The following is a 56,005-nucleotide window of genomic DNA, read 5'->3' as shown; positions in this document are numbered from 1 at the left end:
CGCCCGGCACTGAACCGGCACCTGCCGTCCTCCCCCGCTTCACCCAACTCCCCTACGCTCCCGGTGTTTTGACCATGGAACCTGGGGGAGTGGAGCATGACCGGACGGATACGTGCGGCGGCGGTCGCGGCCGGAGCGGTCCTGGCGCTGGGGCTCGCCCCGGCGGCGAGCGCCGGAGCGGCCGAGGACCCGGCGTACTCCGCCGGCACCGGCGTCGGGGTGCACAACGCCTACGAGAAGGCGAAGTACGCGTACTTCGCCGACGCCCTGGACTCCGGGGCCGGCCTGCTCGAACTCGACGTGTGGACCAACGTGTTCGGCAGTTCCTGGCGGGTCTCGCACAACAACCCGCTGGGCAACGACAACAACTGCGAGAACGCCGCCACCCCCGCCCAGCTGCGCACCAAGTCCCGCAACCAGAACCTGGCCGGCTGCCTCGCCGACATCCGCAGCTGGCACGACGCCCACCCCGGACACCGTCCGGTCGTACTGAAGATCGAGATGAAGGACGGCTTCCAGGCGAAGAACGGCCGCGGCCCGGCCGACCTCGATGCCCTCCTCGGCGCCAAGCTCGGCGACGCCCTGTTCCGGCCCGCCGACCTCGCCGCCGGGCACCCCACCCTCGACGCCGCCGTCCAGGCCCGCGGCTGGCCCGCCCGCTCCGCCCTCGCCGGGAAGTTCCTCGTCGAACTCATCCCCGGCACGGTGGAGGAGGGCAACGCCCTCGACACCCTCTGGACCGACCGCGAGTACGCCACCCACCTGCGCACCCTCGCCGCCGCCGGCCGCCTCGCCCAGGCCGCCGCCTTCCCCGCCGTCCACAACGCGGCCGCCGGCGACCCGCGCACCCGGTACGCCGACACCGCCATCCGCCCCTGGTTCGTGGTCTTCGACGGGGACGCCTCCGCCTACGCGGGCGGCACCATCGACACCGCCTGGTACGCCCGGCGCCACTACCTGCTCCTGATGACCGACGCCCACAAGGTCGCCCCCGCCATCGACGGCACCCGCCCGACCGAGGCCCAGGCCCGCGACCGCCTCGCCCTCCTCGCCGCCCGGCACGCCAGCCTGATCACCGCGGACTGGTACCCGCTGCCCGCCGTGGTGGGCACGGTGGTCCCGCGCGGCTGACAGCGGCCGCCCGCCGCGCCGGCTACGCGGCCAGCAGCCAGGTGATCACGGACAGGGACACCATCGAGCACACGGTGGACATCAGCACGGTGTCCCGGGCCAGGTCGGTGTCGAGCCGGTACTCCGAGGCGAAGAGGAAGGCGTTCTGGGCCGTCGGCAGTCCGGCCACCAGCACCACCGACAGCAGCGCGTGGCCCTCCAGCCCGAACAGCCACCGGCCCAGCGCGTACGCGAGCAACGGCTGCCCGGCGACCTTCAGCGCGACCAGGACCCGGCGCTCGGCCCGCCCCTCCGCGTCGGGCCGGGCCCGGGTGTGCAGCGACAGGCCCAGCGCGAAGAGCGCCGCCGGTACGGCCGCCCCGCCCAGCATCCCCAGCGGGCCGGTCAGCTGCGGCGGCAGCGTCCAGCCGGCGGCCGCCACCGCCAGGCCCGCGGCCGACGCCGCCACGATCGGATTGCGCAGCGGCAGCGTCAGCACCCGCCGCAGCCGCTCCCGCGACCCGCGCCGCACGTCCAGATCGATCAGCACGAGGATCAGCGGAGTGATCAGCAGGGTCTGGAACAGCGCTGCGGCGACGATGAACGACGTGTCCTCCAGCACGTGGACGGCCACCGGGATGCCCAGGTTCGCGGAGTTCACGTACGCCGCCGCCATCGAGGCGATCGCCCGGTCGCCCCGGCCGCGCCGGAACACCCGCCGCCCCAGCAGCTGCGCCGCGGCGAACACCGCGAGCAGGCTCACCGCGAACACGGCGATGCCCGGCCGGGCCAGATCGGCGGGCCGCGACCGGGACATCGTCAGGAACAGCAGCGCCGGCATCGCGAAGGTGAACGCGAACCGGCCGAGCACGGACTGGGCGTGCGGGCCGAGCACGTCGTACCGCCCCGCCGCCCACCCCACGCCCGTGATGGCCCAGATGGGCAGGAAGGCGGCGAATCCCGCAAGAACCCCGTGTGTCACGCCGCCAGCATGCCCGGCCGCCCGGACCGGCCGACGGGCGGGGGACCTCGGCGGTGCGGATCAGCCGAACGATCCGCTTTCCAGGTAGGCGACGGTGCCGGTGCGCCGCGCCTGCGCGATCGCCGCCAGGCGCGCGAAGCTCTCCGGGTCCATCTCGCGCTCCCACTCGGCCGTCGTGGCGACCTTGAACTCCGCATGCTCGTCCGGGTCCAGGACGATGCCCGCGATCTGCTCCCCGGTCAGCGTCCCGCCGTCGAAGATCACGCCCATGTGGTTGGCGGGCCATTCCTCGTCGCGCGGAGCCAGGAAGTGGAAGCCCAGCAGCCGCGGTTCGCCGCGGAAGACCATCCCGGTCTCCTCCCTGCACTCCCGCACCGCCGTCTGCCACGGGGTCTCGCCCGCGTCCATGTTGCCGCCCGGCCACTGCCAGTTCGCGGCGCCGTCCTGCGTGCCGTACGTCGCCCGCAGCTGGAGCGGCCGCCCCTCGGTGTCGGTGAAGTACAGGCAGGCGTAAGCGGTGTTCTGCGGCAGGGTGGCGATGTACTCGCGGGGCGGCAGCCAGGTGTTCGTCATGGTCGGCTCGCTCTCGGCTCGTCGGCGGCTGAGTCCGCCGGCGGCGCCGCTCGCGCGTGCCGCCGGCGGGTCCAGCCTGCCAGCTCCGTACCGCCCGCCACGGGTCCGCCGGGCGGCCGTTCCCCGCGTATCCGCCGCCTACGCCATCATCATGGTGCCCAGGCTGGCGGGCGAGACGGCGGAGGGCGCCATCCGCAGCTGGATGATCGCGCGGACCGCCGGCCACTCGTCGTCGAGGATCGAGTAGAAGGCGGTGCTGCGGACCTCGCCGTCGAGCCCGCGGGAGTGGGCCCGCCGGACGCCCTCGCAGGTCGCGCCGAGCCGCTCGATCGCCACCCGGGAGCGGGTGTTGCGGGCATCGGCGCGCAGCGAGATCCGGCGTACGCCCCAGGTGTCGAAGGCGTGGCGCAGCATGAGCAGCTTCGCCTCGGTGTTGATCCCGGTCCCCTGGGCGCGGGCCGCGAGCCAGGTGTTCCCGATCTCGGCCGCGTCCGGCACGGCGGCGACCGGATCCCCGTACGGGACCCCCGGCACGGCGGGCCACACCAGCGGCCCCTGCCAGTAGTCGAGTTCCAGGAACCGGGTCGATCCCACGACCCGTCCGTCCGCGGTACTGACCACGGCGAAGGGCAGCGACCGGCCCGCCGCCTGATCGGCGAGCGCACGGGCGATGTACTGGTGAGCCGCCTCCGGGCCGTGGGGCACCGGAGTGAAGGCATAGGTCGTACGATCCTCCGCGCCGGCTTCGGCGAGTGCCTCTGCGTGATGCGCTGCGAGGGGCTCCAGCCGCGCTACGCGGCCGGTGAGGACTACGGGTACGGGCACTGAGCCTCGGTCCTTCGAGGAGTCGGAATGCCTCCCACCGGATCGCGGCTGAGGCTGGTGGGACAGTGTGCGACAGCCACATCCCGGAGTGGGAAAAGAGAAGGTAAAGGGCGGTGGTCAACCAGGTGAAACCAACCGTTCGGACGTGCATGCGCCCAGGGCGGCCACGGCGGTCGCTGCGGGCGCCCGCAGGGGGTTGCCGGGCGCGGCCCCGGGGGGTGCCTCCCGTAGAGTCGACGGGTACGTCCCGTACCCGGACCGAGGCCCACCGACCACGAGGAGCAGCCGTGACCGACCCGGCGTCCACCGCCCTGCAGCAGGAGATCGCCCGCGAGCTGGAGGTGTCCGAGACCTTCGACGCGGCCGCGGAGATCGAGCGCCGCGTGGCCTTCCTCGCCGAGCGGCTGACCTCCACCGGTCTGCGCTCCCTCGTCCTCGGCATCAGCGGCGGAGTGGACTCCACGACCGCCGGCCGGCTGTGCCAGCTCGCCGTGGAGCGCGCCCGCGCCGCCGGCCACGAGGCGGTCTTCTACGCCATGCGGCTGCCGTACGGCGTCCAGGCCGACGAGAAGGACGCCCAGCTCGCGCTGTCGTTCATCGCGGCCGACCGCGTCCTGACGGTCGACGTGAAGCCCGCCAGCGACGCGGCCCTCGCGGCCTCGGTGGCCGCCGGGGTGACCTTCCGCGACGCGCACCACCAGGACTTCGTGCAGGGCAACATCAAGGCCCGGCAGCGCATGATCGCGCAGTACGCCGTCGCGGGCGCCCACGACGGGCTCGTGGTGGGCACCGACCACGCCGCCGAGGCCGTGTCCGGCTTCTTCACCAAGTTCGGCGACGGCGCCGCCGACCTCGTCCCGCTGACCGGGCTCACCAAGCGCCGGGTGCGCGCCGTCGCGGACCGGCTCGGGGCCCCCGTGGAGCTGGTCTGGAAGACGCCCACGGCCGACCTGGAGACCCTCGACCCGGGCAAGCCCGACGAGGACGCGCTGGGTGTCACGTACGACGACATCGACGACTTCCTGGAGGGCAAGCCGGTCGGCGAGGACGCCTTTGCGTCGATCGTGCGCCGCTACCGCCTCACCGAGCACAAGCGCCGCCTGCCCGTCGCCCCCTGACCGGCCCCGTCGCAACCGCCCCCGCCGCCGGCCGGCGCCGGCGCCGGTGCACGTGCACGTGCACGTGCCCGTGTCCGCGTCCGTCGGCCGGGCCTACGTCTGCGGATGCTCCGTGGGCACGCACAGGACCGGCAGCGGGGACAGGTGCAGCAGCTTGTGCGGCGTCGAGCCGAGCAGCGCGCCGCGGATCGGGCTCTCGCCCCAGCTGCCCACCACGATGACCCGGCCCCGGTGCCGCTCGGCGGCTTCCAGCAGCGCCTGGGCCGGCTTCGCGTCCACGATCTCCACCGCCGAGGGGACCCCGGCCTCGTCGGCGGCCGCCACGGCGTGCGCGAGCGCGCTGCGCCCGGTCTGCCGGATGGCCTCCTGGTGCACCCGGTACTCCTCGCCGACGCCGCCGGGGGCGGCCGCCCCGTACACCAGCACCAGCGGCTCCCCGAAGGCGGCCGCCACCTCGATCGCCACCCGCAGCGCGCGCTCCGCACCGGGCGACTCGTCGTATCCCAGGACCACAGACATCTGCGCGACCCCTCACGGCTTCCTGCGGCTGACGAGGGCCGGGTCGGCCACCCCGGGGCGCTCCTGCCAGTAGACGCCCGACCGCAGGCGCCAGAACAGCATCACGAGCACACCGGTGACGGCGATCCCGATCCCGATGATCAGCGGCGGCCCGAGGCCGAACCACGAGACGCCGCTGTACGAGTTCTCCGGGTCGGCCATGTCGCCCACCGACTCGACCAGCAGCCAGCCGAGCAGCAGCGCGCCGACCACCGGCCCGAGTCCGATGAACAAGAAGTTGTGCAGGCTCTCGGTCAGATGCCGGCGGTAGTAGATCGCGCAGGCCAGGCCGGTGAGCGCGTAGTAGAAGGAGATCAGCAGCGACAGCGCGGTGAGCGAGTCGAAGAGCGCGTTCTCGCTGATCTGGTTGACGACGAGATACCAGCCGATGGCGATCCCCGCCACCCACCAGGTGCTCACGTCGGGGGTGCGGAAGCGCGGGTGGATGTGCGCGAGCCCGCCCGGGAGCGCCTTGCGGCGGGCCATGGACAGCGCGGTACGGGACGCGGGGATGATCGTCGTCTGCGTCGAGGCCAGCGCCGAGGTGCACACGGAGAGCAGCACCACCCAGTCCCAGCCGCCCATCACCTCGTGGGCGAGCACGGCGAAGATCGCCTCTTCCTCGTCGGCGTTCTCGGCGAGGAAGGCCGGACCGGCGTACGCGACGACGGCGATGCCCACCGACAGGTAGGTCACCAGCAGCACCACGGTCGACCACAGGCCGGCCTTGCCGGGGGCCGTCGCGGAGTCCTTGACCTCTTCGGTCAGGTTGACGGCGGATTCCCAGCCCCAGTAGATGAACACGCCCAGCAGCAGGCCGCCGGTGAGGGCCGCGCCGCCCGCACCGAACGGATTCAGCCAGTCGAAGGCGGGCTCCACCTCGTCCAGGGTGCTGGTCCCCGCGTAGACCTTGTAGACGGCCACGACGGCGAAGACGAGCAGGAAGAAGACCTGGGCGAGGATGAGGACGTTCTGCACGTGCGCCGACATCTCCGTGCCGATCACGCACAGCGCCGTCATCACGATGATCACGAGCACGGTCAGCGACTGCCGGACGAGGTCGTTGCCCGCCGCCCCGTCGAGACCCGCGGCGAGCAGGCCGAACTGCACGGCGACGTCGGCCAGAGACCCGATCACCAGGACGCCGGTCATCGCGATGGCCCACCCGCCGAGCCACCCGGCCCACGGGCCCATCGCCCGGGTGACCCAGGAGAACGTCGTCCCGCAGTCCTGGTCGACCTTGTTGAGGTAGTAGAAGGCCGTGGCGATCAGCAGCATCGGCACGAAGGACGCCAGCATCACGCCCGGCGCGTAGATCCCCACGAGCGCCACGATCGGCCCGATCGCGGCGGCCAGCGAATACGCCGGCGAGGTGGAGTTCAGGCCGATGACGAGCGCGTCCAGGAAGCCGATCGCATCGTGCTTGAGCTCGTCGGCGTGCGGTGCCTCGCTCGCGCTGTCCTGGCTCATGTACGCATCGTCACGCACCCGCGCCCGCCCCGCATGGCGGGATGCCGCACCCGGGTGGGCCGTACTTCCGGTGGGCTAAAATGAACACTTTACGGCCGCACGGGAACTCGCTCGCTGCGCGCGATACGAGGATGGTTCTCCGTGAACGACACCGCCGCCGCGCCGCTCCCGGTGACCCGGTTCGACGAGCTCGGTCTCCCGAAGCCGCTGCTGAAGAAGCTCACCGACCTCGGTGTCACGGAGCCCTTCCCCATCCAGGCGGCGACCCTGCCCAGCGCCCTGGAGGGCCGCGACGTACTGGGCCGCGCCCGCACCGGCTCCGGCAAGACGCTCGCCTTCGGCCTCGCGCTGCTGACCCGTACGCACGGCCGCCGCGCCGAGGCGAAGCGGCCGCTCGCGCTGGTCCTGGTCCCCACCCGCGAACTGGCCCAGCAGGTCACCGAGGCCCTCACGCCGTACGCCGACGCGCTGCGGCTGCGCCTGGCGACCGCGGTCGGCGGTCTGGCGATCAACCGGCAGGCCGTCGCCCTGCGCGAGGGCGCGGAGGTGCTCGTCGCCACCCCGGGCCGCCTCAAGGACCTCGTGGAGCGCCGCGACTGCCACCTGGACCAGGTCGGGATCACCGTCCTCGACGAAGCCGACCAGATGTGCGACCTCGGCTTCCTGCCGCAGGTCACCGAGGTGCTGGAGCTGGTACGGCCCGACGGTCAGCGGATGCTGTTCTCGGCCACCCTGGACCGCGACGTCGACCTGCTGGTCCGCCGGTACCTGAAGGACCCGGTGGTCCACTCCGTCGACCCCGCGGCCGGCGCGGTGAACACGATGGAGCACCACGTGCTGCACGTCCACGGCGCGGACAAGTTCGCGGCCGCCACCGAGATCGCCGCCCGCGACGGCCGGGTGATCATGTTCCTGGACACCAAGCAGGCCGTGGACCGCTTCACCCGCCACCTGCGCGACAGCGGGGTCCGCGCGGCGGCGCTGCACGGCGGCAAGTCCCAGCCGCAGCGCTCGCACACCCTGGACCAGTTCCGCAAGGGCGCGATCACCACGCTGGTCGCCACCAACGTCGCCGCCCGCGGCCTGCACATCGACGAGCTCGACCTCGTGGTCAACGTCGACCCGCCGGCCGACCACAAGGACTACCTGCACCGGGCCGGCCGTACGGCCCGCGCGGGGGAGACCGGCAGCGTGGTCACCCTGGTGACCGCGGGCCAGCGCCGCGACGTGGCCAAGCTGATGTCGGAGGCGGGCATCCGCGCGAAGACCACCCAGGTCCGCTCCGGCGAGGCCGAACTGACCCGCATCACCGGCGCCCAGGCCCCCGCCCGCCCCGCCGCGCCCAAGCCCCAGCGGGCCTTCAACGGCCTGGGCACCCGCCCGGCCAAGGAGACCCGCAAGCAGGCGGAGGCCCGCAAGCAGGCCGAAGCCCGCAAGGCCGCCCGCGTCCGCCGCGGCAGCTGACCCGCCCGGCCCCCGCAGCCGTGCCGCGCGGCCGGCCCCGGCAGAGGCCGCCCGCACGCCATCCGGACTGCGCGTGCGGCGTCGCGGACCTACGCTGATCGGGTGACCGGGGTTGCGCCGCGTGCGGCAGTCGGCGGTCGGCCCCGGCTCCCACGGGAGGTGGCTCGATGTCCGTACTCCGGGCAGCCGCGGTCCGCAGCGCGGCCGCAGGCGCCGTCGGCGTGTTCGTGCTCGCGGGAGCGGGCACCGCTGCTGCCGGTGACAACGGCCTCGCCGACAAGAGCGCGCAGGTCATCGCGGACGCGTCCCGCGAGGCCATGTCCGGGGCCACCTCCATGCGCATGGTGGCCGAGCTCACCGACGAGACCGGCACCACCGCACTGGACCTCCGGTTCGACGTGCAGGGCAACTGCGTCGGCACCGTCACGCCCCCCGGCAACTCCGGCCATGCCGACGTCGTCAAACGCGGCAAGGACGTCTGGATGAAACTGGACGAGGACCTGCTGCGCGCCCAGGTGCCCGGCCCGGCCGCACAGGACGCCATCGCGCTCATCGACGGCCGCTACCTGCACGGCACCACCGACAGCATCCTGCTCAAGGACTTCTCGGAGTTCTGCGACCTCAACTCCTTCAAGAGGGAGTTCTCCTCCGCGCCCGTCAACGAACAGCTGACCAAGGGCTCCCGCACCACCGTCGACGGCCGCCCCGCCATCACGGTCACCAGCCGGCACGACGGGGAGACGAGCAGCCTGCAGGTCTCCACCGAGGACGAGCCGTACCTGCTGCGCGCGCAGGGCACCGACAGCGAAGGCGAGAAGATACGGGCCGTCTTCTCCGACTTCGACGAGCCCGTACCGGCCGAGACCCCCGCGCCCGCCGACTCCGTCGACCTCTCCCAGCTCCGATAGCCCCCGCCGGCAAGTCCGCAAGCCTGCGGCGAATGGCGCAGAACCAACCTCCGGCCGCGGCCCGGGCGCCCGCCCATGGCAGCATGAGCCGCAACGCTGCCGTGTGGAAGGGGAGTTCGGTGACGGGCATGCACAAGGGACTGGCCAGGGTCGAGGTGGCCGTGCGGTGGGATCCGAGTCCGACCGGGACGCCCCCGCACGACCTCGACATCGTGGCGGCCGTCTACGCCGCCGACGCCCCGCACGGGGACGCGGTGTACGTCGTGCACTTCGGGAAGCGCTCGCCCGACGGGACCATCACCCTCAACCGGGACAGCCGCACCGGCCAGGGCCTCGGTTTCGACGAGGTCATGACCCTCGAACTCGACCGCATGGAACCGCGGTTGCAGCGCGTGGTGGTGGGCGTGGTGATCCAGGGCGACGTCCCCGGCCGGACCTTCGGCGCCATCGGCGGCACCGCCGTACGGATCCGCGAGGGATACGAGGAACTGGCCACGGACGACTTCGCGGGCGTGCCCGGCGCCACGGCGGCGACGGTCGCCGAGTTCACCCGCGACGACCGCGGCGCGTGGTCGCTGCACGCCGGCACGTACGGCTTCGACAACGGCCCGGAGGAGTTCGCGGCCGCCATGGGCAGCGCCCACCGCAACCGCCCGGCCGGCGCCCCGTAGGCAGCGGACGCCTGCACCCGGCTGCCGCCGCCCACCGCCGCCGCCCGCCCCACCGGCCCCGGCCTGGGAGACTGGAGACATGGATTCCGCGGCTGGGTCGCGGTTCGTCCGCGAGGCCCTCGCACGGTGGGACTGGGCGGATGCCTACGACGCCCTGGTCGAGGCTGACCGGCAGGCGCCGCTCGGCCCGGACGACCTGGAGCGGCTCGCCCTCATGGCCCACCTGACCGGCCACGACCAGGTCGGCGAGGACGCCTGGACGCGCGCCCACCACGCCTGGCTCAGCCGCGGCGAGACCACCAGGGCCGTGCGCTGCGTGTTCTGGCTCGGCCTGGATCTGGTACTGCGCGGTCAGTGGGCCGGCAGCACGGGCTGGGTGGCCCGCGCCCGCCGGCTGCTGGCCGCGGAGGCCCCCGGCACCGTCGAGGACGGCTACCTGCTGGCGGTGGAGGGCCTGCGGCTGAGCCTGGCCGGGGAGGCCGAGCCCGCCCGCGAGACCTGCCAGCGGGTCCTCGACTGCGCGGTCCGCTTCCACGACGCCGAGCTGGGACTTCGAGGCGAACCGCGCCGACATCGAGGGCGGCTACCTGGCCACCCTGCGCCGCGTGCCCGCCTTCGCCGACCGGATCGCCACGGCCACCCGTACCGGCCGGCTGGCCGGCACCGCCGTCGCCAACCACTTCCGCGTCCCCTACGGTCGGGGCTGGGCCCTCGTCGGCGACGCCGGCTACCTGAAGGACTTCATCACGGCCCAGGGCATCCAGGACGCCTTCCAGGACGCCGAACTGTGCGCGCGGGCCCTGGACGAGACGTTCGCCGGCCGCCGCCCCTTCGGCGAGGCGATGCGCGGCTACCAGCAGGCCCGGGACGAACGGGTCATGCAGATGTACGAGTTCACCGCGGACATGGCGAGTCTCGACCCGCCCCCGCCCGAGATGCAGCAAATCCTGGCCCGCGTCGCCGAAGACCAGGACACCATGGACGGCTTCGTCCGCGTGAACGCCGGCCTCACCCCTCCCGGCGCCTTCTTCTCCGACCCCCGCCTGACGGCCGCTCCCCAGCCCGTGCCGTGACCCCGCACGGTGTGCGTAGGCGTCCCCCGAGACCTACCCTGGAAGGGAATCTCTGTGCCCGCCGGATTCGGCGGGCACATCGAGCCGGGCGTCCGTAGGGAAGAACGTTCCCATGGATCTCAACACCATCACCGAAGTCATCCGGCGACCGTCCGAGCGTCCGGGTGCCGACTGGCGCGAGGGCGACGCGTGGCTCGCGGGCGGAACGTACCTCTTCTCCGCCGAGCAGCCACACCTGCGCCGCCTGATCGACCTCACGGCACTGCGCTGGGACCCCCTCGTCCCGGGCGAAGCGGGCCTCGAGATCGGCGCGACGTGCACCATCCGCGACCTCTACGGCTTTGTGCCACCGGGTGATTGGGCCGCGGGCCCGCTCTTCGCGAAGAGCTGCGAGGCGTTCCTGTCCTCTTTCAAAGTCTGGAACGCCGCGACCGTCGGCGGCAACATCTGCCTCTCCCTGCCTGCCGGCCCGATGATCACCCTGACGGTCGCGCTCGAAGCGGAATACCGACTGGAAGCTCCTGACGGCCCCGCCCGCACCGTCGACGCCCTCGACTTCGTGACCGGCGACAACCAGAACGTGCTCGCCCCCGGCGAGATCCTGCGGCGGGTCGACATCCCGGTGCGGGCACTCAGGAAGCGCACCGCGCACCGCCGGTTCTCGCTGACCCACCTCGGCCGCTCGACGGTGTTCCTCGTCGGTACGCGCACGCCGGACGCGAACGACCTGCTGCTCACCGTCACCGCCGGCACCACACGGCCCGTACGCATGGCGTTCGACACCATGCCCGACGCCGGAACACTGCAGCAGAGCATCGACGTCATCCCCGCCGACGTCTGGTTCGCCGACCCCAACGGCACCCCGGAACACCGCCGGCACCTGACGAAGCACTTCGCCGAGGAGATCCGACGCGAACTCGTGGACGGGGACCCGGCATGACGTACCTCGTGAACGGCAAGAGCTTCGACGAAGAACCCCACCCCGGCCAGTGCCTGCGCACGTTCCTCCGCTCCCTGGGCCACTACGGCGTCAAGAAGGGCTGCGATGCGGGCGACTGCGGCGCGTGCACGGTGTGGCTGGACGGCGATCCCGTACACAGCTGCATCACCCCCGCCTTCCGGGCGGACGGGCACAGGGTGACGACGATCGAGGGGCTCGGGACACCCGGCAGCCTGCACCCGATGCAGCGGCAGTTCCGCGACGCCCCGGGCTTCCAGTGCGGCTTCTGCACCGCCGGGATGATCATGACCTCGGCGACGTTCACCGAGGCCCAGAAGGCCGACCTGCCACGGGCGTTGAAGGGCAACCTCTGCCGCTGCACCGGCTACCGCGGGATCGAGGACGCCGTCAAGGGCGTCACCGGCATCGAGACGGCCGCGCCGGGCAGGGCCGTGGGGACGAGCGTCGGCGCACCGGCGGCCAACGACGTCGTGACCGGCCGCGCCGAGTTCACCATGGACACCCGCACGGACGGCATGCTGCACCTCAAGGTGCTGCACTCGCCGCACGCGCACGCCCGGATCGTCTCCGTCGACAAGACCGCCGCACTCGCGGTCCCCGGCGTGCACCGTGTCTACACCTGGGAAGACGTGCCGCGCAAGCGCTTCACCACGGCCATCCACACCGACCACCTCGTCGACCCGGACGACACCTTCATCCTCGACGACACGGTCCGCTTCGTCGGCCAGCGCGTCGCCGCGGTCCTGGCCGACACGGTCGGGGCGGCAGAAGAGGGCTGTCGGCAGCTCGTCGTCCGCTACGAGCCGCTGCCGGCGGTGTTCGACCCCGAGGAGGCCATGGCCGAGGGCGCGCCGCAGCTGCACGCAGCGGGGGACGACCCCTTCGCCCGCGACCCCCTGCGCAACGTCCTGCTGGAGATCCACTCGCACATCGGCGACGTCGAGGCGGGCTTCGCCAGGGCGGACGTGATCCACGAAGGCACGTACTTCTCACCGCGCGTGCAGCACGCACACCTCGAAACCCACGGCTCGATCGCCTGGATGGAGAACGGCCGGCTGAACGTCCGTACCAGCTCGCAGTCCCCGTCGATCGCGAAGGTCAAACTCGCCTATCTCTTCGCGCTGCGCCCGGACCAGCTCCGCGTGTTCTGCAAGCGCGTCGGCGGCGGCTTCGGCGGCAAGCAGGAAGTGATCTCGGAGGACCTGGCCGCACTCGCGACCCTGGACACCGGCCGGCCCGTCTCCTTCGAGTACACCCGCGAGGAGGAGTTCACCACGGCCTCGCCACGGCACCCGATGAAGATCACGGTCAGGCTCGGCGCGAAGGCGGACGGGACGCTCACGGCCTTCCAGGTCCGCAACGTGTCGAACACCGGCGCCTACGGCAACCACGGCGGCGAAACGCTGTACGCGGGCGGCGCCGCCGTCATGCTCTACCGCTGCCCGAACAAGAAGTACGACGCGTTCTCCGTCTACACGAACACCGTTCCCAGCGGTGCACTGCGCGGTTACGGCATGACGCAGCCGGCCTACGCCGTGGAATCGGCGATGCACGAACTGGCCCTCGCCCTGCACCTCGACCCGCTCGAGCTGCGGCGACGCAACATCGTGCGGCCGGGAGACCCCCTCGTCGCCCTGCACGACGGCCCCGACGACGTGATGTTCACCGAGGACGGCCTCGCGAAGTGCATCGACCTGGTGGACGCCGCCATGGCCCGTACCGCCGGTCAGCCGTCTCCCGGCCCCGGGTGGCTCGTCGGCGCCGGCGTCGCGAGTTCACTGCACGAGACCGCGCCACCGACCGAGCACATCTCGGAGGCCTGGGTCACGCTCGGCGACGACCTCATGTACGAACTGGCCGTCGGCACCGTCGAATTCGGCGAGGGGACGTCCACGGCCCACGTCCAGATCGCGGCCAACCAGCTGGGCACGACACCGTCGCGGATCCGCCTCGTACAGTCCGACACCGACCGTACGGGATTCGACACCGGCGCCTTCGCGAGCGCGGGACTCTTCGTGTCGGGCAACGCCGTCCTGCGCGCGGCCAATGCCGTGCGCGACCGCATCCTGGAGTTCGCCGCCGCGCACACCGGCGTCCACCTCGTGATGTGCTCGATGGACGACGAGGGCGTCGTCTGCGGTGACCGGCGCGTGTCGCTGGCCGAGCTCGTCGCCCTGGCCCGGGCGCGCGGAATCCGCTTCACGGCCGCCCGCAAGGCCTACGGCTCGCCGCGCAGCGTCACCTCAAACACGCAGGGGTTCCGCATCGCCGTCCACCAGGTGACGGGCGAGATCCGCATCCTCTACAGCGTCCAGGCGACCGACGCCGCCGTCGTCATCAACCCCGCCCAGGTCCGGGGGCAGGTGGAAGGCGGCGTCGCCCAGGGCATCGGCTTCGCGCTGACCGAGAACTACCTGGTCGACGCGGACGGCGCCATGGTCAACCCGAACCTGCGCAACTACCGCATCCCCACCTACGCCGACGTGCCGCGCACCGAGGTCCTCCTCGTGGACTCGACGGACTCCTTCGGCCCCATGCGCTCGAAGGGGATGGCGGAATGCTGCATCAACCCGGTGGCCCCGGCGCTGGCGAACGCGCTCCACGACGCCACGGGCGTCCGCTACCGCGCCCTGCCGCTGACCCCGGAGCGCATCTACGGCCGGCTCGACGAAAGCCAGACGGCGCAGACGACGGCCTGAGCGATGAACACCAAGAGGTTCCAGGACACCGCGGCGACGGCCATCATCGGCCAGCGGGTCCTGCCCGGGGCGGAGCGCGACTACGAAATGTGGCAGGAGGACGTCAACGCCGCCGCCGCCCACTACGCCGGCTTCCTCGGCGCCGAGAACTCCCCTCCGACCGCCCTGCAACCCGACTGGGTCGTGGTCTACCGCTTCGACTCGATCGCCCACCTGCAAGCGTGGATCAACAGCGCGACCAGGCAGAAGTTCCTCGACCGGGGCAACAGGTACTTCGACGGCCCCGCCACCCAGCAGGTGGTCAGCGGCGGCACGCAGCCCACGGACCCGCTCGTGACCGTGGTCGTCACCCACCGCGTCCACCCGGGCAGCGTCGACGACTTCCTCGCCTGGCAGCACCGCATGAGCCAGGAGGAGGGCAAGTTCGAGGGCTTCCGCGGAACCGAGATCTTCCGTCCGGTCGAGGGCCTCCAGGACGAGTGGACCACGCTGTACCGCTACGACAACGCCGAGCACCTCGACGCCTGGCTCACCTCGGCCCGCCGGCAGGAACTCCTCGCCGAGGGAAAGAAGTTCAACGACTTCAAGCTGCGCACGATCGACAACTCCTTCGGCAGCTGGTTCGCCTTCGACGAGAACGGCAGGGAAGCCCCGCCGCCGTCGGAGACCAAGACCTCCATCGCGGTCTGGGTCGGCCTGTACCCGACCGTCGTCCTGCTGTCGCTCGCCCTGCACCCGCTGGGCATGCCGTTCTGGCTCGGACTGCTCGTGGGCAACCTTCTCTCCAGCTTCATCATGAGCTTCTTCACGATGCCGTACTACGTGAACCGCCTGCTCGGGCGCTGGCTGCGCCCGCCCCCGGACGAATCGCGCGTGAAGACCAACCTCGTCGGCCTCGCCGTCGTCGCCGCGGTGACCGTGTTCTGGGCGGTCCTCTTCTACGTCGTCACAACCCGGATCTGGACGCTGCCCTGAGCGGCGCGCACCTGCGAAAGGGAACTGCCGTGATCACCACCGACTTCGTCCCCGGCTCCCCCTGCTGGCTGGACCTCGGAGCCCCCGACGTCCCGGCCGCGGCGGCGTTCTACGGCGCGGTCCTCGGATGGGACTACGAGTCCATGGGGGAGGGGGAGGGGGAGGAGATGGAAGGCGGGATGTTCAAGAAGGACGGCAAGATCGTCGCCGGGCTCGGCAAACTCACCGAGGAGGGCGCCCGCCCGGCCTGGATGATCTACTACTGCACCAGCGACGCGGACGCCACGACCCGGGCCGTGGAGAGCGCGGGCGGCACGGTACGGGTGGCGGCGCGGGACTTCGACGACTACGGCCGGATGGCGCAGTACAGCGACCCGCTGGGCGGCCAGTTCGCCGTCTGGCAGCCCGGCAGGGACAAGGGCGTCGACCTGGTGGACCAGCCGGGCTCGCTGTCCTGGACCGAGCTGTACACGAGCGACGCGACGGCCGCGAAGGAGTTCTACGGCGCGGTCTTCGGCTGGCAGTTCAGCGACATGGACCTGCCCGGCGGCGGGGGCACGTACTCCCTCATCACTCCCGCCGGCCTTCCCCAGGAGCGCATGCACGGCGGCCTGATGGAGCTCGGCAAGGAGGAGCTCGCGCTGGCGAACGGCCGCCCGTACTGGCACCCGGTCTTCGCCGTCACGGACTGCGACGCCGCAGCCGCCAGGGTCACCGAGCACGGCGGCACCCTCCAGATGGGCCCGGAAGACGCAGAAGGCGTGGGCCGCCTGGCGGTCTGCCTGGACCCGTCGCAAGCGGACTTCGTCCTCCTGACCCCAACCCCGCCCCCGACCTCCACCTGACCCCTACAGCCAGTCGCGCTTCTTGAAGATCACGTACAGGCTCACGCAGACGACTGCCATCAGCAGGATCGCGAAGGGGTAGCCGCCGGCCCACTTCAGCTCGGGCATGTCCTCGAAGTTCATGCCGTAGATGGTGCCGACCAGGGTGGGGGCGAAGAGGATGGCGGCCCAGGAGGAGATCTTCTTGATCTCCTCGTTCTGTTCGAAGCCCGCCTCGGCGAGGGCGCGCATTTCGGCGTTCTGTTGTTGGGTGACCAGGGTGGCGTTGACCGTGAGGATGTCGGTGAGGGCCTGGCGGAAACCGTCGACGCGTTCGCTGGTGTGGGTGACGTGGTCGGCGACGTCGCGGAGGTAGCGCTGCAGTTCCTCGTCCGTGCCGTACTTCGCGAAGCCCGCCATCAGGCCGTGCAGCATGCCCACCAGGGGGCGGGTCGCGCGCTGGAACTCGACCATTTCGCGGGACAGTTCGTAGATGCGGCGGGAGACCTCGGGGTCGCCGCGGAAGACCTCGGTCTCGATCTCGTCGATGTCGATCTGGACGCCCTCGACGACCGGGGCGTAACCGTCGACCACCGCGTCGAGGATCGCGTACAGGACCGCCTCCGGGCCCAGGGCCAGCAGCTCCGGGGTCTCCTCCATGCGGCGGCGGACCGCGGAGAGGTCCGGGGCGGCCGCGTGGCGGACCGTGATCAGGAAGTCGGGGCCGAGGAAGACGTGCAGTTCGCCGAAGTCCACCTCCTCCGGGGCGTCCAGGTAGCGGGCCGCGCGCAGGACCACGAAGAGGGTGTCGCCGTAGCGCTCCAGCTTTGGGCGCTGGTGGGCTTCGAGGGCGTCCTCGACGGCCAGCGGGTGGAGGTTGAACTCGGCCGCGAGGGAGTGGAGTTCGGACTCGGTCGGGCGGTGCAGGCCGATCCAGGCCATGCCCTCGGGCTGCTCGCGCAGCCGGCGGAAGGTCTCCGCCAGGGTCGCGGGGGAGGCCACCCGGCGTCCGTCGCGGTAGAGGGACGCCTCGACCACGCTGCGGTGGTTCTCGTCCGGGGGCGGGGCGGCCGCCGTGGGTGCGGACACCGGGGGCGGCTCGGTCGGCGGAGTCTCGCCGCCGGCCGGGGGCGCCGGCGGGCGGCGCCAGGCGTACTTGCGGGGCACGGGTGAGGGGCGGCGGCCACGGCTCTCCGGCATCGCGGTGTCACCTTCCCGGTCGAACGTGCGTCGTGTGACACCGAGCAGGATATACGGACGAAACGGGCCCGGGGTGACCTCCCGGCCACCGACGGATTCCGCGGCATCGCGGACAGGAATCGTCCGCAATGGGGGATAGCGTGGCCGTCATGGACACCCGGACGAACACCGTGCTCAGCCCCCGCGCCCTGGGCCGCGCCACCCTCTCCCGGCAGATGCTCCTCGGCCGCGCCGAGACGACCGCGCGGGAGGCCGTCGCCCACCTCCTCGGCCTTCAGGCGCAGAACGTGAAGCCCCCGTACTTCCAGTTGTGGTCCCGCATCGCCGGATTCGACCCCCGCGAGCTGTCCGACCTGATGGAGTCGCGCGAGGTGGTCCGCATGGTCACCATGCGCTCCACCATCCACACCCACACCGCCGAGGACGCCCTGCTGCTGCGGCCGCTCGTCCAGCCCGCCCGCGACCGCGAGGTCCAGTACTTCCGCAAGGGGCTCGACGGCGTGGACCTGGACCGGCTCGCCCGGATCAGCCGCGAGCTGGTCGAGGCCGAGCCGCGCACCATGGCCCAGCTGCGCGAGGAGCTCCTGAAGGAGTGGCCGGAGGCCGACCCGCAGTCCCTCTCCGTCGCCGCCCGCTGCCGCCTCCCGTTGGTCCAGGTCACCCCGCGAGGGCTCTGGGGCCGCTCCGGGCAGGTCCGGCTCACGACCGTGGAGCACTGGCTCGGGGACGCCGCGCGCGCCGCCGCCGCCGGCGCCGTCCCCGACCTCGACGGGACGGTGCTGCGCTACCTGAACGCCTTCGGCCCCGCCTCCGTACAGGACATGCAGACCTGGTCCGGGCTCACTCGGCTGAAAGAGGCATTCGAGCGGCTGCGGCCCCGGCTGCTGGCCTTCCGGGACGAGAACGGCGTCGAGCTCTTCGACCTGCCCGACTCCCCCCGCCCCGACGAGGACACGCCGGCGCCGGCGCGCTTCCTGCCGGAGTTCGACAACCTGCTCCTCTCCCACGCCGACCGCAGCCGTGTCGTACCCGCCGGGATCAAGGGCCGCACCTGGAAGGGCAACCAGGCGTACTGCGTCTTCCTCCTGGACGGCCTCCTCGCCGGAGTGTGGCGCCTGGACCAGGACAAGGACCGCGCCGAACTCGTGATCGAGCCCTTCGGGCGGATCACCGCAGCCGAGCGCGAGGAGCTGGCGGAGGAGGGCGCGCGGATGCTGCGCGAGATGACCGCAGCCGAGAAGCACGCGGTCCGCTTCGCGTCAATCACCGGCTGACGCCGCACTGGTGACGGACCGTCCCCGACCGGCACGATGCTCACGAGGCACGGGTACGGGCACGGCCGCGGGCACGGGTACGGAGGAGGGCGCATGACGGACAGGGCGAACGCAGAGAGCGCAGGCGGCGCAGCGATCAGGGCGGATACGGCGGATACGGGTGAACCGGACGCGACCGCGCGCTTCCGGGAAGCCCGCGACTTCCTGCTGGCGCACCGGGAGGACTACGCCCGCGCCTACGCCGGCTTCGAATGGCCCCGCCCCGAGCGGTTCAACTGGGCCCTCGACTGGTTCGACCGCCTCGCCGACGGCAACGACGCCACCGCCCTCCACATCGCCGAGGAGGACGGCACCGAGGAGCGGATCTCCTTCGCCGGGCTGGCCGAACGCTCCGACCGCGTCGCCAACTGGCTTCGCGCGCAAGGCGTGCGGGCCGGCGACCGCATCGTCGTCATGCTCGGCAACCAGCGCGAGCTGTGGGAGAGCGCCCTCGCCGCGATGAAGCTGCGCGCCGTGGTCATCCCCGCCACCCCGCTGCTCGGCCCGCACGACCTGCGCGACCGCATCGAGCGCGGCCGGGCGCGGCACGTCCTCGTCCGCGCCGAGGACGCCGCCCGGTTCGACGAGGTCCCCGGCGGGTACACCCGGATCGCCACCGGCGCCGAAGTCCCGCACGGCTGGCTGCGGTTCGCCGACGCCTACCGTGCCGACCCCGCCTTCACCCCCGACGGGCAGACGCGTGCGTCCGACCCGCTGATGCTGTACTTCACCTCCGGTACGACCGCCCGCCCCAAGCTCGTCGAGCACACCCACGCCTCGTACCCGGTCGGCCACCTGTCGACGATGTACTGGATCGGACTGCGCCCCGGAGACGTGCACCTCAACATCTCCTCGCCCGGATGGGCCAAGCACGCGTACTCGAACCTCTTCGCCCCGTGGAACGCCGGGGCGACCGTCTTCATCCACAACTACACCCGCTTCGACGCCAAGCGGCTGATGTCCGAGATGGACCGCGTCGGGGTCACCAGCTTCTGCGCCCCGCCCACCGTCTGGCGGATGCTGATCCAGTCCGACCTGACCCAGCTGCGCACCCCGCCCCGCGAGGTGGTGGCTGCGGGAGAGCCGCTCAACCCCGAGGTGATCGACCAGGTGCGGCGGGACTGGAACGTCACCGTCCGCGACGGCTTCGGGCAGACCGAGACCACCCTCCAGGTGGGCAACTTCCCGGGCCGGCCGGTCAAGCCCGGCTCGATGGGGCTGCCCGCGCCCGGGTACGTCATCACCCTGGTCGACCCGGCCACCGGGCTCCCCGCGGCGGACGAGGGCGAGATCTGCGTCGACCTCGCCCCCGGTCCCGTGGGCCTGATGACCGGCTACCGCGGCGACGAGGAGCGGACGGCCGAGGCGATGGCCGGCGGTTTCTACCACACCGGCGACATCGGGTCCCGGGACTCCGACGGCCACCTCGCGTACATCGGGCGGGCCGACGACGTGTTCAAGGCCTCCGACTACAAGATCTCGCCGTTCGAGCTGGAGAGCGCGCTGCTGGAGCACGAGGCGGTCGCGGAGGCCGCCGTGGTCCCGGCGCCGGACCCGCTGCGGCTCGCGGTCCCGAAGGCGTACGTGTCGCTGGCCGCGGGGTGGGAGCCGGGGCCGGAGACCGCGCGGGTGCTGTTCGCGCACTCCCGGGCCGTGCTCTCCCCGTACAAGCGGGTCCGCCGGATCGAGTTCGCCGAGCTGCCGAAGACCGTGTCCGGCAAGATCCGCCGGGTGGAGCTGCGGGAGCTGACCGCGCGGGGCGCCGGGGAGGAGTACGACGAGGCGGACCTGAAGTGAGGGCCGGGCCCGGCGTCCCCGGGCCCCCACCCGGCGTCCCCGGGCGGGGGCGCCGGGCCCGCCTGCCGCCGTCAGACCGGCAGGACGGCCTCGATCGCGGCGATGACCTCGGGGGACTCCGGCTCGGTGCGCGGGCGGAACCGGTTCACGACCTCGCCATCGGGCGAGATCAGGAACTTCTCGAAGTTCCACTGGATGTCGCCGGCCTCGCCGTCCGCGTCGGCGTGCTTGACCAGCTCGGCGTAGAGCGGGTGCCGGCCGTCGCCGTTGACGTCGGTCTTCTCCAGCATCGGGAAGGTGACGCCGAAGCCGGTCGCGCAGAAGGTCTGGATGTCGTCGGCCGTGCCGGGCTCCTGGCCGCCGAACTGGTTGCACGGCACGCCGATGACGGTGAAGCCCTTCTCGGCGTACGCGAACTGGAGCCTGGCCAGCCCGGAGTACTGCGGCGTCAGCCCGCACTGGGAGGCCGTGTTCACCAGCAGGATCGCCTTGCCCTTGTGCGAGGCGAGGCTGGTCGGCTCGTCGGACAGCGTGGTCAGCGGGATGTCGTACAGGTTCAAGGCGTCTCCTCGGCAGGATGCTCGTGCGCCTTCGATGATGCCTGATCCCGCCGCGGTCCTGCCGGGCCCGGGTGCCGCTCAGCGCGCGGGGGTGTGGCCCTCCGCGGCGTCCTGGTCGAGCGCGTGCTCCCCCTCGGTGTCCAGGTGCGGCAGCAGCCGGTCCAGCCAGGCCGGTGTCCACCAGGCGGCCTTGCCCAGCAGCGTCATCACCGCGGGCACCAGCAGCAGCCGCACCACGGTCGCGTCGATGAGGACGCTGGCGGCCAGACCCAGGCCCAGCATCTTGACGACGATGTTGTCCGAGACGATGAACGCCGCGAAGACGCTCACCATGATCAGCGCGGCACAGGTGATCACCCGTGCGGTGATCTCCAGCGCATGGGCCACGCTGGCCTTGGGATCGCCCGTGCGCAGCCACGCCTCGCGGACCCGGGACAGCAGGAAGATCTCGTAGTCCATGCTCAGCCCGAAGACGATCGCGAACATCATCATCGGGACGTAGCTCTCGATGGGCACCTTGCCGGAGACGCCCAGGGCGGGTCCGCCCCAGCCCCACTGGAAGACCGCGACGACCACGCCGTACGAGGCCGCGATCGAGAGCACGTTGAGCACGGCGGCCTTCACGGCGACCAGCAGGCCGCGGAAGACGATCAGGATGACGAGGAACGCCAGCGCCACCACCACGGCGATGATCAGCGGCAGCCGGCTCGAGACGATGTCCAGGAAGTCGACCTGCGCGGCGGTCGTGCCGGTGACGTACGTGTGCGCCTCCGTGCCCGCGACCGCCTGCGGCAGTACGTCGTCGACCAGATGGTCGGTGAGCCGGGTCGTCCGCTCGTCCTGCGGCGACGCCACCGAGTAGGCCGTGCCGATCAGCACGTCGCCGTCCGAGGTCGTGCGCAGCGGGGTGATCGAGGCCGCGTCCGGGACGTTCGTCAGCGCCTGCTGGAGCTTGGTGCCGAGCGCGGCCCGGTCGGATGCGGGCACGGCGGTCTGGTCGACGACCAGGGTCAGGGGTCCGTTGGCACCCGGTCCGAACGCCGTCGAGATCAGGTCGTAGGCACGCCGGTCGGTGAACGACTCGGGGTCGGCGCCGTCGCCGATGTGCCCGAGCTGGATGAAGAACACCGGGAACGCCAGGATCAAGAGCCCGACGACGCCGGAGACCAGGAACCACCACGGCCGCTTCTCCACGCGCTGCGCGTACCGGTGCCAGGTCCCGTGCGCCGGAGCGCCCGGCTCCGCGTCCGTCTCCGCGACCGGCTTGCGCACGTGGTACTTGTCGATGCGGCGCCCGACCAGGCCCAGCATGGCCGGGACCAGGGTGAGCGCGGCGATCACCGCGGTGACCACCGTGAAGGTGGCCGCCAGGCCCAGTTTGCCGATGAAGGTGACGCCGGAGACCCACAGGCCGGACAGGGCGATGACGACCGTGCAGCCGGAGACCAGCACGGCACGGCCGCTGGTGGTCGTCGCCAGGCCCGCGGAGTCGGCGGGATCGTGGCCGTTCATGAGGTTCTGGCGGTGACGCGTGATCAGGAACAGCGCGTAGTCGATGCCCACGCCGAGGCCGATCATGGTGGCCAGCGTGGGGGAGACCGTGCCGAAGGTGAAGGCGGCGGCCATCAGCCCCAGCAGCGCCAGTCCGCAGATCGCCCCGATGAGGGCGGTGACCAGGGGCAGCACGGCCGCGATGATGCTGCCGAAGCCGATGAGCAGTACGAGGATGGCCACGGCGAAGCCGATCGCCTCGCTGGTCCGGTCGTCGGCGTGGGGCCGGGCCAGTTCGCCGAGCGGGCCGCCGTACTCGACGGTGATGCCCGCGTCGCGCATCGGCTGCACGGCCTTGTCGACCCCGGGCAGGTACTCCGTACCGAGGGTGGACGGCGGCACGCTGAAGCGCACGGTGATGTACGCGGTCTTGCCGTCCGTCGACAGCGGGCCGGTGTTCGGCACGCCGGCGGGGGCGGGCGGAGGGGTGGTCCCCTGCTGCGGCAGCGGGTTCTGGGCGCTGAGGACGTCGGGCAGCTTCTGGAGGCTCGCGACGGCCGTGTTGATCGCGGAGGCGTCCTCGGTGAGCGCCGCGGACGGCTGGTTCAGCACGATCTGGGCGCCGTAGCCGCCCGCCGCCGGGTCGTGCGCCTTGAGGACGTCCAGGCCGTCGGCGGACTGCACCCCGGGGAGGGCGAAGTCGTCGGAGAACTGACCGCCCACGGCGCGGTCGGTGATCTGGAGACCCGCGACCGCGGCCAGCCACAGCGCGATCACGACGACGAAATGACGTGCGCACCAGTGTCCGAGCCGGTAGAGCGCGCTCTTCCGCGGTGCGCGCTTTCCCTTGTCCACGCTTGCTGCGTTCATGGTGTGACCGTCTCCGGTGTGGGGGTCCCCCGAGATCATTGTTTTCCGGGCCCGGCCGGGCGGCATCTCGGCGGCGCAGTGGCGCAGCGGCAGTGGTTCGCCGGGCTGAGGCCCCCGCCTTGCCCGATAGTGGAGGGCATGGAGCGCTACCCGCTCATCGCCGACCACGGGCTCGTGGGCGATCTGCAGACGGCCGCCCTGATCTCCGACGAGGGAGTGGTGGACTGGTTCGCGGCGCCGCGCTTCGACTCGCCCGGCATCTTCTCCGCGCTGCTGGACCACGACCGGGGCGGCCTCTTCCGGCTCTCGGTCGACTCGCCGGGCGTCACCGTCAAGCAGCTGTACTACCCGGACACCGCGATCCTGGTGACGCGGTTCATGTCGCCGGACGGCGTGGGCGAGCTGATGGACTGGATGCCGCCCGACCGCACCGGCCGGCCCACCGACCGGCACAGCATCATGCGCGTCATGCGCTGCATGCGCGGTGCCGTGCGCTTCACCCTGGAGTGCCGGCCGCGCTTCGATTTCGGCCGCAACCGGCACGAGACGCAGCTCGACGGCCGTACGGCCACCTTCCGCGCGCCCGGCGTCACGGCCTTCCTCCAGACGAACGTCCCGATGGAGCGGGGGGGCGAGCACGACGTGCGCGGGACCCTCACGCTGGCCGAGGGCGAGCGGGCCGGGGCGGCGTTCACCGTGGCCGGCCCGGACGCCGAGGCGCCGGTGCTGCCCGGCGCGGAGTCCGTCGAGAGCCAGCTGTGGGACGCCGTCGACTTCTGGCAGAACTGGGTGCGCACCACGCGCTACCGCGGCCGCTGGCCCGACATGGTGCACCGGTCCGCGATCACGCTGAAGCTGCTCACCTACCTGCCGACGGGCGCCCCGATCGCCGCGGCCACCCTCGGGCTGCCCGAACTCGTCGGCGGCGAGCGGAACTGGGACTACCGCTACACCTGGATCCGCGACGGGTCGCTGTCCGTGCGGGCCCTGCTCGACCTGGGCTTCGTCGAGGAGGCCGCCGCCTTCACCGCCTGGCTCACCGACCGGGTGACCGAGCGGGCGAGCGGGCCCTCGGCCGGCACCCAGCCGCTGCAGATCATGTACCGGGTCGACGGGGACCCGTGGCTGCCCGAGGAGGTGCTGGACCACTTCGAGGGCTACCGCGGCTCGTTCCCCGTACGCGTCGGGAACGCCGCCGTCGACCAGGTGCAGCTCGACATCTACGGGGAGGCCCTCTACGCCCTCGCCCAGGGCCGGGGCCTGGACGCCCAGCCCAGCTACCGCGGCTGGCAGGCCATCGCCTCGATGCTCGACTGGCTGGCCGAGTCCTGGGACAACCCCGACGAGGGCATCTGGGAGACGCGCGGCGGACGGCAGGACTTCACGTACAGCCGGGTGATGTCGTGGGTGGCGTTCGACCGGGGGCTGCGGCTGGCCGAGGAGTTCGGCCGCCCCGCCGCACGGGACACCTGGCGCACCGCCCGGGACGCGATCTTCGAGCAGGTCATGACGCGGGGCTGGAGCGCGCGGCGCGAGGCCCTGGCGCAGCACTACGGCAGTGACGTGCTCGACGCGTCGCTGCTGCTGATCCCGCGGGTCGGGCTGCTGAACCCCACCGACCCGGCGTGGCTGAGCACGCTCGACGCGATGGACCGCGACCTGGTCAAGGACAGCCTGGTGTACCGGTACGACCCCGCAGCCTCGCCCGACGGGCTGCGCGGCGCCGAGGGCACGTTCAGCCTGTGTACGTTCCTGCACGTGGACGCGCTGGCGCGGGCCGGGCGGGTGCGCCAGGCCCGGTTCTCCTTCGAGAAGATGCTCACCTACGCCAACCACGTGGGGCTGTTCGCCGAGGAGATCGGCCCCAGCGGGGAGCAGCTCGGCAACTTCCCCCAGGCCTTCACGCACCTGTCCCTGATCATGGCCGCGACCACTCTGGACGAGGCGATCGACCGCCGTACCGGGCTGGTCGCAGGCCGCACGGGCCCGGTCGGCCCGACGGGCCCGCCGGCGTACTAGTCCGTGCCCGTGCCCGTACCTGTCCCCGTGGCGAGCAGTTCGTCCGCCGGTTCGTTCACCGGCTGTGGGACCCCGGTCAGGTCCATCACGAACAGCGGCACCCGCAGTTCGTCCGCCCTGGAGCGGGCCTCGTCCGTATAGCCCGCCAGCGCGAAGTACACGCTGTTCGCCGAGGCCGTGAGGCCGTTGAGCCACACGCACTCCACGGCCCGCAGTCCCGCCGGCGCGGTCGTCGGGTCCACCTGGGCCACCAGCCCCGGGGCCCGCAGGTCCACCGCCGCCGAGGGCACCGGGCGCGGGTCCGGCCGATGGACGTCCCGGAAGCCGAGCCAGCGCAGGTAGAGGGCCGCCGTGGCGACCGCGTCCCGCGCCGTGCGGATGGTCACCGGGCGGAACGCCGGGCGCGGCACCGGGGCGGTGGGCGGCAGGGGTACGTGCGGCGGGTGCTCCGACCCGGCCGTGCCGGACCCGGCCGGGCCGGACTCCGCGAGGCCGGACCCATCGAGGCCCGGGCCCGTCGGGCCCGAGCCGGGAATCCGGGTGCTCGCGGCCCGCCGGGCGGCCGGCTCCGCGGGGAGCACGGGCACCCGCGCGACCGTGCCGCAGGCACAGCCCGACTCCGGCTGCGGCCACTCGTCGCGCCGCCCGCAGGCCCCGCAGGTCACGGCCACCCAGCTGTCCGCCCAGTTCAGGTGCGTCAGTGCGACGGGAGCGGCGGCGAGGTCGAGCGGCGGGCTGACCGGGCTGCCGCAGGCGCACGGGAAGACCGGCGCGGTGTACGCGTTCTGGCACCCGCAGGCCGGGCAGCGCACCGGAAACGTCTCGGCCATCCGGACCCCCTGGCAGATCGGGGCAGGTCGCGCCCTCCGTCGCTGTGCGTACTCCATCGTCCACCACCTGCGACGCCGCAGGGCGGTTCTCCCCGGAATTCGTGCAACCGACGGCACGGTACGCGGCATTTGGTGGGTTCCGGGGTGCGGACCCGCCTTGACGGAACGACAGGACGCCTCTTAAGTTGTTCCGTATAGCAGAACAAAACTTCCGGATTACGGAAACGGCCTGATCGCAGGAGTACCGATGCCTCGTATGACCGCCGCCGCCGCGGCCGTGGAGATCCTCAAGCGCGAGGGTGTTGACCAAGCGTTCGGCGTGCCCGGCGCCGCGATCAACCCCTTCTACCGGGAGCTCAAGAACGTCGGCGGCATCAGCCACACGCTCGCCCGCCACGTCGAGGGCGCCTCGCACATGGCCGAGGGCTACACCCGCGCCAAGGCGGGCAACATCGGTGTCTGCATCGGTACGTCCGGCCCCGCCGGCACCGACATGATCACCGGCCTGTACTCCGCGATCGCGGACTCGATCCCGATCCTCTGCATCACCGGCCAGGCCCCGGTCTCGAAGCTCCACAAGGAGGACTTCCAGGCCGTCGACATCGCCTCGATCGCGAAGCCGGTCACCAAGAAGGCCACCACCGTCCTGGAGGCCGCCCAGGTTCCGGGCGTGTTCCAGGAGGCCTTCCACCTGATGCGCTCCGGCCGTCCCGGCCCGGTCCTCATCGACCTGCCGATCGACGTCCAGCTGACCGAGATCGAGTTCGACCCGGAGACGTACGAGCCGCTGCCGGTCTACAAGCCGTCCGCGACCCGCGCCCAGGCCGAGAAGGCCCTGAGCTTCCTGCTGGAGTCCGAGCGCCCGCTGATCGTCGCCGGCGGCGGCATCATCAACGCCGACGCCACCGACCTGCTGGTCGAGTTCGCCGAGCTGACCAACATCCCGGTCATCTCCACCCTCATGGGCTGGGGCACCATCCCGGACGACCACGAGCTGGCCGCCGGCATGGTCGGCGTGCAGACCTCGCACCGCTACGGCAACGCGACGTTCCTGGAGTCGGACTTCGTCCTGGGCATCGGCAACCGCTGGGCCAACCGCCACACCGGTTACAACCTGGACGCCTACACCAAGGGCCGCAAGTTCGTCCACGTCGACATCGAGCCCACCCAGATCGGCAAGATCTTCGCCCCGGACTACGGCATCGCCTCCGACGCCAAGGCCGCGCTGGAGCTCTTCGTCGAGATCGCCAAGGAGCTCAAGGCCGCGGGCAAGCTGCCCGACTTCTCTGCCTGGGCCGCTTCCGCGCAGGAGCGCAAGGCCACCCTGCAGCGCCGCACGCACTTCGAGAACATCCCCCTGAAGCCGCAGCGCGTCTACGAGGAGATGAACAGGGCGTTCGGCCCGGAGACCCGCTACGTCACCACCATCGGCCTCTCCCAGATCGCCGCTGCGCAGTTCCTGCACGTCTACAAGCCGCGCAACTGGATCAACTGCGGCCAGGCCGGCCCGCTCGGCTGGACCATCCCGGCCGCCATCGGTGCCGCCACCGCGGAGCCCGGGACCCCGATCGTCGCCCTGTCCGGCGACTACGACTTCCAGTTCATGATCGAGGAGCTCGCGGTCGCCGCGCAGCACAAGGTCCCCTACGTCCACGTCCTGGTGAACAACGCCTACCTGGGCCTGATCCGCCAGGCGCAGGGCGGCCTGGGCATCAACTTCGAGGTCAACCTCGAGTTCGAGAACATCAACACCCCCGAGCTGGGTGTCTACGGTGTCGACCACGTCAAGGTCGCCGAGGGCCTGGGCGTCAAGGCCATCCGCGTCACCGACCCGGACAAGCTGGGCGAGGCCTTCGAGCAGGCCAAGAAGTGGGCCCAGGAGTACCAGGTCCCGGTCGTCGTCGAGGCCATCCTGGAGCGCATCACGAACATCGCGATGAGCAAGACGGTCGACATGAGCGACGTCACCGAGTTCGAGGAGCTCGCCACCGAGCCCGGCCACGCGCCGACCGCGATCAAGGCCCTCCAGGTCTGATCCGCCCCGCACCACTCCCGCGGCCCCCGTTCCTCCTTCCGGAGGGCCGGGGGCCGCGGGCGTTCACCCGGCGGCCGGCATCTCCCAAACAAATTCTGCAAAATATCTTTTGGAAACTGCCCGGTGCGCCCTACGCTCCCTCCCATGGACAGCAAACCCAAACGGCGCGTGCTCGATCCCGACCGGGACGCAGCCGCCCTGAAGGCCCTCACCCACCCCCTGCGCGTCCGGCTGCTCGGCCTGCTGCGCCAGGACGGCCCGGCCACGGCCAGCGAACTCGCCGTCGTCACGGGGGAGTCCTCGGCGTCCACCAGCTACCACCTGCGGGTGCTGGCGAAGTACGGGTTCGTGGCCGAGGCCGAGCACCGGGACGGGCGCGAGCGCCGCTGGCGGTCCGTGCACGTGCTGACGTCCTGGAGCAACGAGGCCATGGCCGCCTCGCCCGCCACCCGAGCCTTCGTCGGCGCGATGCGCAGGCGCCAGGTGGAGCACCTCGAGGCGACCCTCGTACGCCACGAGGAGGACATGGAGCAGGGGCGGCTCGGCCGGGAGTGGGCGGAGCCGTCCGGGATGAGCGACCTCCTGTACCGGCTCACCCCGGAGTCGCTGACCGAGCTCTGGGAGGCCTTCCACCGGACGGCCGGGGAGCTGGCCGCCCGCGACGCGGGGGACCCGCGCGCCGCCCAGGTGGTGCTGCTCACCGCCGGCTTCGCCCTGGCACCCCGCACCAACGACCCCGCGCAGACGGACACCGGCCCCGGGACGGACGGCGGTGCGGGTGCGGACGCCGAGGGGGAGTCGTGACGGCGGCCCCCGACCTGCGCACCGCACGCCGGCGCTACGTCACCGTCTGCGCCCTGTTCTGGCTTCCGGTGGGTCTGACCATCGCGCCGCTGGTCCTGCTCTTCACCGAGCGCGGCATGCCCATGGCGGCGATCGCCGGCTTCTTCGCCGCGCACTCCCTGACCGCCGCCGTACTGGAACTGCCCACCGGGGGACTCTCCGACGTCCTCGGCCGCCGCGCCGTCCTGGCCGCCGCAGGGGTGCTGAACCTCGTCGCCTTCGTCCTCCAGGCCCTGGGCGCCACCGCCACGGCCCTCACCCTCGGCATGGTGCTCATGGGGGCGGGCCGCGCCCTCTCCAGCGGCCCTGCCGAGGCCTGGTACGTCGACACCGTCCAGGGCCGCTCCGGGCCGGACGCCGACCTGCGCACCGGGCTTGCCCGCGGCTCCACCGCGACCTCCGCCGCACTCGCCGCCGGCACCCTGCTGGGCGGCAGCCTTCCCTGGCTGCTCGGACTCGGCCCCGACCTCGGGGCGCGGCTGACCGGAGCCACCTCCGGTCTGCTGCTGCCCCTCTCCGTCCCGGCCCTGCTGGGCGCGGCCGTGGAGCTGCTCTTCGTGCTGTACGTACTGACGGCCCTGCGGGAGCCGCCCCGGCCGCGGGTCGCCCCGGCCGGCGTGCTGCGCGCCGTCCCCGCCACGATCGCGGGGGGAGTGCGGCTGGGCGGGCGCGATGCGCTGGTCCGGCGGGTGCTCCTCAGCGCGGGGGCCGCCGGCGCCGCCCTGGCCACGGTCGAGCTGCTCACGCCGGGCCGGGCCGCCGCCCTCACCGGCGCGCCGGAGTCGGGGGCGGTGGTCTTCGCCGGACTCGCCTGCGCCGGCTTCGTGTGCTCCGCCCTGGGCAGCCACTTCGCACCGCTCGCCGCCCGCCTCGCCGGCGGCAGCGAGCGCGCGGTCCTGGCGGGCCTCGGCCTCAGCGCCTGCGGGCTGTTCCTGCTCGGAGGCACGGCGGCGGCGACGGGCGCCGTCCCGGCGGTCCTCGCGGTCACCGCCTACTGCCTGATCTACCTCGGGCTCGGCGCGGCAGGGCCGAACGAGAACGACGTCCTGCACCGCCGTGTCACGAGCGCGGGACGTGCCACCGCGCTCTCGGTCCAGTCCCTCGCCCTCCAGCTCACGGGCGCCCTCGTCGGTCTGCTCGTCGGCTTCCTTCCGGCGGGCCCGCTGCCCTGGCTCCCCGGCGCCGCCGTCCTGCTGGCGGGAGCCCTTCTGTGGGCCGGCCGCGGGACGCCCGCGGTGCCGGACACCGCCGCCTCCCCGCCGCAGCCGGCCGGTACGCACGCGCGGGGGTGAACGGCCGCGCCCCGGGCACGACAAAGCGCCGGGTCACGGGACCGTCCGTGACCCGGCGCTCCGGCCTGGTGGAACTGTGACCGCCCGACGGTGCGAGGCTGGCGCGACAGGACGTTCGCACCACCGGGCGGAGTATGGACAGGGGGCACTGTGCGTTGCCCCCTATATATAAGGAGTGGCTGGGACCGCGGTGGTGGCGACAGACCCTCCGGCTTCGTCTCCCTCAGGTCAAGAGACGGGCCTCGGAGCCTTTACCACCGCACTGGCTCGACACCACCGCGGTCCTCGTCCTGCCCATTGCCGTGAACCACCCCTCATCCGGGTCCGCGGCAGCGGGCTGGCACCCGGGGTCTGACCTCCCGTCAGACCCCCGGCGCGTTCTGTGGGCTCAGTCCTCGCGCAGGGCGCGGACGGCCTCCTCGACGCGCTTGCCGTAGTCGGCGTCGGCGGCGTGGAAGTGAGCCAGGTTCTTCTCGATGACGTCCTCGCGGGAGACCTGCGACAGGCCGCCGGCGATGTTCGCCACCAGACGCTTCTTCTCGTCCTCGGACATCAGGCGGAAGAGCTCACCGGCCTGGAAGAAGTCGTCGTCCTTCGTGTGGGCCGGGGCCTCGTGGGTGCCGGTGTGGCCGGAGACGGCCAGCGGGGCGCCCAGCGCCAGGCCGGACTCGGCCGGGCCCTGGTACGAGTTGGGCTCGTAGTTCTTGTCGTGGCGCGAGCCGTTGCGCAGCGCCATGGCGCCGTCACGGCCGTAGTTCTGCGCCTCGGTCGCCTTCGGGGCGTTGACCGGCAGCAGGGTGTGGTTCACACCGAGGCGGTAGCGCTGGGCGTCGGCGTACGCGAACAGGCGGCCCTGGAGCATCTTGTCCGGCGAGGCGGTGATGCCCGGGACGAAGTTGTTCGGGGAGAAGGCGGACTGCTCGACCTCGGCGAAGACGTTCTCCGGGTTGCGGTCGAGGACCAGGCGGCCCACGCGCTGCAGCGGGTAGTCGGCGTGCGGCCACACCTTGGTGAGGTCGAACGGGTTGAAGCGGTAGTCCGCGGCCTCGGCGGCGGGCATGATCTGGACGTAGAGGGTCCAGCTCGGGTTCACACCGCGCTCGATCGCCTGGAGCAGGTCGGTCTGGTGCGAGTTCGCGTCCTTGCCGACGAGCTCGGCGGCCTGCTCGCCGGACAGGCAGCGGATGCCCTGGTTCGTCTTGAAGTGGTACTTGACGAAGAAGGCCTCGCCCTGCTCGTTCGTCCACTGGTAGGTGTGGGAGCCGTAGCCGTTCATGTGGCGGTAGGACGCCGGGATGCCGCGGTCACCCATCAGCCAGGTGATCTGGTGCGTCGCCTCGGGGGCGTGCGCCCAGAAGTCCCAGACGTTGTCCGCCTCCTGCTTGCCCGTGAAGGGGTCGCGCTTCTGGGAGTGGATGAAGTCGGGGAACTTGATCGGGTCCTTGATGAAGAACACCGGGGTGTTGTTGCCGACGAGGTCGTAGTTGCCGTCCTCGGTGTAGAACTTCAGCGCGAAGCCGCGCGGGTCGCGGACCGCGTCCGCGCCACCGAGGGAGTCGGCCACCGTCGAGAAGCGCAGGAACGTTTCGGTCTTCTTGCCGACCTCGTTCAGGAACTTCGCGCTCGTGTACGCCGTGACGTCGTCGGTCACCTCGAAGTAGCCGTACGCGGCGGAACCGCGGGCGTGCACGACGCGCTCCGGGATGCGCTCACGGTTGAAGCGGGCGAGCTTCTCGAGGAGCTGCTGGTCCTGGATCAGGAGCGGGCCACCGACGCCGGCGGTGGCGGAGTTCTGGTTGTCGGCGACCGGGGCGCCGGACTCGGTCGTGAGCACGCGCTTCGACATGGTGACCTTCCGTACGGGAGCTGCTGACGGAAAGCGTCTTCCGCCATGCGGATGAGCCTAATTTCAGGCTGAACGCGACGTCAACAGTTTGTTGAACAAAGATGGAGAGAGGTGCTCCGGACAGCACCGGCGCCTGGGCGCGACAGGACAGGTGTCAGCACCGGTGCCGTCCGGAAACTCAAGTCCCCCGGAGGGGAGGGGTGGCTCAGACCTGCTGGCCGGAGAGGCGCTCGACGGCGCGCAGCAGGGCCGAGTGGTCCAGGCCGCCGTCACCCTGGGCGCGCAGCGAGGCGACCAGCTGGGCGACGACCGCGCCGACCGGAAGGGCGGCGCCGACGTTGCGGGCCGCGTCGGTGACGATGCCCATGTCCTTGTGGTGCAGGTCGATCCGGAAACCGGGCTTGAAGTCGCGGTTCAGGAAGTTGTCCTTCTTGCGGGTCAGCACCGTGGAGCCGGCCAGGCCGCCGTTGAGGACGTCCAGGGCGGCCTGGAGGTTCACGCCGGACTTCTCGAGGAAGACCACGGCCTCGGCGCACGCCTGGATGTTCACCGCGACGATGAGCTGGTTGGCGGCCTTCACCGTCTGGCCGGAGCCGTGCGGTCCGCACAGGACGATGGTCTTGCCGAGGGCCTCGAGGATCGGCAGGGCCGCCTCGAAGTCGGCCTGCTCGCCACCCACCATGATCGACAGCACGGCCTCGATGGCGCCGGCCTCGCCGCCGGACACCGGGGCGTCGATGACGCGGATGCCCTTCTCGGCGGCGTTCTTCGCCAGGTCGACCGAGGTCTGCGGGGTGATCGACGACATGTCGATGATCAGCGCGCCGGACCTGGCGTTCTCGAGGATGCCCTCGGGGCCGTAGTTGATGGCCTCGACCTGCGGGGAAGCGGGCACCATCGTGATGATGACGTCGGCGTCCTTGACGGCCTCGGCGATCGAGCCGGCCGCGGTGCCGCCGGCGGCCGCCAGGCGGTCCAGCTTGTCCTGCTCCAGGGTGAAGCCGGTGACGGAGTAGCCCGCCTTCAGCAGGTTCTCGGACATGGGCGAACCCATGATGCCGAGGCCGACCCAGGCGATCGACGGAAGCGTGGCGTTGCTCATGATGAGGTCCTTCTCTTAAAGCTACGTACGAAAAGTGACGAGGGTGCCTGGCGGAACGCCCGGACTTTGTCCTCTTACTCGGCGGCGCGGGCCTCGGCCGGCAGCCACTCGAAGGACGCGGCGGCGTCGGCGGCCTTGTACTCCAGGCCGACGAAGCCCTGGTAGCCGGCCTTCTCGAGCTGGTCGAGGAGGTCCTCGAGGGGCAGCTCGCCCGTGCCCGGGGCACCCCGGCCCGGCTTGTCCGCGATCTGGACGTGGCCGGTCTTGGCGGCGTACTTTTCGATGACCTCGGAGAGGTCCTCATCGTTCATCGCCAGGTGGTACAGGTCCAGCAGGAACTTGGCGTTCCCCAGGCCCGTCGCCTCGTTGACCTTGTCCACGACCTCGATCGCGGACGGGGCGCTCACCAGCGGGTAGAGCGGAGACTCGGGCTTGTTCAGCGTCTCGATCAGCAGGATCGCGCCGACGCGGTCCGCTGCGCGGGCCGCGATGACCAGGTTCTCCAGGGCGAGTTCGTCCTGGACGGCCGGGTCCACCCCCTCGACGCGGTTGCCGTACAGCGCGTTGAGCGCCTTGCAGCCGACCGACGCGGCGAAGTCCGCCGCGATGTCGATGTTGGCGCGGAAGCGGTCCGACTCCTCGCCGGGTACCGAGACCGCACCGCGGTCCGGGCCCGGCAGCCGGCCGGCGTAGAAGTTCAGGCCCACCAGCTGGGTCCCGGCGTCCTCAAGAGCCTTCTTGAGGGCGTCGAGCTCCGCCTGAGCGGGGGTGGGGGTCTCGATCCAGGGCCACCACAGCTCGACCGCGGTGAAGCCCGCCGCGGCGGCGGCCGCGGGGCGCTCCAGGAGCGGGAGTTCCGTGAAGAGGATCGAAAGGTTCACATCGAAGCGCTGGTCCGTGTATCCCATGAGGGGTGTGCGCTCCTTCCGTATTGCGGAAGTTGTTTTCTGCTTGATGGAAGGTTGCATGGCTTCGCGAGCGGATGTCAAGTGGGTGCTGCCGGAATTTCCCGGTCGGGGTAGCTTGACCGGGTGCGATTGAGAGTGGAGTTCACGACCGAGCCCTTCGACCTCGAAGAGGCCCCTGCCCATGCCGTGGCTGCCCGCGAGGTCATCCAGAAGGCGCAGCTGGACGCCGTGGACGTCGGGCCGTTCGGCAATACCGCAGAGGGGGCGGCCGACCGGGTGCTGACGGCGGTGGCCGCACTGCTGCGCGACTCGCTGGAGGCCGGCGCCACCCGCGTCTCGCTCCAGGTGAACGTGATCGGGGAGGACACCCCATGACCGAGCCCCGTGACCACCCGTTCGTCGCAGCGGTCAAGCCGCTCGTCGACGCGATGGGCGGCGAGCTGATGGAACCGGACCGGGCCACGCCCGACGACGTCGTACTGGCCTGGGAGGGTCGGGACCTGGTGGCCGTACGGCTGCCGCAGCTCTCCGACTCGCTGGACCGCATCCTGGCGGCGCTGGAGCGGCGGCACGGCGTACCGCTGGCGCAGCTCGACCGGAAGACCAAGCAGGACGTGGTGCGCATACTGGAGGCGCGGGGCGCCTTCTCCGTGCGCCACGGCGTCGAGACGGTGGCCGGCGCCCTCGGCGTGAGCCGCTTCACGGTCTACAACTACCTGAACCGGGACGCGGGCACCCCGGCGAAGTCCGACGAGAACAGCCAGGGGTGACCGGCCCGTCACCAGCTGTCACGAGCCGCCGCCCGAATCGACCGGGCGGCGGCTTTTGTGTACGGGAAGTTTCAACAAAGTGTTGACGCGATGTTGTCGAGAGCGTTAGCTACTCCCAGCCCGTTCCAAGCACCAAGGCCACGGAGGCTTTCCCGTGACTTCGAGTACACAGCGCCTTCCGGGGGAGACCCCCGGACCCCCCGCGGGCCTCGCCCGGTTCAACACCCTGGTGGACGCCGCGGCCCAGGCCGAGCTCCACGAGGTGTGCGCCAGTTCGGCATGGGGGAGCAAGCTGCTCGCCCAGCGCCCGTTCGCCAGCGCCGATGCGCTGTTCGCCGCGAGCGACGCCGCGATGGCCGAGCTCACCGCCGCGGACCTGGCAGAGGCGATGGCGGGCCACCCGCCGATCGGCCGGCCGAAGCCGGGTGACCCGACGTCCGCGCGCGAGCAGCGCGGAATGGCCGGCGCCTCCGAGGAGCTCAAGGCCGAACTGCTCGAACTGAACCTGGCCTACCAGGAGAAGTTCGGTCACGTCTTCCTGATCTGCGCCACCGGTGCGACCGGTGAGCAGATGCGGGACGCGGTCAGGATCCGGATCGGGAACGATGCCGAGGTCGAGCGGGAAATCGCCCGCGGAGAGCTCGTCAAGATCAACCGGATCCGACTGACCCGACTCGTAGAAGGAGAGTGAGCATGAGCACCGAGACCACTGCTTCCGTGTCCACGCACATCCTGGACACCAGCGTCGGCCGCCCCGCAGAGGGCGTCGCCATCTCGCTGTCGTCCCGGAGCGGCTTCGACGCGGACTGGACGGCACTCGGCGGCTCCGCCACGGATGCCGACGGGCGCTGCAAGGACCTGCCGGCTCTGCCGGAGGGCACCACCCACGTACGTCTCGACTTCGAGACCGAGGCGTACTTCTCCAAGAAGCAAGCCGCCGAGGCGCAGCAGGACGCCCCCCGCGTAAGGGACAGCGGTGCGTTTTTCCCCGAGGTCACCATCACCTTCGCGGTGAACCCGGGCGAGCACTACCACGTACCGCTGCTGCTCAACCCGTTCGGCTACTCCGTTTACCGAGGGAGCTAGCAGACCATGCCCACGATTCTCGGCCAGAACCAGTACGGCAAAGCAGAGAACCGCGTCGTCAAGATCACGCGGGACGGCGACACGCACCACATCAAGGACCTGAACGTCTCGGTCGCCCTCTCCGGCGACATGGACGACGTCCACTACTCCGGCTCGAACGCCAACGTCCTGCCGACGGACACCACCAAGAACACGGTGTACGCCTTCGCCAAGGAGTACGGCATCGAGTCCGCCGAGCAGTTCGGCATCCACCTGGCGCGCTGGTTCGTCAACAGCCAGGAGCCGATCCAGCGGGCGCGCATCCGCATCGAGGAGTACTCCTGGGAGCGGATCCAGACCTCGGACTCGAACTCCAAGTTCATCGGCGCCGACGAGGTCAAGCACTCCTTCGTCCGCAAGGGCCAGGAGACCCGCGTCACCCAGATCACGTACGACGGCCAGAACTGGGAGGTCATCTCCGGCCTCAAGGACCTGATCGTCATGAACTCCACCAACTCGGAGTTCTGGGGTTACGTGAAGGACAAGTACACGACCCTGCAGGAGGCGTACGACCGCATCCTGGCCACCCAGGTGTCGGGCCGCTGGCGGTTCAACTGGACCGACGACGAGCAGCGGATGCCCAACTGGGAGAAGTCCTACGAGGCCACTCGCAAGCACATGCTCGAGGCCTTCGCGGAGACCTACTCCCTGTCGCTCCAGCAGACCCTGTACCAGATGGGTTCGCGGATCATCAACCACCGTTCGGAGATCGACGAGGTCCGCTTCTCGCTCCCGAACAAGCACCACTTCCTCGTCGACCTGGAGCCCTTCGGCCTCAAGAACGACAACGAGGTCTACTTCGCCGCGGACCGCCCGTACGGTCTGATCGAGGCCACGATCCTGCGGGACGGCGCCGACGCGCACATCCCCGTGGACATGACCAACCTCTGATCCTCCGGTGCGAAACGCGTCCCGGGGCTCCGCAGCGGCCCCGGGACGCGGCCCGACACACGATCACTTCCTGATTCGGCACCCGGACGCAACATACGGGGCGGCAGTACTGTCAGCTGTCAAGGCCCCCGGCTCCGGCACTCAAATTCCCTGGGCCTTGCCGTGCCCGCACCGCCACTGAAAGCACGAGGAAGTCCCATGGCAGCATCGGCAGCCCCTGACAGCGCGGTCGAGCGCATCGTCATCGAGAACTGCGCCATCGCGACCGTCGACGCCGACGACACCGAGTACGCCTCGGGTCACGTCGTCATCGCCGGGAACAAGATCGAGTCCATCGGTGCGGGCAAGGCCCCCGGGAACCTCGACAACGTGGTACGCCGGATCGACGGCACCGGGCACCTCGTGACCCCCGGTCTGGTCAACACGCACCACCACTTCTACCAGTGGATCACGCGTGGCCTGGCCACCGACCACAACCTCTTCAACTGGCTCGTCGCGCTGTACCCGACGTGGGCGCGCATCGACGAGCAGATGACGTACACGGCCGCGCAGGGCTCCCTCGGCGCGATGGCCAAGGGCGGTGTCACCACCGCGATGGACCACCACTACGTCTACCCCAAGGGCTCCGGCGACCTGTCCGGCTCGATCATCCGTGCCGCGTCCGAGATGGGCGTCCGCTTCACCCTCGCCCGCGGCTCGATGGACCGCAGCGAGAAGGACGGCGGCCTGCCGCCGGACCACGCCGTCGAGACCCTCGAGGGTGCGCTCGCCGACACCGAGGCGACCGTGAAGAAGTACCACGACGCCTCCTTCGACGCGATGACCCAGGTCGCCGTCGCCCCCTGCTCGCCCTTCTCGGTCTCCACCGAGCTGCTGAAGCAGGGCGCCGAGCTGGCCCGCCGCCTCGGTGTGCGCATGCACACCCACGGCAGCGAGACCGTCGAGGAAGAGAAGTTCTGCCACGAGCTCTTCGGCATGGGCCCGACGGACTACTTCGAGTCGACCGGCTGGCTCGGCGAGGACGTGTGGATGGCGCACAGCGTCCACATGAACGACTCCGACATCGCCGCCTTCGCCCGTACGAAGACCGGTGTCGCGCACTGCCCGTCCTCCAACGCCCGCCTGGCCGCCGGCATCGCCCGCGTCCCGGACATGCTGGCCGCCGGCGTCCCGGTCGGCCTCGGCGTGGACGGCACCGCCTCCAACGAATCCGGCGAGCTCCACACCGAGCTGCGCAACGCCCTGCTGATCAACCGCCTCAACCCGGTGCACCGCGAGCGCGCGCTCAACGCCCGCCAGGCCCTGCGCCTGGGCACCTACGGCGGCGCCCAGGTACTCGGCCGCGCCGACAGCATCGGCTCGCTGGAGGCCGGCAAGCTCGCCGACCTGGTGCTGTGGAACCTGAACACCTTCCTGCACTCCTCGATCGCCGACCCGGTCACCGCCCTGGTCTTCGGTGCGGCCGCCCCGGTGACCGCGTCGTTCGTCAACGGCAAGCAGATCGTCGAGAACAACCGCCTGCTCTTCGCGGACGAGGACGCCATCGCCGTCTCGACGCGGGAAGAGGCGCAGCGCCTCGCGCGGATCACCGCGCAGGGCTGATCCCACGGAATCCGGCCGGGGGGGACGGCCTCCGGCCGGCCGCCGCGGACCCGAGCGGGGTCCGCGGCAGCCGTTCCCGGGCGGTGCCGGAGGTCTTCCTCCGGCATCCCCGGGGCGGTGACTCGTGCCACCGAGCCCCCGCGGCCCGTACCGGGCCCGCGCCACGGCACCCCCATGCCGTCGTCCGCTCCGCCCCGCCACAACTCCATACAGGTTCGACTCGCACCGCTTTCGCTGGGGTCCCGCCGGTCCGAAGGGCCGTGGGGCCACCTCCATGACACCCACGTCCCTGCCGACGTGTTAACCGACCGGAGGAAGCCGTCGTGGCCGCCATGCCCAGGTTTCGCAAAGATGCAGTCGCAGTACCGCAGGACTCCGGGGCGACGCACCCGGTCGACGAGACCCTGCCGCCCCTGAAGATGTTCACCAGCGGCCTCCAGCACGTGGCCGCCATGTACGCGGGTGTCGTGGCCCCGCCCATGATCCTCGGCCCGGCCGTCGGACTCTCCGCCAAGGAGACCGCGTTCCTGATGGGCGCGTCCCTCTTCACCGCGGGACTCGCCACTCTCCTCCAGACCCTCGGCTTCTGGAAGATCGGCGCCCGGCTCCCCTTCGTGAACGGCGTCTCCTTCGCCGGAGTCACCCCGATGATCGCCATAGGCAAGGGGGAAGGCGCCGACGCGATCCCCGTCATCTTCGGCGCGATCATCGTCGCCGGGGTCCTCGGCTTCTTCGCCGCCCCCTACTTCGGCAAGCTCGTCCGCTTCTTCCCGCCCGTGGTCACCGGCACCGTCATCACCCTGATCGGCGTCTCGCTGCTCCCCGTGGCCTTCAACTGGTCCCAGGGCGGCAACAGCACCGCCGCCGACTACGGCTCGATGAAGAACATCGGCATGGCGGCCGCCACCCTCGTGACCGTGCTGCTGATGCGCAAGTTCCTGCGCGGATTCCTCCAGCAGATCTCCATCCTGCTCGGCCTGGTCGCCGGCACCCTCGCCGCCGTCCCCCTCGGCATGACGAACCTCGGCGCGCTCGGCGACGCGGACCTGGTCGGCTTCCCGACCCCCTTCCACTTCGGCGCCCCGCAGTTCCAGATCGCCGCCATCGTCTCGATGTGCATCGTCATGCTGGTCTGCATGACCGAGTCGACGGCCGACATCCTGGCCCTCGGCAAGATCGTCGGCCGGCCCGCGGACGAGCGGACCATCGAGGGCGGCCTGCGCGCCGACACCCTCGGCAGCGCGCTCAGCCCCCTGTTCAACGGCTTCATGTGCAGCGCCTTCGCGCAGAACATCGGCCTCGTCGCGATGACGAAGGTCCGCAGCCGCTTCGTCGTCGCCGCGGGCGGCGGCATCCTGATCCTGCTCGGCCTGTGCCCGGTCGCCGCGTCCGTCATCGCCCTGGTGCCGCTCCCGGTCCTCGGCGGAGCCGGGATCGTCCTCTTCGGCTCCGTCGCCGCCAGCGGCATCCAGACCCTGGCCGGCGCCGCCATGGAGAAGGGGGAGAACGCCCTGATCGTGGCCGCCTCCGTGGGCATCGGCCTGATCCCGATCGCCGCGCCCGACTTCTACCACGCCTTCCCGGAAGACCTGCTGGTCGTCCTCGACTCGGGCATCAGCACCGGCTGCGTGGTGGCGATCCTGCTCAACCTCGCCTTCAACCACCTGGGGGCCCGCCGCAGCGCCGCCCCCGATCCCGTCCCGGTCCACTGAGGCCCGTACGGCGCCTGAGCCGGGACGCTGCTGCTCCGCCGGCCCGGCTCAGGCGGCGCGGCGTAACGGCCCCGGGTCCGCCGACTCCTCGCCCGGCGCCGGGTCCGCCCAGATGTTCGGGGTGACGCACCGGACGCGGCGGCCCTGCCCGTCCAGCTCCTGGCCCTCGGACTTGCGGGTGTGGAGCGCGAGCGCGGTGTCGGTGATGCGCAGGCCCGGCAGCCTGCGGCTCAGCTCCGAGGTGTAGCGCGACAGCTCCTCGACCGTGCGCAGCCGCGCGCTGATCATGAAGTTCCACGGGCCGCTGACCGACATGCAGGTACGGGTCTCCCGCAGCCCGGCCGCCGCCGCGGCGCACTCGGCCACGTCGTACTCGGACACCTCGGCCCAGACCGTCGCCGAGACCGGCCAGCCGGAGAGCCCGGAGGCCAGGGCGCAGCTGTAGCGCAGGCTGTGCCCGGCCTCCAGCCGCGCGAGCCTGCGCCGTACGGTCGACTCGCTCATCGCGAACTCCCGGGCCAGCGAGGCCACACTGCGCCGGGCGTCCCCGGCCAGCGCCAGCACCAGCGACCGGTCCTCCGCGGTCATCGCCGCCGTCGGCGCCGCCGACGGGCCGACCGGGCGCCGCGCCGGGGCGGTCAGCTGCGCCGCCTGCGCCGGGGTCAGCTGGTCGAGCCGCCAGCGGTCCGGGGCGTAGTGCACGGTCGTCACCATCGAGGAGCGCGTGGTGACGACGCCGGGTATCCGCTGCACCCGCAGGGACAGGTACCGGTACAGCGCGTGCAGGTCCGGGACCGCCACGAAGGCCAGCAGGTCCCGGGCGCCGGTGACGTGCTCCACGCCCAGCGTGTGCGGATCGCCCGTCAGCGCCCGGCCGACGGCGGGCGAGGCGCCCGCGGTGCAGCCGATCTCGACCCAGGCCAGGCAGGGCGCCCGGAGGCCGGTGCGCAGGCCGAGGCCCGAGATCCAGGCCTCACCGGTGGCCGTCAGCCGCTCCCAGCGGCGCGCCAGCGTGTCCGGGCGGGCGCCGAGCACCGGCGCGAGCCGCTCCCAGCTGGCCCGGGGAGCGAGCTGGAGTGCGTGGACGAGGGCCCGATCCATGTCGTCCATGGCGGAAATGGCTGAGTTCATGCCTTCCCCTGGTGGTTCTCCCGGTCGTCGGCGGGGGGACCGGTGTGACAGCCGATGATCTCTCGTTGGTGCATTCAACTGGGCACGGGGGTTGTTGCGTGCATCTTTGCGATAGCGGTGGAGGAAGCGTGGGCGAAGCCTGTGGGGGTGTCCGCGCCACGGTACCCGCCGAACTGTCCGGATTCATCGGCCGGGAACAGGAGCTCGCCGCCACGGCCGCCCTGCTCGCCGCCGGACGCCTGGTGACCCTCACCGGGCCCACGGGCATGGGCAAGACCCGGCTGGCCGTCCGGGCCGTACGGGACCGTGCGGCGCAGGACCCGGCCGCCGAGACCGTCTGGGCCGACCTGGCCGCTCTGCCCGAGGAGCGCCGGCCCGGCCTTGAGGGCGAGCTCGTGCGGAGCCTCTCCGGTGCCGACGGTGCCGACGGTGCCGGCGGCGCCGCGGGCGGCCGTCCGGTCCTGCTCGTCCTCGACGGCTGCGAGCAGCTCGGCGAGACCTGCGCCGGGCTGGTGGCCGGGCTGCTGGCCCGGCTGCCGGGGCTGCGCGTCCTCGCCACTTCCCAGTGGGGCCTGGGGGTCGCCGGGGAGGTGTGCCTGCCGGTCCCGCCGCTGGACGTGCCGCCGGCCGAGCGGGACGGCGTCGGCCGCGGACCCGCGGCCGACCCGGCCGAGTACGCCGCGGTACGGCTCTTCGCCGAACGCGCCCGCGGCGCGGATCCGTTCTTCGAGCTGACCCGGCGCAACGCCGCACCGGTGGCCCGGCTCTGCCGCGCCCTCGACGGCATCCCCGGCGCCCTGGAGCTGGCCGCCGGACGCCTGCACCAGTACGCGCCCGAACAGGCGCTGCGGCGGCTGGAGGCCGACCCGCTGCGCTTCCTGACGGGCGGCGGCCGCGGCGCCCGCTTCGACGTCGAGCGCACCCACCGGCTGTGCTCCCCCGCCGAGCGGCTGTTGTGGGAACGCCTGTCGGTGTTCGCCGGGTCCTTCGACCGGGCCGCCGTCGAGGCCGTCTGCGGCTTCGGCGCCCTGCCGCCCGAGCGGGCCGGCGAGCTGCTGCTGCGGCTGGCCCCGGGGCTGCTGCTCGGCGCGGGTCCCGGCCGCTACCGGCTGCCGCTGTCCGTACGGGCGCACGCGGCCCGGCAGTTGCTCGTACGCGGCGAGAACGCCGAGGCGGCCCGCCGCCACCACGACTGGTACCGGCTGACCGCCGAGCGGTCCGCGCAGCTGTGGCGGGCCCGCCGGCAGGGCGAGGCACGGGCGCTGGCCCTGCGGGAACTGCCCGACCTGCGGCTGGCCATGAACCCCATGGGCGGGGCGGGCCCGGGTGCGGCGCTGGAGATCGCGGTCTCGCTGTGGTTCCTGTGGTCGGCCTGCGGGCTGGTCGTCGAGGGCCGGCGGCACCTGGAGCGGGCCCTCGCCGTGCACCCGGCCCCGCGGCCCGCGCGGGCACTGTGGCTGGCGGCCTGGCTGGTCGGCCTGCTGGGCGAGTCGGACGGCGCGGACCCGCTGCTCGTCGAGGGCTGGACCGCGGCCGTCCAGGAGGGCGAGGACACCTGTGTGGCGTACCTCGCGCACGCCCGCGGCACCGTGGCGCTGTGGGAGGCGCGGTTCGAGGACGCCGGGGCGGAGTTCCGCGAGGCGCTGGAGCTGCTGCCCGCGGACCCGGAGTTCGGCCCGGGGCGCGCCCTCCTGAAGGCCGCGTACACCCTGGCCCTGTCCCGTACCGACCCCTCGGCGGTGCCCGTCGAGGACGGCCCGCCCGACGGTCCCGGGGACCTGTGGGCGCGCTGCTGGGTGGGCTACGCCCACGCCGTGGTGCTGCGCCGCGAGGCGCAGGCCGGGGCGGCCCGGGTGGAGCTGCTGCGGGCCCTCGGCGGTCAGCTGGCCCTCGGCGACCTGCTCGGGCAGGCCGCCTCCGCCGAGCTGCTGGCCGCGCTGGAGACCGACCTCGGGCGGTACACCGAGGGTGCGCGGCTGCTGGGGGCCGTGGACGGGATCCGCGCGGTGGTGCTGCGGGACCCGCGGGCGGCGGCCTTCTGGGCCCGCGGCCGCGCCCCCGCAGAATCGGTGCTGCGGGCCCGCCTGTCCGACGCGGAGTACACCCGCGCGTACGCCGAGGGGGCCCGCGGCGGTCTGCGCACGCTGCTGCCGGACTCCGGGACCCCCTGACCGCACGGAAATCGACGGTGACTCAGGCCTGCGGGCGACGGGCGGACCGTCTTCGGCCCGCACCCCTCACGTCCTGGTGAACGTACGGCGGTAGGTGCGGGGCGGCACGCCGCGCCGGCGGACGAACTGCTCGCGCAGGACGGCCGCACTGCCGAACCCGACCCGGCGGGCGACCTCCTCGACGGGCAGATCGGTGGTCTCGAGCAGTTCCTCCGCCCGGCTCAGCCGCAGGCCCAGCACCCACGCGTGCGGGGTCGTGCCCGTCGCGGCGGAGAACCGGCGGGCGAAGGAACGGCGGCTCATCAGGGCGCGACGGGCCAGTTCCGCGACGGGCAGCGGTTCGTCGAGGTGCTCGCGCGCCCAGGCGAGGACGTCCGCGAGCCGCTCGTCCTCGCCGTCCCCGGGGACCGGGGCGGCCAGGTACTGCGCCTGGCCGCCGTCGCGGTGCGGCGGCAGGACGAGGTCGCGGGCGGCGGCGTTCGCGGCGGCCGCGCCGTACTCGCGGCGCAGCAGGTGCAGGCAGAGGTCGAAGCCCGCGGCCGCGCCGGCGCCCGTGAGGATCCGGCCCTCGTCGACGTACAGCGCATCGGGCTCGACGGTGACGGACGGGTGGCGGTCGGCGAGGAGCCCGGCGAACCGCCAGTGGGTGGTGGCCCGGAGCCCGTCGAGCAGCCCGGCCGCGGCGAGCGCGAAGGTACCCACGCAGTGGGCGCCGACCAGCGCGCCGCGTGCGTGCGCGGCCCGGAGCGCGTCGAGCACCGGGGCGGGCGGCGGGATGCGGAAGTCGGCCCAGGGGAGAGCCAGTACGAGGTCGGCGGTGGCCATCCGCTCGAGGCCGTGGGCGACCGACACCGGCACCCCGACGTCGGTGGTGATCGCGCCGGGCCGCTCGGTGCAGAGCGCGAAGTCGAAGCGGGGGAGCCCGGCGGCGCGGGAGTCGAAGACCTCGGCGACGAGTCCTACGGCGAGCATGCCGACGCGCGGCGGGGCGTAGGCGGCGACGGTGAGGAACGGCGGCATGCGGCCAGTGTCGCAGCGTGGCGTCTGGTGCTGGCACGATTCCTGCGATCGCTGGCAGAACGGCCACTCGTGGGTGCCGGGGCGCCGCGAGAAGGTGGGGCCATGACAGAGAAGCCGCTCGGCCGCAGCGCCGCGTACACCGTCCTGACCACCGGCTACACCCTCTCCACCGGCCCGGGGGTCGCCGCCACCGTCTCGTACGTCCGCGACGGCGACCGGCACGTGATCGTCGACCCGGGCATGGTGGCCCACCGCGACCGCATCCTGGGCCCGCTCGCGGATCTGGGCCTGGGGCCGGACGACATCACCGACGTCGTGCTCAGCCACCACCACCCCGACAACACCATGAACGTCGGGCTGTTCCCGAATGCGTGGGTCCACGACCACAAGGCGGAGTACCGCAACGACCAGTGGAACGACCGGGACGCCGAGGGCCACGAGCTCACCGGCTCGCTGCGGCTGATCCGCACGCCCGGCCACAGCCCCGAGGACATCACGCTCCTCGCCGGCACCGCCGACGGCGTGATCGCCTTCGCCGGCGACCTGTGGTGGCGTCCGGACGGCCCGGCGGAGGACCCGGTCGCCCCGGACCGGGACGAGCTGCGCACCTCCCGCCTGCGTGTCGTGGCGGCGGCCGACGTGATCGTGCCCGGCCACGGAGGCGCCTTCCCGGCGGGGGACGGAGTACCGCTGTAAGCGCGTCAGGATCCCTGCGCGGCGCCGGGGTTCCAGTTCATCAGGTTGCTCATCAGCTCCGCCTGCTCGATCGCGTCGTCGAGGGCGTGGTGCGTGTGGCGCCGCCGGGACAGGAGCTCCCGCGGCATGGTGCCCTTGGCCACGGCCCGCAGCGGGAGGCCGGCCCGGGTGGCGTAGAGGGTCTTCATGTCCAGGCAGCCGGAGTGGCCGAAGGGGCTCTCGCCCGTGAAGCGGATCAGGTACCAGTAGAGGAACGTCCAGTCGTACGCCGCGGGGTAGCCGCACATCACGGGCTGGGCCGCGGCCCCGGCGGCCACTTCGCGGACCCAGGCGGCGAACTCCCGCAGCGCCACCGCCGGATCGGCGCCCTCGGCGGTGAGCCGGTCCCGGTCGAGCCCGCTGACGGCGAGGGCCTCCGGCACGTACTCCTCGCTGATGGGCCGCAGTTCGCGGTAGAAGGTGTGCTGTTCGGGGTCGGCCGCGGTGTAGCCGTCGGCGTCCTGCCGCCCGGCGACCGCGGCGCCGAGGCTGATCATCGAATACGGTCCGGGGATGGGCCCGTCGGCCTCGATGTCGACGGAGAAGTAGATGCTGGGACGGACTCTGCGTGCTGCCATGCCGGAGAGCATGGCAGCACGCAGAGCCGCGATCACCTGGTTTTCCCGCTGGTCACGGCGCCGGGGTGAGGTACATCCCGCTGTGGTCGGCACCCGCGGTGTTGCGGCAGGAGTGGCTGCCGGAGGTCTGGGCGGCCACCAGCGTCAGGCAGCGCCCCAGTGCGAGCTGGCCGTAGTGGTTCGGGTGCATGGACTCCTGGACGAGCCCTTGGGTGGAGTTGTTGTCGATCCACCGGGCCCACTCGCTGGTCTGCCCGGACGGCGGCTGCGTGGCGGTCGCCTGACGGCTCGCCCTGGCGCAGACCTCGCGGCCCTGCATCATGTCCCGCAGGTCGAGGAACTGCGTGCCCTTCGCCGCCGCGACCGCCTTCAGGCGGTTCGCGATCTGCGGTACGAGCGAGTCCCGGGCCCAGTCGGAGTCCTTGTTCCAGAACGGGCAGCCGCCGGTGTTGTAGCGGCTCCAGTCGCTCTGGGTGTAGCGGTTCTCGGTGCCCCGGGGGATCGGCGAGGGGTAGGACTGCAGCACGATCCGGTAGTCGGCGGCCGCGTAGCCGGCGTTGGCCATCACCGTGCGGATCTCGTCGACGGCCTTCCCGACCTTGGTCATCACGCCGTTGATCTTCTGGTCGACGTCCCACTGCTGGTCGTCGTGGCAGTAGGAGTTCCAGAGCACGAAGTCGAGCGCGCAGTTCTTGATGATGTCGGCGAAGCCGAGGTCGTTGCCGCCCACCGACAGCGTGATCATCTTGACGTCGTGCGAGGCGGCGACGGCTGCCAGCCGGTCGGCCTGGGGGGCCTCGCCCTTGTAGGAGACCCCGCCGGCGGAGGAGCGGAAGACGTTGTCCGTGACGGCCCCGGAACAGGCGAGGTTGACCGCGACGTCGGCGATCCCGGTCGCGCTGTTGACCTCGGAGCCGTCGGAGCGGTGGCAGCCGCTCGCCGCCGTCGTCCCGTAGACGCGGCTCGGGTCGTAGGTGCTGCCGGAGACCCAGGCGCGGTCGGTGCCGTTGCGGCTGCCGCTGTTGGTGAGGCTGTTGCCCTTCCAGCGGCCGCCCTCGCCGGAGATGTAGCTGTCGCCCATGGCGACGACGGCCGTGGGGCCCGTGCCCGGGCCGGCGACGGCCGGGCCGGCGCCGGTGCCGAGCAGCGCGGCCGCGAGGGGGAGCGCGAGCGCGGTCGCGGTCAGCGCGCGGACGGGGCGGACGGTGCTGGCGGTGCGGGAGGTGCGGAATCCGGTCACTGCGGAACTCCTGCGGTCGGCCGCGCACGCGTCGTCAACGCGGGCGCATGGCTGGGAAGTGGGGGGTACCGCCGGCCGGTGGCAACGGAAAGGTGACACGCTGCCGTTTGTTACCGCTAGGTAGCCGCAGGTTACTTTTGGGTAACGACCGACCGGTCGTTCGGCTCCCCGTGCCGTACCGATCGCATGCGCAGACGGCTCCGCCCCCGGCAGCGGTGCGCTGCCGGGGGCGGAGCCGTCGTACGGGGTGGTGGGGTGGTGGGGTGGTGCTAGCCGACCAGCTGGTCGTACGCGGGCAGGGTGAGGAAGTCCGCGTAGTCGGCGTCCAGGGACACCTGGAGCAGGAGGTCGTGGGCCTGCTGCCACTTCCCGGCTGCGAAGGCCTCGTCGCCGATCTCGGCGCGGATCGCGGCGAGTTCCCCGGCGGCGACCTCGCGGGCGAGGTCGGCGGTGGCGAGCTGTCCGTTCTCGAAGACGACACCGGCGTTGATCCACTGCCAGATCTGCGAGCGCGAGATCTCCGCGGTGGCCGCGTCCTCCATCAGGTTGAAGATGGCCACGGCGCCCAGACCGCGCAGCCACGCCTCGATGTAGCGGATGCCGACCTGGACGGCGTTGCGCAGGCCCTCGTAGGTGGGCCGGGCGTCCAGCGAGTCGATGGCGATCAGGTCGCCGGGCGCGACGGACACGTCCTCGCGCAGGCGGTCCTTCTGGTTCGGCTTGTCGCCGAGCACGGCGTCGAAGGACGCCATGGCGATCGGGACCAGGTCCGGGTGGGCGACCCAGGAGCCGTCGAAGCCGTCGCCCGCCTCGCGGTCCTTGTCGGCCTTGACCTTCTCGAAGGCGATCTTGTTGACCTCGGCGTCCTTGCGGGACGGGATGAAGGCCGCCATGCCGCCGATCGCGTGGGCGCCGCGCTTGTGGCAGGTGCGCACCAGGAGTTCGGTGTACGCCCGCATGAACGGGGCCGTCATCGTGACCGCGTTGCGGTCCGGCAGGACGAACTTCTCGCCGCCGTCGCGGAAGTTCTTGACGATCGAGAAGAGGTAGTCCCAGCGGCCGGCGTTGAGGCCCGCGGCGTGGTCCTTGAGCTCGAAGAGGATCTCTTCCATCTCGTACGCGGCGGTGATCGTCTCGATCAGGACGGTCGCGCGGACGGTGCCCTGCGGGATGCCGACGTAGTCCTGGGCGAAGACGAAGATCTCGTTCCACAGGCGGGCTTCGAGGTGCGACTCGGTCTTCGGCAGGTAGAAGTACGGGCCCTTGCCGAGGTCGATGAGGCGCTGCGCGTTGTGGAAGAAGTACAGCCCGAAGTCGACGAGCGCGCCGGGGACCGGGCGGCCGTCGAGCTGCAGGTGGCGCTCCTCCAGGTGCCAGCCGCGGGGGCGCATCACGACGGTCGCGAGCTCCCCGGCGGGCTTGAGGGCGTACGCCTTGCCCGAGCGCGGGTCGGTGAAGTCGATGCGGCGCTCGTAGGCGTCGATGAGATTGAGCTGGCCGAGGACCACGTTCTCCCAGGTGGGAGCCGAGGCGTCCTCGAAGTCGGCGAGCCAGACCCGCGCGCCCGAGTTGAGGGCGTTGATGGTCATCTTGCGGTCCGTGGGACCGGTGATCTCCACGCGGCGGTCGTTGAGCGCGGCCGGGGCCGGCGCGACCTTCCAGTCTCCCTCGCGGACCTGTGCGGTGTCCGGGAGGAAGTCGAGGTGGGAGGTGCGGGCGATCTCGGCTCGCCGCTCGGCGCGACGGGCGAGGAGCTCGTCGCGGCGGGGGGTGAACCGCCGGTGCAGCTCGGCCACGAAGGCCAGCGCCGCTTCTGTGAGGACCTCGTCCTGCCGCGGCAGGGGCTCGGCATCGACGATGGCCAGCGGGGACGGCGCTGGTGCTGACATATCTGTCACTCCTTCAGCGGCGGTGCCTGGCGGCCGCGGGAATGCTCGTGCGCGGCACGGAGTGCCGCCGGTTGGTGAGAGTTCCGGGATACGGTCGCGGGCGCCGTCTGGGGTTCAGGGCGCTTCTGACCAGTGGATAGTAATTTCCACGTGGTGGAAGTTCAATGGTTTGTTGATGTCGAGATTCTCTTGGTCGACAGATTCGGCCGTCCGGATGGCGCTCAGTGCCACTGCGGTCACACCCTGCTCAGTGCAGCCGGGTCAGATCGGGCGGGGTGTCGATGTCGTAGGCCTCGGCGATGTCTGCGCATTCCACCAGGATGAGGTCCGCCGCGTGATTCGTCAGATGGACACGGGCACCGCGGTCGCCCGTCGCGGTCGCGGTGATGTCGGCCCACCGGTCGGCCCCGAAGAGCACGGGGTGGCCGCGCTCCCCGCCGTACGACGCCGCCGCCAGGGTGGCGGGGGAGCGGTACGCCGCCCGGACCCGGGCGACGGCCTCCGGCCCGATGCCGGGCTGGTCGACGAGGGAGACCAGCGCGGCCGCGGCGCCCGTACCCGCGAGCGAGGCGAGCCCGGCGCGCAGCGAGGACCCCATGCCCTCCGCCCAGTCCGGATTGTCGACGAGCACGCACCCCGCCAGGTCGGCGCGGGCCCGCACCTCGGCCGCCGAGGCGCCGAGCACCACGTGTACGGGCTCGCAGCCGGCCTCGCGCAGCACGCGCACGGCGTTCTCGACGAGGGGCCGGCCGCGGAAGTCCAGCAGTGCCTTGGGCCTGCCGCCGAGGCGGCGCCCGCCGCCGGCGGCGAGCAGGAGTCCCGCGATGCGGGGCGGTGTGCGATCGGTCTGTGCCATGCCTCCTGGATACCACCGCGGCGTGGTTGACTGACCGGCGTGCGCGAGCGCGTGGGGCAGAACGCAGGGGACGCGGGCAACGGCGACCGGGCCCGGAAGGTGGCCGCGCTGAACGCCGCGGTCTCCCGGCTCCGCCGCGAACTGGCCGGATACCGGGGGGAGTTCCCCGAGCGCGGGATCGCCGAGGACGAGCTGGCCGTACTGCACGCGATGGCCGCCGGCGGGGCGCCCGAGGCGGCCCGGCTGCTGCGCTCGCTGCTCGCGGTGGCGGGCGCGGTGGGCTCCGTCAGTGCCCTCGCCCCCGCCCTCGCCGCCCTGCAGACCGCCGTCCACGCCTTCACCCGCCCCCCTTCGCCCTGAGCACCCGTCCCCTCGTCCCGGAACCGCGCTACGGATGCGCCGGACTCCTGCCGGAGGAGGGGCGGCGCCGGGGCGAGGTCAGGGCGCGCCGGGTGCGCAGCGCGGCCCTGCGCAGGGCCTGCGCGAGGCCCAGCGGGGCGGCGATCCGGGACTCCCGGGCCACCAGCAGTGCCCGCTCGTCACGGTCGCCCAGCGTCTCGCCGCGCGTCTGCGCCTGCGTCTGCGTCCACATCATCGTTCTCCCTTGCCAATAGGGGGCCAATACCGCGAGTGTGGGTCCTGATTGGCCTGGCAGGCAGAGCCAATCGGGGGAGGTTGGCATGGCAAGCGGGCGAGTGGTCCATACGGCGGACAGGATGATCGGGAGCCGGCAGCTGGCCGTGCTGCTGCCGCCGGAGGTGACGGCGCGCCCCGGCTACCGCGCCCTCGCCGAGGCCGTCCGCGGCCTCATCCTCGACGGCCGGGTCCCCCTCCACGTCCGGCTGCCTGCCGAACGCGAACTGGCCGAGGCCGTCGGCGCCAGCCGGGCCACCGTCACCGCCGCCTACGACCTGCTGCGCGAGAGCGGATACGTCCGCAGCCGCCGCGGCTCCGGCACCTTCACCGAACTCCCCGAAGGCCACAAGCCCGTCGGCGTCCACAGCCTCGTCACCGACGACGACGCCGGGATCGACCTCGCCATCGCCGCGATGGGCGCCCCCGAGGGCGTGCTCGAAGAGGCCATCGCCGGCGCCGCGCCCCGGCTCGCCGAGCTCGCCCGCACCCCCGGCTACCGCCCCTACGGCCTGCCCGACCTGCGCGCCGCCGTCGCCGACCGCTTCACCCGCCGCGGCCTGCCCACCCGCCCCGAACAGATCCTGGTGACCGCCGGCGCCCAGCAGGCCCTGGTCCTCGCGCTCGGCCTGCTGTGCCGGGCCGGCGACCGGGTCGTCACCGAGAACCCGACCTACGCCAACGCCCTGGACGCCGTCCGCCACGCCCGCCTGCGCACCGCGCCCGTCCCGGTCTCCGACCACGGCTGGGACATGGGGATCGCGGAGTCCACCCTCCGCCAGACCGTGCCGCGCGCCGCGTACGTCGTACCCGACTTCCACAACCCGACGGGTGCGCTGATGCCCGACGAGGACCGGCTCCGGCTGATCGCCGCGGCCCGCCGCACCGGCACCTGGCTGATCGTCGACGAGACGATCGCCGACATCGCCCTCGACGTGCCCGCGCCCGTCCCGCTCGCCTCACTGGCCGCGCGCGGCGGCGCCGACCACGTGATCACGATCGGCTCGCTCAGCAAGACCCACTGGGGCGGCCTGCGCGTCGGCTGGATCCGCGCGAGCGCCGGAATGGTCAACGAGCTGACGGCCGTCCGCGTCGCCGCCGACATGACCGGCTCCGTCCTCGACCAGCTCGTCGCCCTGTCGCTGCTCGACGGCCTCGACCGGAGCCTGCCGCCCCGCCTCGAACGGCTGCGCGGGCAGCGCGCCGCCCTGGTCGCGGCCCTGCAGCGGCACACCCCCGAGTGGCGCTGGCAGCTGCCCCCCGGCGGGCTGTCCCTCTGGGTGGACCTGGGAGAGCCGGTCAGCACGGCGCTCGCCGAGCGCGCCGAGGCCGCCGGCGTCCACATCGGCCGCGGCGCCCGCTTCGGCGCCGACCCCGGCACCTTCGAGCACCGGCTGCGGATCCCGTACACGCTGCCCGCCGACCGCCTGGAGGAGGGCGTACGCCGCCTCGCCGCTGCCTTCCACGAAGGCGTCCCCCTGCCGCCCGCGGTCGAGCGCCCCCACTGGGTCGCCTGACGGAGGGCCCGGACTACGGCGTGCGGATCAGGCGCCGGGCGCCCGCCTGGGCCACGGCCGCGGTGCGGGAGTCCACGCCGAGCTTGGCGTAGATGTGCACCAGGTGGGACTTCACCGTGGCCTGGCTCAGGAAGAGCTTCTTGCTGATCTGCTGGTTCGACAGCCCGTCCGCGACGAGCTGGAGCACCTCCAGCTCCCGCTTCGTCAGGGATTCCGCCGGGGTGCGCATGCGGTCCATCAGGCGCAGCGCCACCGCCGGGGCCAGGGCCGACTGGCCCGCCGCCGCCGTGCGGACCGCCGCCGCCAGCTCCTCCGGCGGGGCGTCCTTGAGCAGGTAGCCGGAGGCCCCCGCCTCCACCGCCGCCAGGATGTCGGCGTCCGTGTCGTACGTCGTCAGCACCAGCACCCGCGGCGCCCCGGGCCGGGCGGTGATGGCCGCCGTGGCATCGGAACCGTGCATGCCGGCGCCGAACTGCAGGTCCATCAGGACCACGTCCACCTCCCCGGCGGCGGCGAGCTCCACGGCCCGTTCCGCGGTGGCCGCCTCCGCGACCACCGCGAAGTCCGGCTCGGTGTCCAGCACCGCGCGCAGGCCCGCCCGTACCACCGGGTGGTCGTCGGCCAGCAGCAGGCGGATGGTCATGCGTGCTCCACGGGTAGCGGCAGGGTCACGGCCAGGGCGGTCCCCTGGCCGGGTGCGGACTCCACGGTGAACGTCCCGCCGAGCGACTCGGCGCGCGAGCGCATCGCGGGCAGGCCGAAGCCGCCCTCCCCGGACGGCGCGGACAGCGGGTCGAAGCCCCCGCCGTCGTCGACGACGTCCAGGGTGACCGAGGAGTCCATGAAGGTCAGGGTGATCTCCGCGCGCCCCGCCCGCGCGTGCCGCACCACATTGGCCAGCGCCGACTGGGCGATCCGCAGCAGGGCCACCTCGTACGGCGTGGGCAGCTCGGCCGGGGTCCCGCTGAGCGAGAACCGCACCCGCGGCCCGGGCGCGGCCGCGCACAGCCGCTCCAGGGCCGCGGCCAGCGACCCGTGCTCCAGGTCCGGCGGGGTCAGCGCGCGGACGAACCGCCGCGCCTCGGCCAGATTGTCCTGGGCCGCCTCCCGGGCCTGCCCGATGTGCTCGGCGGCGGGCGACCCGGCGGGCAGCGAGCGCTCCGCGGCCCGCAGCAGCAGCTGGATCGAGGACAGCCCCTGCGCCAGCGTGTCGTGGATCTCGCGGGCCAGCCGCTCGCGCTCCGCCATCACCCCGGCGCTGCGCTCGGCCGCGGCCAGCTCCGCCCGGGTGGTGATCAGCTCCTCGATCAGCTCCCGGCGGCGTTCGCTCTCGCGGTACAGCGCCTGGTAGCCGAGGACGGTCGCCACCGCGACCGCCCCGCCCAGCAGCGGCCCCAGGAAGGCCCCGGGGGTCACGGGCGTGCTGTGCGCCAGGAAGCCGCCGATCGCCGCGCACGCGGTGGCCGCGACCGCCGCGACGCCCCAGCGCAGCGGCAGCAGGTGCAGCTGGAGGAAGTACAGCGGGAAGGCGATCCACAGGCCGTCCGGCGAGACCACCAGCAGCGCCGCCCAGGCCGCGCCCAGCCCCGCCAGCCACAGCGCCCCGGCCCGCGGCGACCGGTGCACCGCAGGAGTGCGCACCCCCGCGGCGTACACGGCGGCCATCAGTGCGGCGGCCGCCACCACCAGCCCGGCCCTCGGCGCGGAGTCCGCGACGGCCCGCGCGGCGGCGAGCGCGAGCAGGCCCAGCAGCAGGGCGTGCAGGCACAGCCGCAGGACGCGGGAGACGGGGGTCAGGGGGCGGTTCACCATGGCCCGACCAGCGTACGGGCGGGCCCGCTGACCCCGGTCAACCGAAAGATTGATGTCCGGACGGTCCCTTCGATACCAGGATCCCTACCGTGGCGCGATGCCGTGTGCCCGCGCGGAAGGCCAGGGTGGGGACATGTTCGTCGCATGGAGAGATCTGCGGTTCGCCAAGGGCCGCTTCGCCCTGATGGGCGCGGTCGTCGTACTGATCACGCTGCTCGTGGCCCTGCTGTCGGGGCTGACCTCCGGCCTCGCCCGGGAGAACACCTCGGCGATCACCGGACTGCCCGCCGGCCACCTGGCCTTCGCCGCCCCCTCCGGGGACCAGGAGGTGTCCTTCACCAACTCCTCGGTGCCCGAGAGTGCCTGGCGGATCTGGGCCGGGCAGCCGGGGGTGGCCTCGGCGCACCCGGTCGGCATCCGCACCCTCAACGCCGCCGCGGGCGGGCGCACGGCCGCCGTCTCGGCCTTCGGCGTGGAGCCGGACGCGGGCATCGCCCCGCGCGTCCCGGGCGCACCGCTCTCCCAGGGCCGGGTGATCCTCTCCGCCAAGGCCGCCGCCGAGCTGGGCGTCGGGGCCGGGGACCAGGTCCGCATCGGCGCGGTCGAGGAAACCGTCGCCGCGGTCGCGGGCACCGCGTCGTACAGCCACACGCCCGTGGTCTGGGTGGCGCTCGACGACTGGCAGCGCATCGGCTCCTCCGGCACCTCGCCGGAGGAGCAGGCCACCGTCATCGCGCTCACGGCCGCCGGTTCCGCCGACCTGGCAGCGGGCGACCGGGCCGCCGGCACCCGGACCCTGCCGCGGGAGGAGGCGCTGAGCGCCATCGGCTCGTACGCCGCGGAGAACGGCTCGCTCCAGCTGATGCGCGGATTCCTCTTCGTCATCTCCGCGCTGGTGATAGGGGCCTTCTTCACCGTGTGGACCATCCAGCGCAGCGGGGACGTCGCCGTCCTCAAGGCGCTGGGCGCCTCCACCCCGTACCTCCTCAAGGACGCACTCGGACAGGCCGTCGTCATGCTCCTCGCCGGCACCGGCCTGGGGACCGGGCTGGCCGCCGGGCTGGGCGTGGTGATCAGCGGCGGCGACGTGCCCTTCGTGCTCGACGCGCCGACCGTCCTGCTCCCGGCCCTCGTCATGATCGGTCTCGGCGTGCTCGGCGCCGCACTCTCCATCCGGCGGATCACCGCCGTCGACCCCCTGACCGCACTCGGGAGCGCACGATGACACTGCTCGTCCACGACGTCACGCTCACCTACCCCGACGGCGACGGCCGCCTCACCGCCCTGGACGCGGTCGGCCTGGACGTGCCCGCGGGCACCCTGACCGCGGTCGTCGGGCCGTCCGGGTCCGGCAAGTCCAGCCTGCTCGCCGTCGCGGCGACGCTGGTCACCCCGGACTCCGGCCGGGTGGTGGTGGCCGGGCGGGACACCGCGCTGCTGAGCGCGGCGCAGAAGTCCGCCCTGCGCCGCGAGCACATCGGCATCGTCTTCCAGCAGCCGAACCTGCTGCCGTCGCTCAGCTGCGCCGAACAGCTCCAGGTGATGGCGCACCTGGCCGGCCGGCCGTCGCGGCAACTGCGCCGCAGGGCCCTGGAGCTGCTCGAGGCGGTCGGGCTGGCCGACAAGGCGGACCGCCGACCGCACCAGCTCTCCGGCGGCCAGCGCCAGCGCGTCAACATCGCGCGCGCCCTCATGAACGATCCGTCCGTGCTCCTCGTCGACGAGCCGACCAGCGCCCTCGACCACGAGCGGGGCGCCGCGATACTCGACCTGCTGGTCGGGCTGACCCGGGAGCGGTCGACGGCCACCGTGCTCGTCACGCACGACCGCGCCCACCTGGAGCGGATGGACCGCATGGTGACGATGGCCGACGGCCGCCTCACCGAGGCCGCGCTGGCCTGAGCCCGCCGGCGCGGGGGGGGGGGGGGGGGGGGGGGGGGGGGGGGGGGGGGGGGGGGGGGGGGGGGGGGGGGGGGGGGGGGGGGGGGGGGGGGGGGGGGGGGGGG

General features: G+C 72.4%; 51 protein-coding genes (1 of these 51 cut by a window edge). 30 read left to right on the top strand and 21 right to left on the bottom strand.

Annotated features, from left to right (window positions below):
• Positions 1 to 13 carry the 3' portion of an MFS transporter gene (locus ACZ7H1_RS25115; RefSeq protein ID WP_470789863.1) on the top strand. The gene continues 1,205 nt to the left of window position 1, outside the view, so 13 of the gene's 1,218 nt are visible here — the last part of the coding sequence; the start codon falls outside the window, past its left edge; it ends in the stop codon at positions 11 to 13.
• A gap of 83 nt (positions 14 to 96) precedes the next feature.
• Positions 97 to 1,131, top strand: coding sequence for a phosphatidylinositol-specific phospholipase C domain-containing protein (locus tag ACZ7H1_RS25110; protein ID WP_470789861.1), 1,035 nt, complete (start codon positions 97 to 99; stop codon positions 1,129 to 1,131).
• A 22-nt stretch (positions 1,132 to 1,153) separates the two neighbouring features.
• Here the strand turns inward: ACZ7H1_RS25110 and ACZ7H1_RS25105 are convergent, their stop codons facing one another.
• The 3 genes from ACZ7H1_RS25105 to ACZ7H1_RS25095 form a co-directional block, all read right to left on the bottom strand.
• Positions 1,154 to 2,092: an AEC family transporter gene (locus ACZ7H1_RS25105; RefSeq protein ID WP_470789860.1), complete on the bottom strand. Its 939-nt coding sequence runs from the start codon at positions 2,090 to 2,092 to the stop codon at positions 1,154 to 1,156.
• A 60-nt stretch (positions 2,093 to 2,152) separates the two neighbouring features.
• The gene (locus ACZ7H1_RS25100) at positions 2,153 to 2,665 is read right to left on the bottom strand and encodes an NUDIX domain-containing protein (RefSeq protein ID WP_470789858.1); all 513 of its coding nucleotides are present in this window, start codon (positions 2,663 to 2,665) and stop codon (positions 2,153 to 2,155) included.
• Positions 2,666 to 2,803: 138 nt separating this feature from the next.
• Positions 2,804 to 3,490: a GNAT family N-acetyltransferase gene (locus ACZ7H1_RS25095; RefSeq protein ID WP_470789856.1), complete on the bottom strand. Its 687-nt coding sequence runs from the start codon at positions 3,488 to 3,490 to the stop codon at positions 2,804 to 2,806.
• Between the two features lie 287 nt (positions 3,491 to 3,777).
• Here ACZ7H1_RS25095 and nadE point away from each other — a divergent pair, with 287 nt between their 5' ends.
• Positions 3,778 to 4,608, top strand: coding sequence for an ammonia-dependent NAD(+) synthetase (gene nadE / locus ACZ7H1_RS25090; protein ID WP_470789854.1), 831 nt, complete (start codon positions 3,778 to 3,780; stop codon positions 4,606 to 4,608).
• Positions 4,609 to 4,701: 93 nt separating this feature from the next.
• Here nadE and ACZ7H1_RS25085 read toward each other — a convergent pair whose 3' ends face one another.
• Positions 4,702 to 5,127, bottom strand: coding sequence for a universal stress protein (locus ACZ7H1_RS25085; RefSeq protein ID WP_470789853.1), 426 nt, complete (start codon positions 5,125 to 5,127; stop codon positions 4,702 to 4,704).
• A gap of 12 nt (positions 5,128 to 5,139) precedes the next feature.
• Positions 5,140 to 6,636, bottom strand: a complete 1,497-nt coding sequence (locus ACZ7H1_RS25080; RefSeq protein ID WP_470789851.1) for an APC family permease — start codon at positions 6,634 to 6,636, stop codon at positions 5,140 to 5,142.
• 141 nt (positions 6,637 to 6,777) lie between these two features.
• Here ACZ7H1_RS25080 and ACZ7H1_RS25075 point away from each other — a divergent pair, with 141 nt between their 5' ends.
• The 8 genes from ACZ7H1_RS25075 (at position 6,778) to ACZ7H1_RS25040 (ending at position 16,232) form a co-directional block, all read left to right on the top strand.
• Positions 6,778 to 8,100 (top strand): DEAD/DEAH box helicase, encoded by a 1,323-nt coding sequence (locus tag ACZ7H1_RS25075; protein WP_470789850.1) that lies wholly within the window; start codon positions 6,778 to 6,780, stop codon positions 8,098 to 8,100.
• Between the two features lie 167 nt (positions 8,101 to 8,267).
• Positions 8,268 to 9,008 (top strand): hypothetical protein, encoded by a 741-nt coding sequence (locus tag ACZ7H1_RS25070; RefSeq protein WP_470789848.1) that lies wholly within the window; start codon positions 8,268 to 8,270, stop codon positions 9,006 to 9,008.
• A gap of 119 nt (positions 9,009 to 9,127) precedes the next feature.
• Positions 9,128 to 9,679, top strand: coding sequence for a TerD family protein (locus ACZ7H1_RS25065; protein WP_470789938.1), 552 nt, complete (start codon positions 9,128 to 9,130; stop codon positions 9,677 to 9,679).
• Positions 9,680 to 10,284: 605 nt separating this feature from the next.
• The gene (locus tag ACZ7H1_RS25060) at positions 10,285 to 10,752 is read left to right on the top strand and encodes an NAD(P)/FAD-dependent oxidoreductase (RefSeq protein ID WP_470789846.1); all 468 of its coding nucleotides are present in this window, start codon (positions 10,285 to 10,287) and stop codon (positions 10,750 to 10,752) included.
• Between the two features lie 112 nt (positions 10,753 to 10,864).
• Complete coding sequence (locus tag ACZ7H1_RS25055; protein WP_470789845.1) at positions 10,865 to 11,692, top strand: FAD binding domain-containing protein; 828 nt, start codon at positions 10,865 to 10,867, stop codon at positions 11,690 to 11,692.
• On the top strand, positions 11,689 to 14,412 hold the full coding sequence (locus ACZ7H1_RS25050; RefSeq protein ID WP_470789841.1) for a molybdopterin-dependent oxidoreductase: 2,724 nt from the start codon (positions 11,689 to 11,691) through the stop codon (positions 14,410 to 14,412). The genes ACZ7H1_RS25055 and ACZ7H1_RS25050 overlap by 4 nt, the downstream gene beginning before the upstream one ends.
• Positions 14,413 to 14,415: 3 nt before the next feature.
• Positions 14,416 to 15,387: an antibiotic biosynthesis monooxygenase gene (locus tag ACZ7H1_RS25045; RefSeq protein WP_470789839.1), complete on the top strand. Its 972-nt coding sequence runs from the start codon at positions 14,416 to 14,418 to the stop codon at positions 15,385 to 15,387.
• 29 nt (positions 15,388 to 15,416) lie between these two features.
• Positions 15,417 to 16,232, top strand: coding sequence for a VOC family protein (locus ACZ7H1_RS25040; RefSeq protein WP_470789837.1), 816 nt, complete (start codon positions 15,417 to 15,419; stop codon positions 16,230 to 16,232).
• A gap of 3 nt (positions 16,233 to 16,235) precedes the next feature.
• Here ACZ7H1_RS25040 and ACZ7H1_RS25035 read toward each other — a convergent pair whose 3' ends face one another.
• A complete protein-coding gene (locus ACZ7H1_RS25035) occupies positions 16,236 to 17,411 on the bottom strand; it encodes a magnesium and cobalt transport protein CorA (RefSeq protein ID WP_470789835.1) in 1,176 nt (391 codons plus the stop codon).
• Positions 17,412 to 17,560: 149 nt separating this feature from the next.
• Between ACZ7H1_RS25035 and ACZ7H1_RS25030 the strand changes: the two genes are divergently transcribed.
• Together ACZ7H1_RS25030 and ACZ7H1_RS25025 are read left to right on the top strand one after the other, a co-directional pair.
• Entirely contained in the window at positions 17,561 to 18,685 is a 1,125-nt protein-coding gene (locus ACZ7H1_RS25030; RefSeq protein ID WP_470789833.1) for a winged helix DNA-binding domain-containing protein, read from the top strand.
• Positions 18,686 to 18,778: 93 nt separating this feature from the next.
• Positions 18,779 to 20,521 (top strand): AMP-binding protein, encoded by a 1,743-nt coding sequence (locus ACZ7H1_RS25025; RefSeq protein WP_470789831.1) that lies wholly within the window; start codon positions 18,779 to 18,781, stop codon positions 20,519 to 20,521.
• Between the two features lie 71 nt (positions 20,522 to 20,592).
• Here ACZ7H1_RS25025 and ACZ7H1_RS25020 read toward each other — a convergent pair whose 3' ends face one another.
• Both ACZ7H1_RS25020 and ACZ7H1_RS25015 read right to left on the bottom strand, forming a co-directional pair.
• Entirely contained in the window at positions 20,593 to 21,081 is a 489-nt protein-coding gene (locus tag ACZ7H1_RS25020; RefSeq protein ID WP_470789830.1) for a glutathione peroxidase, read from the bottom strand.
• A gap of 78 nt (positions 21,082 to 21,159) precedes the next feature.
• Positions 21,160 to 23,442, bottom strand: coding sequence for an MMPL family transporter (locus ACZ7H1_RS25015; protein WP_470789828.1), 2,283 nt, complete (start codon positions 23,440 to 23,442; stop codon positions 21,160 to 21,162).
• Between the two features lie 138 nt (positions 23,443 to 23,580).
• Here ACZ7H1_RS25015 and ACZ7H1_RS25010 point away from each other — a divergent pair, with 138 nt between their 5' ends.
• The gene (locus ACZ7H1_RS25010; protein WP_470789827.1) at positions 23,581 to 25,461 is read left to right on the top strand and encodes a glycoside hydrolase family 15 protein; all 1,881 of its coding nucleotides are present in this window, start codon (positions 23,581 to 23,583) and stop codon (positions 25,459 to 25,461) included.
• Here the strand turns inward: ACZ7H1_RS25010 and ACZ7H1_RS25005 are convergent.
• Entirely contained in the window at positions 25,458 to 26,291 is an 834-nt protein-coding gene (locus tag ACZ7H1_RS25005) for a hypothetical protein (protein ID WP_470789825.1), read from the bottom strand. The two genes, ACZ7H1_RS25010 and ACZ7H1_RS25005, sit on opposite strands and share 4 nt — an antisense overlap.
• Positions 26,292 to 26,538: 247 nt before the next feature.
• Between ACZ7H1_RS25005 and gcl the strand changes: the two genes are divergently transcribed.
• The 3 genes from gcl to ACZ7H1_RS24990 all read left to right on the top strand — a co-directional run bounded on the left by gcl (position 26,539) and on the right by ACZ7H1_RS24990 (position 30,461).
• A complete protein-coding gene (gcl, locus tag ACZ7H1_RS25000) occupies positions 26,539 to 28,326 on the top strand; it encodes a glyoxylate carboligase (RefSeq protein WP_470789824.1) in 1,788 nt (595 codons plus the stop codon).
• 144 nt (positions 28,327 to 28,470) lie between these two features.
• Positions 28,471 to 29,130, top strand: coding sequence for an ArsR/SmtB family transcription factor (locus tag ACZ7H1_RS24995; RefSeq protein WP_470789822.1), 660 nt, complete (start codon positions 28,471 to 28,473; stop codon positions 29,128 to 29,130).
• Positions 29,127 to 30,461, top strand: coding sequence for an MFS transporter (locus ACZ7H1_RS24990; RefSeq protein WP_470789820.1), 1,335 nt, complete (start codon positions 29,127 to 29,129; stop codon positions 30,459 to 30,461). The genes ACZ7H1_RS24995 and ACZ7H1_RS24990 overlap by 4 nt, the downstream gene beginning before the upstream one ends.
• Before the next feature lie 388 nt (positions 30,462 to 30,849).
• Here the strand turns inward: ACZ7H1_RS24990 and ACZ7H1_RS24985 are convergent, their stop codons facing one another.
• The 3 genes from ACZ7H1_RS24985 to ACZ7H1_RS24975 all read right to left on the bottom strand — a co-directional run bounded on the left by ACZ7H1_RS24985 (position 30,850) and on the right by ACZ7H1_RS24975 (position 34,317).
• Positions 30,850 to 32,307 carry a catalase gene (locus ACZ7H1_RS24985; protein WP_470789818.1) on the bottom strand — a complete coding sequence of 486 codons (1,458 nt, stop codon included), beginning with the start codon at positions 32,305 to 32,307 and terminating at the stop codon, positions 30,850 to 30,852.
• Between the two features lie 205 nt (positions 32,308 to 32,512).
• Complete coding sequence (locus ACZ7H1_RS24980) at positions 32,513 to 33,409, bottom strand: 2-hydroxy-3-oxopropionate reductase (protein ID WP_470789816.1); 897 nt, start codon at positions 33,407 to 33,409, stop codon at positions 32,513 to 32,515.
• Positions 33,410 to 33,483: 74 nt separating this feature from the next.
• Positions 33,484 to 34,317, bottom strand: coding sequence for a TIM barrel protein (locus tag ACZ7H1_RS24975; protein ID WP_470789814.1), 834 nt, complete (start codon positions 34,315 to 34,317; stop codon positions 33,484 to 33,486).
• Between the two features lie 123 nt (positions 34,318 to 34,440).
• Between ACZ7H1_RS24975 and ACZ7H1_RS24970 the strand changes: the two genes are divergently transcribed.
• The 7 genes from ACZ7H1_RS24970 (at position 34,441) to ACZ7H1_RS24940 (ending at position 40,417) form a co-directional block, all read left to right on the top strand.
• The gene (locus ACZ7H1_RS24970) at positions 34,441 to 34,692 is read left to right on the top strand and encodes a YkoF family thiamine-binding protein (RefSeq protein WP_470789813.1); all 252 of its coding nucleotides are present in this window, start codon (positions 34,441 to 34,443) and stop codon (positions 34,690 to 34,692) included.
• On the top strand, positions 34,689 to 35,087 hold the full coding sequence (locus tag ACZ7H1_RS24965) for a helix-turn-helix domain-containing protein (RefSeq protein ID WP_470789811.1): 399 nt from the start codon (positions 34,689 to 34,691) through the stop codon (positions 35,085 to 35,087). Before ACZ7H1_RS24970 ends, ACZ7H1_RS24965 begins: the two co-directional genes overlap by 4 nt.
• Before the next feature lie 154 nt (positions 35,088 to 35,241).
• Positions 35,242 to 35,778: a 2-oxo-4-hydroxy-4-carboxy-5-ureidoimidazoline decarboxylase gene (uraD, locus tag ACZ7H1_RS24960; protein WP_470789809.1), complete on the top strand. Its 537-nt coding sequence runs from the start codon at positions 35,242 to 35,244 to the stop codon at positions 35,776 to 35,778.
• 2 nt (positions 35,779 to 35,780) lie between these two features.
• Complete coding sequence (uraH, locus tag ACZ7H1_RS24955; RefSeq protein ID WP_470789808.1) at positions 35,781 to 36,173, top strand: hydroxyisourate hydrolase; 393 nt, start codon at positions 35,781 to 35,783, stop codon at positions 36,171 to 36,173.
• A gap of 6 nt (positions 36,174 to 36,179) precedes the next feature.
• Positions 36,180 to 37,103: a factor-independent urate hydroxylase gene (gene pucL / locus ACZ7H1_RS24950; protein WP_470789806.1), complete on the top strand. Its 924-nt coding sequence runs from the start codon at positions 36,180 to 36,182 to the stop codon at positions 37,101 to 37,103.
• Between the two features lie 198 nt (positions 37,104 to 37,301).
• Positions 37,302 to 38,705, top strand: coding sequence for an 8-oxoguanine deaminase (locus ACZ7H1_RS24945; protein WP_470789804.1), 1,404 nt, complete (start codon positions 37,302 to 37,304; stop codon positions 38,703 to 38,705).
• Positions 38,706 to 39,028: 323 nt separating this feature from the next.
• Positions 39,029 to 40,417, top strand: a complete 1,389-nt coding sequence (locus tag ACZ7H1_RS24940; protein ID WP_470789802.1) for a nucleobase:cation symporter-2 family protein — start codon at positions 39,029 to 39,031, stop codon at positions 40,415 to 40,417.
• 48 nt (positions 40,418 to 40,465) lie between these two features.
• On the opposite strand, the gene ACZ7H1_RS24935 is transcribed toward ACZ7H1_RS24940, so the two are convergent.
• The gene (locus tag ACZ7H1_RS24935; RefSeq protein WP_470789800.1) at positions 40,466 to 41,548 is read right to left on the bottom strand and encodes an Lrp/AsnC family transcriptional regulator; all 1,083 of its coding nucleotides are present in this window, start codon (positions 41,546 to 41,548) and stop codon (positions 40,466 to 40,468) included.
• Between the two features lie 128 nt (positions 41,549 to 41,676).
• On the opposite strand from ACZ7H1_RS24935, the gene ACZ7H1_RS24930 reads away from it, so the two are divergent.
• Positions 41,677 to 43,719: an ATP-binding protein gene (locus tag ACZ7H1_RS24930; RefSeq protein ID WP_470789798.1), complete on the top strand. Its 2,043-nt coding sequence runs from the start codon at positions 41,677 to 41,679 to the stop codon at positions 43,717 to 43,719.
• Positions 43,720 to 43,785: 66 nt separating this feature from the next.
• On the opposite strand, the gene ACZ7H1_RS24925 is transcribed toward ACZ7H1_RS24930, so the two are convergent.
• The gene (locus ACZ7H1_RS24925) at positions 43,786 to 44,739 is read right to left on the bottom strand and encodes a GlxA family transcriptional regulator (protein ID WP_470789796.1); all 954 of its coding nucleotides are present in this window, start codon (positions 44,737 to 44,739) and stop codon (positions 43,786 to 43,788) included.
• A gap of 102 nt (positions 44,740 to 44,841) precedes the next feature.
• Between ACZ7H1_RS24925 and ACZ7H1_RS24920 the strand changes: the two genes are divergently transcribed.
• On the top strand, positions 44,842 to 45,435 hold the full coding sequence (locus ACZ7H1_RS24920) for an MBL fold metallo-hydrolase (protein ID WP_470789794.1): 594 nt from the start codon (positions 44,842 to 44,844) through the stop codon (positions 45,433 to 45,435).
• Positions 45,436 to 45,440: 5 nt separating this feature from the next.
• Here ACZ7H1_RS24920 and ACZ7H1_RS24915 read toward each other — a convergent pair whose 3' ends face one another.
• The 4 genes from ACZ7H1_RS24915 to ACZ7H1_RS24900 form a co-directional block, all read right to left on the bottom strand.
• Entirely contained in the window at positions 45,441 to 46,052 is a 612-nt protein-coding gene (locus ACZ7H1_RS24915) for a 3'-5' exoribonuclease domain-containing protein (protein ID WP_470789792.1), read from the bottom strand.
• A gap of 52 nt (positions 46,053 to 46,104) precedes the next feature.
• On the bottom strand, positions 46,105 to 47,292 hold the full coding sequence (locus tag ACZ7H1_RS24910) for an SGNH/GDSL hydrolase family protein (protein WP_470789790.1): 1,188 nt from the start codon (positions 47,290 to 47,292) through the stop codon (positions 46,105 to 46,107).
• Positions 47,293 to 47,561: 269 nt separating this feature from the next.
• The gene (gene aceB, locus ACZ7H1_RS24905) at positions 47,562 to 49,181 is read right to left on the bottom strand and encodes a malate synthase A (RefSeq protein WP_470789788.1); all 1,620 of its coding nucleotides are present in this window, start codon (positions 49,179 to 49,181) and stop codon (positions 47,562 to 47,564) included.
• 247 nt (positions 49,182 to 49,428) lie between these two features.
• Positions 49,429 to 50,037 (bottom strand): nucleotidyltransferase family protein, encoded by a 609-nt coding sequence (locus tag ACZ7H1_RS24900; protein WP_470789786.1) that lies wholly within the window; start codon positions 50,035 to 50,037, stop codon positions 49,429 to 49,431.
• Positions 50,038 to 50,076: 39 nt separating this feature from the next.
• Between ACZ7H1_RS24900 and ACZ7H1_RS24895 the strand changes: the two genes are divergently transcribed.
• Positions 50,077 to 50,397, top strand: coding sequence for a DUF5955 family protein (locus tag ACZ7H1_RS24895; protein ID WP_470789785.1), 321 nt, complete (start codon positions 50,077 to 50,079; stop codon positions 50,395 to 50,397).
• Positions 50,398 to 50,425: 28 nt separating this feature from the next.
• Here the strand turns inward: ACZ7H1_RS24895 and ACZ7H1_RS24890 are convergent, their stop codons facing one another.
• Complete coding sequence (locus ACZ7H1_RS24890) at positions 50,426 to 50,632, bottom strand: hypothetical protein (protein ID WP_470789783.1); 207 nt, start codon at positions 50,630 to 50,632, stop codon at positions 50,426 to 50,428.
• 85 nt (positions 50,633 to 50,717) lie between these two features.
• Between ACZ7H1_RS24890 and yczR the strand changes: the two genes are divergently transcribed.
• Positions 50,718 to 52,187: a MocR-like transcription factor YczR gene (yczR, locus tag ACZ7H1_RS24885; protein WP_470789782.1), complete on the top strand. Its 1,470-nt coding sequence runs from the start codon at positions 50,718 to 50,720 to the stop codon at positions 52,185 to 52,187.
• Positions 52,188 to 52,200: 13 nt separating this feature from the next.
• Here yczR and ACZ7H1_RS24880 read toward each other — a convergent pair whose 3' ends face one another.
• Both ACZ7H1_RS24880 and ACZ7H1_RS24875 read right to left on the bottom strand, forming a co-directional pair.
• Positions 52,201 to 52,830 (bottom strand): response regulator, encoded by a 630-nt coding sequence (locus tag ACZ7H1_RS24880; RefSeq protein ID WP_470789781.1) that lies wholly within the window; start codon positions 52,828 to 52,830, stop codon positions 52,201 to 52,203.
• The gene (locus ACZ7H1_RS24875) at positions 52,827 to 53,999 is read right to left on the bottom strand and encodes a sensor histidine kinase (RefSeq protein ID WP_470789779.1); all 1,173 of its coding nucleotides are present in this window, start codon (positions 53,997 to 53,999) and stop codon (positions 52,827 to 52,829) included. Before ACZ7H1_RS24875 ends, ACZ7H1_RS24880 begins: the two co-directional genes overlap by 4 nt.
• 133 nt (positions 54,000 to 54,132) lie before the next feature.
• Here ACZ7H1_RS24875 and ACZ7H1_RS24870 point away from each other — a divergent pair, with 133 nt between their 5' ends.
• Both ACZ7H1_RS24870 and ACZ7H1_RS24865 read left to right on the top strand, forming a co-directional pair.
• On the top strand, positions 54,133 to 55,224 hold the full coding sequence (locus tag ACZ7H1_RS24870; RefSeq protein WP_470789778.1) for an ABC transporter permease: 1,092 nt from the start codon (positions 54,133 to 54,135) through the stop codon (positions 55,222 to 55,224).
• The gene (locus ACZ7H1_RS24865; RefSeq protein ID WP_470789776.1) at positions 55,221 to 55,901 is read left to right on the top strand and encodes an ABC transporter ATP-binding protein; all 681 of its coding nucleotides are present in this window, start codon (positions 55,221 to 55,223) and stop codon (positions 55,899 to 55,901) included. The genes ACZ7H1_RS24870 and ACZ7H1_RS24865 overlap by 4 nt, the downstream gene beginning before the upstream one ends.
• The last annotated feature ends 104 nt before the right edge of the window (positions 55,902 to 56,005 follow it).

This window comes from Streptomyces sp. NPDC037401, from assembly GCF_055602345.1.
Note: the sequence above shows the minus strand (reverse complement) of the source record. Positions and strands in the feature narration are given on the sequence as shown.

Bases quoted from the DNA above. Each gene is read 5' to 3' on its own strand.
- ACZ7H1_RS25035 (WP_470789835.1), bottom strand. From the start codon at position 17,411: ATGCCGGAGAGCCGTGGCCGCCGCCCCTCACCCGTGCCCCGCAAGTAC.
- ACZ7H1_RS25100 (WP_470789858.1), bottom strand. From the start codon at position 2,665: ATGACGAACACCTGGCTGCCGCCCCGCGAGTACATCGCCACCCTGCCG.
- ACZ7H1_RS25070 (WP_470789848.1), top strand. From the start codon at position 8,268: ATGTCCGTACTCCGGGCAGCCGCGGTCCGCAGCGCGGCCGCAGGCGCC.
- ACZ7H1_RS24945 (WP_470789804.1), top strand. From the start codon at position 37,302: ATGGCAGCATCGGCAGCCCCTGACAGCGCGGTCGAGCGCATCGTCATC.
- ACZ7H1_RS25050 (WP_470789841.1), top strand. From the start codon at position 11,689: ATGACGTACCTCGTGAACGGCAAGAGCTTCGACGAAGAACCCCACCCC.
- ACZ7H1_RS24925 (WP_470789796.1), bottom strand. From the start codon at position 44,739: ATGCCGCCGTTCCTCACCGTCGCCGCCTACGCCCCGCCGCGCGTCGGC.
- ACZ7H1_RS24920 (WP_470789794.1), top strand. From the start codon at position 44,842: ATGACAGAGAAGCCGCTCGGCCGCAGCGCCGCGTACACCGTCCTGACC.
- ACZ7H1_RS25045 (WP_470789839.1), top strand. From the start codon at position 14,416: ATGAACACCAAGAGGTTCCAGGACACCGCGGCGACGGCCATCATCGGC.
- ACZ7H1_RS24980 (WP_470789816.1), bottom strand. From the start codon at position 33,409: ATGAGCAACGCCACGCTTCCGTCGATCGCCTGGGTCGGCCTCGGCATC.
- aceB (WP_470789788.1), bottom strand. From the start codon at position 49,181: ATGTCAGCACCAGCGCCGTCCCCGCTGGCCATCGTCGATGCCGAGCCC.
- ACZ7H1_RS24965 (WP_470789811.1), top strand. From the start codon at position 34,689: ATGACCGAGCCCCGTGACCACCCGTTCGTCGCAGCGGTCAAGCCGCTC.
- ACZ7H1_RS24985 (WP_470789818.1), bottom strand. From the start codon at position 32,307: ATGTCGAAGCGCGTGCTCACGACCGAGTCCGGCGCCCCGGTCGCCGAC.
- yczR (WP_470789782.1), top strand. From the start codon at position 50,718: ATGGCAAGCGGGCGAGTGGTCCATACGGCGGACAGGATGATCGGGAGC.
- ACZ7H1_RS25085 (WP_470789853.1), bottom strand. From the start codon at position 5,127: ATGTCTGTGGTCCTGGGATACGACGAGTCGCCCGGTGCGGAGCGCGCG.
- ACZ7H1_RS24975 (WP_470789814.1), bottom strand. From the start codon at position 34,317: ATGGGATACACGGACCAGCGCTTCGATGTGAACCTTTCGATCCTCTTC.
- ACZ7H1_RS25010 (WP_470789827.1), top strand. From the start codon at position 23,581: ATGGAGCGCTACCCGCTCATCGCCGACCACGGGCTCGTGGGCGATCTG.
- ACZ7H1_RS25055 (WP_470789845.1), top strand. From the start codon at position 10,865: ATGGATCTCAACACCATCACCGAAGTCATCCGGCGACCGTCCGAGCGT.
- ACZ7H1_RS25015 (WP_470789828.1), bottom strand. From the start codon at position 23,442: ATGAACGCAGCAAGCGTGGACAAGGGAAAGCGCGCACCGCGGAAGAGC.
- ACZ7H1_RS24880 (WP_470789781.1), bottom strand. From the start codon at position 52,830: ATGACCATCCGCCTGCTGCTGGCCGACGACCACCCGGTGGTACGGGCG.
- ACZ7H1_RS24875 (WP_470789779.1), bottom strand. From the start codon at position 53,999: ATGGTGAACCGCCCCCTGACCCCCGTCTCCCGCGTCCTGCGGCTGTGC.
- pucL (WP_470789806.1), top strand. From the start codon at position 36,180: ATGCCCACGATTCTCGGCCAGAACCAGTACGGCAAAGCAGAGAACCGC.
- ACZ7H1_RS24890 (WP_470789783.1), bottom strand. From the start codon at position 50,632: ATGATGTGGACGCAGACGCAGGCGCAGACGCGCGGCGAGACGCTGGGC.
- ACZ7H1_RS24915 (WP_470789792.1), bottom strand. From the start codon at position 46,052: ATGGCAGCACGCAGAGTCCGTCCCAGCATCTACTTCTCCGTCGACATC.
- ACZ7H1_RS25025 (WP_470789831.1), top strand. From the start codon at position 18,779: ATGACGGACAGGGCGAACGCAGAGAGCGCAGGCGGCGCAGCGATCAGG.
- ACZ7H1_RS25110 (WP_470789861.1), top strand. From the start codon at position 97: ATGACCGGACGGATACGTGCGGCGGCGGTCGCGGCCGGAGCGGTCCTG.
- gcl (WP_470789824.1), top strand. From the start codon at position 26,539: ATGCCTCGTATGACCGCCGCCGCCGCGGCCGTGGAGATCCTCAAGCGC.
- ACZ7H1_RS24870 (WP_470789778.1), top strand. From the start codon at position 54,133: ATGTTCGTCGCATGGAGAGATCTGCGGTTCGCCAAGGGCCGCTTCGCC.
- uraH (WP_470789808.1), top strand. From the start codon at position 35,781: ATGAGCACCGAGACCACTGCTTCCGTGTCCACGCACATCCTGGACACC.
- ACZ7H1_RS25080 (WP_470789851.1), bottom strand. From the start codon at position 6,636: ATGAGCCAGGACAGCGCGAGCGAGGCACCGCACGCCGACGAGCTCAAG.
- ACZ7H1_RS24935 (WP_470789800.1), bottom strand. From the start codon at position 41,548: ATGAACTCAGCCATTTCCGCCATGGACGACATGGATCGGGCCCTCGTC.
- ACZ7H1_RS25030 (WP_470789833.1), top strand. From the start codon at position 17,561: ATGGACACCCGGACGAACACCGTGCTCAGCCCCCGCGCCCTGGGCCGC.
- ACZ7H1_RS25005 (WP_470789825.1), bottom strand. From the start codon at position 26,291: ATGGCCGAGACGTTTCCGGTGCGCTGCCCGGCCTGCGGGTGCCAGAAC.
- ACZ7H1_RS24995 (WP_470789822.1), top strand. From the start codon at position 28,471: ATGGACAGCAAACCCAAACGGCGCGTGCTCGATCCCGACCGGGACGCA.
- ACZ7H1_RS24865 (WP_470789776.1), top strand. From the start codon at position 55,221: ATGACACTGCTCGTCCACGACGTCACGCTCACCTACCCCGACGGCGAC.
- ACZ7H1_RS24900 (WP_470789786.1), bottom strand. From the start codon at position 50,037: ATGGCACAGACCGATCGCACACCGCCCCGCATCGCGGGACTCCTGCTC.